The organism is Noviherbaspirillum sp., assembly GCF_035254865.1.
In the GTDB taxonomy this organism is placed as follows: domain Bacteria; phylum Pseudomonadota; class Gammaproteobacteria; order Burkholderiales; family Burkholderiaceae_D; genus Noviherbaspirillum.
Genome location: NZ_DATFAF010000010.1, coordinates 1 through 56,223, shown reverse-complemented (window position 1 = coordinate 56,223; position 56,223 = coordinate 1). Strand labels below are relative to the sequence as shown.

General features: G+C 60.0%; 56 protein-coding genes (1 of these 56 only partly in view). 28 read left to right on the top strand and 28 right to left on the bottom strand.

Going from position 1 to position 56,223, the window contains the following annotated elements; genetic code table 11:
• Together VJ651_RS02865 and VJ651_RS02860 are read left to right on the top strand one after the other, a co-directional pair.
• Positions 1–938: the 3' portion of a hypothetical protein gene (locus VJ651_RS02865; protein ID WP_324105969.1), read on the top strand. 109 nt of this gene lie to the left of the window's left edge; only the last 938 of its 1,047 coding nucleotides appear in the window; its start codon lies off the left edge, out of view; its stop codon occupies positions 936–938.
• Between the two features lie 70 nt (positions 939–1,008).
• Positions 1,009–1,797: a hypothetical protein gene (locus VJ651_RS02860; protein WP_324105968.1), complete on the top strand. Its 789-nt coding sequence runs from the start codon at positions 1,009–1,011 to the stop codon at positions 1,795–1,797.
• 180 nt (positions 1,798–1,977) lie between these two features.
• On the opposite strand, the gene VJ651_RS02855 is transcribed toward VJ651_RS02860, so the two are convergent.
• Positions 1,978–3,165 carry a glycoside hydrolase family 5 protein gene (locus VJ651_RS02855; RefSeq protein WP_324105967.1) on the bottom strand — a complete coding sequence of 396 codons (1,188 nt, stop codon included), beginning with the start codon at positions 3,163–3,165 and terminating at the stop codon, positions 1,978–1,980.
• Between the two features lie 374 nt (positions 3,166–3,539).
• Here VJ651_RS02855 and VJ651_RS02850 point away from each other — a divergent pair, with 374 nt between their 5' ends.
• The 4 genes from VJ651_RS02850 (at position 3,540) to bfr (ending at position 5,500) form a co-directional block, all read left to right on the top strand.
• The gene (locus tag VJ651_RS02850; RefSeq protein ID WP_324105966.1) at positions 3,540–4,106 is read left to right on the top strand and encodes a DedA family protein; all 567 of its coding nucleotides are present in this window, start codon (positions 3,540–3,542) and stop codon (positions 4,104–4,106) included.
• 248 nt (positions 4,107–4,354) lie between these two features.
• Complete coding sequence (hemP, locus tag VJ651_RS02845; RefSeq protein ID WP_324105965.1) at positions 4,355–4,522, top strand: hemin uptake protein HemP; 168 nt, start codon at positions 4,355–4,357, stop codon at positions 4,520–4,522.
• Positions 4,523–4,574: 52 nt separating this feature from the next.
• Entirely contained in the window at positions 4,575–4,790 is a 216-nt protein-coding gene (locus VJ651_RS02840) for a (2Fe-2S)-binding protein (protein ID WP_324105964.1), read from the top strand.
• 239 nt (positions 4,791–5,029) lie between these two features.
• Positions 5,030–5,500 (top strand): bacterioferritin, encoded by a 471-nt coding sequence (bfr, locus tag VJ651_RS02835; protein WP_324105963.1) that lies wholly within the window; start codon positions 5,030–5,032, stop codon positions 5,498–5,500.
• A 66-nt stretch (positions 5,501–5,566) separates the two neighbouring features.
• Here the strand turns inward: bfr and VJ651_RS02830 are convergent, their stop codons facing one another.
• Complete coding sequence (locus VJ651_RS02830) at positions 5,567–6,175, bottom strand: glutathione S-transferase family protein (RefSeq protein WP_324105962.1); 609 nt, start codon at positions 6,173–6,175, stop codon at positions 5,567–5,569.
• A 208-nt stretch (positions 6,176–6,383) separates the two neighbouring features.
• Between VJ651_RS02830 and purB the strand changes: the two genes are divergently transcribed.
• Complete coding sequence (gene purB, locus VJ651_RS02825) at positions 6,384–7,751, top strand: adenylosuccinate lyase (protein ID WP_324105961.1); 1,368 nt, start codon at positions 6,384–6,386, stop codon at positions 7,749–7,751.
• Between the two features lie 185 nt (positions 7,752–7,936).
• A complete protein-coding gene (locus VJ651_RS02820; RefSeq protein ID WP_324105960.1) occupies positions 7,937–8,389 on the top strand; it encodes a cytochrome c in 453 nt (150 codons plus the stop codon).
• A gap of 64 nt (positions 8,390–8,453) precedes the next feature.
• On the opposite strand, the gene VJ651_RS02815 is transcribed toward VJ651_RS02820, so the two are convergent.
• The 6 genes from VJ651_RS02815 to queA form a co-directional block, all read right to left on the bottom strand.
• Positions 8,454–9,134 (bottom strand): cytochrome b/b6 domain-containing protein, encoded by a 681-nt coding sequence (locus VJ651_RS02815; protein ID WP_324105959.1) that lies wholly within the window; start codon positions 9,132–9,134, stop codon positions 8,454–8,456.
• A 76-nt stretch (positions 9,135–9,210) separates the two neighbouring features.
• Positions 9,211–10,149, bottom strand: a complete 939-nt coding sequence (gene secF, locus VJ651_RS02810; RefSeq protein WP_324105958.1) for a protein translocase subunit SecF — start codon at positions 10,147–10,149, stop codon at positions 9,211–9,213.
• Positions 10,150–10,244: 95 nt separating this feature from the next.
• Positions 10,245–12,107, bottom strand: a complete 1,863-nt coding sequence (gene secD / locus VJ651_RS02805) for a protein translocase subunit SecD (RefSeq protein ID WP_324105957.1) — start codon at positions 12,105–12,107, stop codon at positions 10,245–10,247.
• A 79-nt stretch (positions 12,108–12,186) separates the two neighbouring features.
• Positions 12,187–12,531: a preprotein translocase subunit YajC gene (gene yajC, locus VJ651_RS02800; protein WP_136418856.1), complete on the bottom strand. Its 345-nt coding sequence runs from the start codon at positions 12,529–12,531 to the stop codon at positions 12,187–12,189.
• Between the two features lie 111 nt (positions 12,532–12,642).
• Positions 12,643–13,770, bottom strand: coding sequence for a tRNA guanosine(34) transglycosylase Tgt (tgt, locus tag VJ651_RS02795; protein ID WP_324105956.1), 1,128 nt, complete (start codon positions 13,768–13,770; stop codon positions 12,643–12,645).
• Positions 13,764–14,789 carry a tRNA preQ1(34) S-adenosylmethionine ribosyltransferase-isomerase QueA gene (gene queA / locus VJ651_RS02790; RefSeq protein ID WP_324105955.1) on the bottom strand — a complete coding sequence of 342 codons (1,026 nt, stop codon included), beginning with the start codon at positions 14,787–14,789 and terminating at the stop codon, positions 13,764–13,766. The genes tgt and queA overlap by 7 nt, the downstream gene beginning before the upstream one ends.
• Positions 14,790–14,941: 152 nt before the next feature.
• Here queA and recG point away from each other — a divergent pair, with 152 nt between their 5' ends.
• Entirely contained in the window at positions 14,942–17,023 is a 2,082-nt protein-coding gene (gene recG, locus VJ651_RS02785; protein ID WP_324106005.1) for an ATP-dependent DNA helicase RecG, read from the top strand.
• An 83-nt stretch (positions 17,024–17,106) separates the two neighbouring features.
• A complete protein-coding gene (locus VJ651_RS02780) occupies positions 17,107–18,063 on the top strand; it encodes a hydrogen peroxide-inducible genes activator (RefSeq protein ID WP_324105954.1) in 957 nt (318 codons plus the stop codon).
• A gap of 32 nt (positions 18,064–18,095) precedes the next feature.
• On the opposite strand, the gene ugpB is transcribed toward VJ651_RS02780, so the two are convergent.
• On the bottom strand, positions 18,096–19,406 hold the full coding sequence (gene ugpB / locus VJ651_RS02775; protein WP_324105953.1) for a sn-glycerol-3-phosphate ABC transporter substrate-binding protein UgpB: 1,311 nt from the start codon (positions 19,404–19,406) through the stop codon (positions 18,096–18,098).
• A 199-nt stretch (positions 19,407–19,605) separates the two neighbouring features.
• Here ugpB and ubiA point away from each other — a divergent pair, with 199 nt between their 5' ends.
• The 4 genes from ubiA (at position 19,606) to VJ651_RS02755 (ending at position 21,532) form a co-directional block, all read left to right on the top strand.
• A complete protein-coding gene (gene ubiA / locus VJ651_RS02770) occupies positions 19,606–20,460 on the top strand; it encodes a 4-hydroxybenzoate octaprenyltransferase (RefSeq protein ID WP_324105952.1) in 855 nt (284 codons plus the stop codon).
• 91 nt (positions 20,461–20,551) lie between these two features.
• Complete coding sequence (locus tag VJ651_RS02765) at positions 20,552–20,866, top strand: DUF883 family protein (protein ID WP_292931308.1); 315 nt, start codon at positions 20,552–20,554, stop codon at positions 20,864–20,866.
• A 4-nt stretch (positions 20,867–20,870) separates the two neighbouring features.
• A complete protein-coding gene (locus VJ651_RS02760) occupies positions 20,871–21,236 on the top strand; it encodes a phage holin family protein (protein WP_324105951.1) in 366 nt (121 codons plus the stop codon).
• Positions 21,233–21,532 carry a YqjK family protein gene (locus VJ651_RS02755; RefSeq protein ID WP_324105950.1) on the top strand — a complete coding sequence of 100 codons (300 nt, stop codon included), beginning with the start codon at positions 21,233–21,235 and terminating at the stop codon, positions 21,530–21,532. The genes VJ651_RS02760 and VJ651_RS02755 overlap by 4 nt, the downstream gene beginning before the upstream one ends.
• 168 nt (positions 21,533–21,700) lie before the next feature.
• Here the strand turns inward: VJ651_RS02755 and proC are convergent, their stop codons facing one another.
• Both proC and VJ651_RS02745 read right to left on the bottom strand, forming a co-directional pair.
• Positions 21,701–22,525, bottom strand: a complete 825-nt coding sequence (gene proC, locus VJ651_RS02750; protein WP_324105949.1) for a pyrroline-5-carboxylate reductase — start codon at positions 22,523–22,525, stop codon at positions 21,701–21,703.
• On the bottom strand, positions 22,515–23,219 hold the full coding sequence (locus tag VJ651_RS02745) for a YggS family pyridoxal phosphate-dependent enzyme (RefSeq protein WP_324105948.1): 705 nt from the start codon (positions 23,217–23,219) through the stop codon (positions 22,515–22,517). Before VJ651_RS02745 ends, proC begins: the two co-directional genes overlap by 11 nt.
• Before the next feature lie 79 nt (positions 23,220–23,298).
• On the opposite strand from VJ651_RS02745, the gene VJ651_RS02740 reads away from it, so the two are divergent.
• Genes VJ651_RS02740 through VJ651_RS02730 form a run of 3 tightly spaced genes read left to right on the top strand, consistent with a single transcriptional unit; the run spans position 23,299 to position 26,019 of the window.
• The gene (locus VJ651_RS02740; protein ID WP_136418844.1) at positions 23,299–24,342 is read left to right on the top strand and encodes a type IV pilus twitching motility protein PilT; all 1,044 of its coding nucleotides are present in this window, start codon (positions 23,299–23,301) and stop codon (positions 24,340–24,342) included.
• Between the two features lie 58 nt (positions 24,343–24,400).
• The gene (locus VJ651_RS02735; protein WP_324105947.1) at positions 24,401–25,537 is read left to right on the top strand and encodes a PilT/PilU family type 4a pilus ATPase; all 1,137 of its coding nucleotides are present in this window, start codon (positions 24,401–24,403) and stop codon (positions 25,535–25,537) included.
• Positions 25,534–26,019, top strand: coding sequence for a glutathione peroxidase (locus tag VJ651_RS02730; protein ID WP_324105946.1), 486 nt, complete (start codon positions 25,534–25,536; stop codon positions 26,017–26,019). Before VJ651_RS02735 ends, VJ651_RS02730 begins: the two co-directional genes overlap by 4 nt.
• A 282-nt stretch (positions 26,020–26,301) precedes the next feature.
• On the opposite strand, the gene glcF is transcribed toward VJ651_RS02730, so the two are convergent.
• The 5 genes from glcF to VJ651_RS02705 all read right to left on the bottom strand — a co-directional run bounded on the left by glcF (position 26,302) and on the right by VJ651_RS02705 (position 32,857).
• A complete protein-coding gene (gene glcF / locus VJ651_RS02725; protein WP_324105945.1) occupies positions 26,302–27,534 on the bottom strand; it encodes a glycolate oxidase subunit GlcF in 1,233 nt (410 codons plus the stop codon).
• A gap of 2 nt (positions 27,535–27,536) precedes the next feature.
• Positions 27,537–28,604: a glycolate oxidase subunit GlcE gene (glcE, locus tag VJ651_RS02720; protein ID WP_324105944.1), complete on the bottom strand. Its 1,068-nt coding sequence runs from the start codon at positions 28,602–28,604 to the stop codon at positions 27,537–27,539.
• Between the two features lie 8 nt (positions 28,605–28,612).
• On the bottom strand, positions 28,613–30,100 hold the full coding sequence (locus VJ651_RS02715; RefSeq protein WP_324105943.1) for an FAD-linked oxidase C-terminal domain-containing protein: 1,488 nt from the start codon (positions 30,098–30,100) through the stop codon (positions 28,613–28,615).
• Positions 30,101–30,402: 302 nt separating this feature from the next.
• On the bottom strand, positions 30,403–31,293 hold the full coding sequence (locus tag VJ651_RS02710) for a LysR substrate-binding domain-containing protein (RefSeq protein ID WP_324105942.1): 891 nt from the start codon (positions 31,291–31,293) through the stop codon (positions 30,403–30,405).
• Between the two features lie 154 nt (positions 31,294–31,447).
• Positions 31,448–32,857 (bottom strand): FAD-binding oxidoreductase, encoded by a 1,410-nt coding sequence (locus VJ651_RS02705; protein ID WP_324105941.1) that lies wholly within the window; start codon positions 32,855–32,857, stop codon positions 31,448–31,450.
• A gap of 123 nt (positions 32,858–32,980) precedes the next feature.
• Between VJ651_RS02705 and VJ651_RS02700 the strand changes: the two genes are divergently transcribed.
• Positions 32,981–33,538, top strand: coding sequence for a cob(I)yrinic acid a,c-diamide adenosyltransferase (locus VJ651_RS02700; RefSeq protein WP_324105940.1), 558 nt, complete (start codon positions 32,981–32,983; stop codon positions 33,536–33,538).
• Positions 33,539–33,609: 71 nt separating this feature from the next.
• On the opposite strand, the gene folE2 is transcribed toward VJ651_RS02700, so the two are convergent.
• The 4 genes from folE2 to VJ651_RS02680 are packed head-to-tail and all read right to left on the bottom strand — an operon-like array spanning position 33,610 to position 37,492.
• Positions 33,610–34,416 (bottom strand): GTP cyclohydrolase FolE2, encoded by an 807-nt coding sequence (folE2, locus tag VJ651_RS02695; protein WP_324105939.1) that lies wholly within the window; start codon positions 34,414–34,416, stop codon positions 33,610–33,612.
• 53 nt (positions 34,417–34,469) lie between these two features.
• Positions 34,470–36,335, bottom strand: a complete 1,866-nt coding sequence (gene dxs / locus VJ651_RS02690) for a 1-deoxy-D-xylulose-5-phosphate synthase (protein WP_324105938.1) — start codon at positions 36,333–36,335, stop codon at positions 34,470–34,472.
• A gap of 6 nt (positions 36,336–36,341) precedes the next feature.
• Positions 36,342–37,241 carry a farnesyl diphosphate synthase gene (locus VJ651_RS02685; RefSeq protein WP_324105937.1) on the bottom strand — a complete coding sequence of 300 codons (900 nt, stop codon included), beginning with the start codon at positions 37,239–37,241 and terminating at the stop codon, positions 36,342–36,344.
• Complete coding sequence (locus VJ651_RS02680) at positions 37,238–37,492, bottom strand: exodeoxyribonuclease VII small subunit (RefSeq protein ID WP_136418833.1); 255 nt, start codon at positions 37,490–37,492, stop codon at positions 37,238–37,240. The genes VJ651_RS02685 and VJ651_RS02680 overlap by 4 nt, the downstream gene beginning before the upstream one ends.
• Before the next feature lie 385 nt (positions 37,493–37,877).
• Between VJ651_RS02680 and VJ651_RS02675 the strand changes: the two genes are divergently transcribed.
• The 3 genes from VJ651_RS02675 (at position 37,878) to VJ651_RS02665 (ending at position 40,893) form a co-directional block, all read left to right on the top strand.
• Positions 37,878–38,978: an aromatic ring-hydroxylating dioxygenase subunit alpha gene (locus VJ651_RS02675; protein WP_324105936.1), complete on the top strand. Its 1,101-nt coding sequence runs from the start codon at positions 37,878–37,880 to the stop codon at positions 38,976–38,978.
• A 124-nt stretch (positions 38,979–39,102) separates the two neighbouring features.
• A complete protein-coding gene (locus tag VJ651_RS02670; protein ID WP_324106004.1) occupies positions 39,103–40,032 on the top strand; it encodes a DMT family transporter in 930 nt (309 codons plus the stop codon).
• 6 nt (positions 40,033–40,038) lie between these two features.
• Positions 40,039–40,893: a sulfurtransferase gene (locus tag VJ651_RS02665; protein WP_324105935.1), complete on the top strand. Its 855-nt coding sequence runs from the start codon at positions 40,039–40,041 to the stop codon at positions 40,891–40,893.
• A 2-nt stretch (positions 40,894–40,895) separates the two neighbouring features.
• On the opposite strand, the gene VJ651_RS02660 is transcribed toward VJ651_RS02665, so the two are convergent.
• From VJ651_RS02660 to polA, 3 genes are all read right to left on the bottom strand, one after another.
• A complete protein-coding gene (locus VJ651_RS02660) occupies positions 40,896–41,579 on the bottom strand; it encodes a ZIP family metal transporter (RefSeq protein WP_324106003.1) in 684 nt (227 codons plus the stop codon).
• A 286-nt stretch (positions 41,580–41,865) separates the two neighbouring features.
• Positions 41,866–42,690 carry a metal-dependent hydrolase gene (locus VJ651_RS02655; protein WP_414691293.1) on the bottom strand — a complete coding sequence of 275 codons (825 nt, stop codon included), beginning with the start codon at positions 42,688–42,690 and terminating at the stop codon, positions 41,866–41,868.
• A 78-nt stretch (positions 42,691–42,768) separates the two neighbouring features.
• Positions 42,769–45,522, bottom strand: a complete 2,754-nt coding sequence (gene polA / locus VJ651_RS02650; RefSeq protein ID WP_324105934.1) for a DNA polymerase I — start codon at positions 45,520–45,522, stop codon at positions 42,769–42,771.
• On the opposite strand from polA, the gene VJ651_RS02645 reads away from it, so the two are divergent.
• From VJ651_RS02645 to VJ651_RS02625, 5 genes are all read left to right on the top strand, one after another.
• Positions 45,523–46,260 carry a TIGR00730 family Rossman fold protein gene (locus VJ651_RS02645; RefSeq protein WP_324105933.1) on the top strand — a complete coding sequence of 246 codons (738 nt, stop codon included), beginning with the start codon at positions 45,523–45,525 and terminating at the stop codon, positions 46,258–46,260.
• Between the two features lie 138 nt (positions 46,261–46,398).
• Positions 46,399–46,836, top strand: a complete 438-nt coding sequence (locus VJ651_RS02640; protein WP_324105932.1) for a DUF2782 domain-containing protein — start codon at positions 46,399–46,401, stop codon at positions 46,834–46,836.
• Between the two features lie 37 nt (positions 46,837–46,873).
• Entirely contained in the window at positions 46,874–47,830 is a 957-nt protein-coding gene (locus VJ651_RS02635) for a homoserine kinase (RefSeq protein ID WP_324105931.1), read from the top strand.
• A gap of 2 nt (positions 47,831–47,832) precedes the next feature.
• Complete coding sequence (locus VJ651_RS02630; protein WP_324105930.1) at positions 47,833–48,639, top strand: BPSS1780 family membrane protein; 807 nt, start codon at positions 47,833–47,835, stop codon at positions 48,637–48,639.
• Positions 48,640–48,815: 176 nt separating this feature from the next.
• Positions 48,816–50,039, top strand: coding sequence for an HD-GYP domain-containing protein (locus VJ651_RS02625; protein ID WP_324105929.1), 1,224 nt, complete (start codon positions 48,816–48,818; stop codon positions 50,037–50,039).
• Between the two features lie 32 nt (positions 50,040–50,071).
• Here VJ651_RS02625 and VJ651_RS02620 read toward each other — a convergent pair whose 3' ends face one another.
• The 5 genes from VJ651_RS02620 to VJ651_RS02600 form a co-directional block, all read right to left on the bottom strand.
• Positions 50,072–50,551, bottom strand: a complete 480-nt coding sequence (locus tag VJ651_RS02620) for a hypothetical protein (RefSeq protein ID WP_324105928.1) — start codon at positions 50,549–50,551, stop codon at positions 50,072–50,074.
• Between the two features lie 102 nt (positions 50,552–50,653).
• Positions 50,654–51,118 carry a periplasmic heavy metal sensor gene (locus VJ651_RS02615; RefSeq protein WP_324105927.1) on the bottom strand — a complete coding sequence of 155 codons (465 nt, stop codon included), beginning with the start codon at positions 51,116–51,118 and terminating at the stop codon, positions 50,654–50,656.
• On the bottom strand, positions 51,115–51,555 hold the full coding sequence (locus tag VJ651_RS02610; protein ID WP_324105926.1) for an anti-sigma factor family protein: 441 nt from the start codon (positions 51,553–51,555) through the stop codon (positions 51,115–51,117). Before VJ651_RS02610 ends, VJ651_RS02615 begins: the two co-directional genes overlap by 4 nt.
• The gene (locus tag VJ651_RS02605) at positions 51,552–52,118 is read right to left on the bottom strand and encodes a sigma-70 family RNA polymerase sigma factor (protein WP_324105925.1); all 567 of its coding nucleotides are present in this window, start codon (positions 52,116–52,118) and stop codon (positions 51,552–51,554) included. Before VJ651_RS02605 ends, VJ651_RS02610 begins: the two co-directional genes overlap by 4 nt.
• 102 nt (positions 52,119–52,220) lie before the next feature.
• Complete coding sequence (locus tag VJ651_RS02600) at positions 52,221–54,503, bottom strand: UvrD-helicase domain-containing protein (RefSeq protein WP_324105924.1); 2,283 nt, start codon at positions 54,501–54,503, stop codon at positions 52,221–52,223.
• A 357-nt stretch (positions 54,504–54,860) separates the two neighbouring features.
• On the opposite strand from VJ651_RS02600, the gene dapA reads away from it, so the two are divergent.
• Both dapA and VJ651_RS02590 read left to right on the top strand, forming a co-directional pair.
• On the top strand, positions 54,861–55,730 hold the full coding sequence (dapA, locus tag VJ651_RS02595; RefSeq protein ID WP_324105923.1) for a 4-hydroxy-tetrahydrodipicolinate synthase: 870 nt from the start codon (positions 54,861–54,863) through the stop codon (positions 55,728–55,730).
• Positions 55,731–55,816: 86 nt separating this feature from the next.
• Positions 55,817–56,223, top strand: a 407-nt coding sequence (locus VJ651_RS02590; protein ID WP_324105922.1) for an aminotransferase class V-fold PLP-dependent enzyme, incomplete at its 3' end; no start/stop codon positions are given.

Sequence of the window (56,223 nt, the reverse complement as noted above, 5' to 3'; positions counted from 1 at the left end):
GAACGGGCAGTTCAACACCGGTGACCGGTGTCGCGATCACCTCAGCCAATTCCAAGGATGTGAGCTCGCAGGTTTACTCCGCTTCGCAAGGATTGAATAACCAGGTGACAAGCACCCCGGGGATCGTCACTGCAGTCAGCACCAGCGGCAACGGAAGCGGCTTGCTGGACGCGGCGCTGCAGCAATTGTATCTGGCGCTCGAACATCAGTCCGCCAGCCTGCCCGTCAGCGTCACCGCCACCGATACTGCGAGTTGCAGTGGCGGCGGCAGCGTAACGTTTACCGCAACTGCTGCCAACAGCTCGACGGTCTCCGCTGGAGATCAGGTGACGATCAATACCAGCAATTGCGTGGAAGGCACGGTCAAGATGAACGGCTCGTTGCATATGGTCTTCAACAGCATCACCGGCACGCCCTCCATGACATCGGCGTGGAGCGCCGCATTGGGGCTGACCTTTACCGGCTTTTCGGTCACCGAGAATTTCACCGGTGCTTCGAATACGGCAACGGGTGACCTGGCGCTTACCTACAACCAATCCGGGCTCAATAACGCGAGCTTCTCCGGCAGCGGCAATTCATTGCAGATGCACATCGTGAACGGGGCATCGACCACCGACTACACGCTGACTTCCTATGATTATTCCGGATCGGTTACTCCTGCCAATCTGTACACCTACCGTGCAAACTTCACGGTGAATGGTAACTTCCCACGCCTCGGAAATGCGACTTACGTTGTGCACACCACGACCGACTTCAAGCAGCAGCGCGGCTCGTATCCGTCGCAGGGCGTCATGACCGTGACGGCAGGCGACAATTCCTCGCTCAAGTTCACCGTTGTCAACACAAACACAGTTCAGCTGGGCCTCGACAAGAACAACGATGGTGTCATAGAGGAAACAATTACGACTACGTGGTCGGAATTGGACAGTTTGTCCTGACGCAACTTTCTGGCGAAAAAGGGGGGCCTCGGCGCCCCTTTTTTGTTCCCCGGATGCATACTATGCAGAAATGAAACCTTTCCTGTTCGCCATTTCCTTGGGTGCCGGCTTCCTCGCCTCTGCTTCCGCCTGTGCGGAATGGCAGTATTCCGCGGGAGGCGGATTGCGCTATGTACGCATGACCGAATCGGACAACGGCGGACGGCAACTGGTGCGGGAACACGGCTGGCTTCCCGGTCTCAGCCTGAATGCTACACATCGGCGCGACGCGTGGAGCATTGGCGTTTCCGGTGAAATTTACGGCGCCGACCTGAACTACGATGGGCGTCTTCAAAACGGCGTGTCTTTCTGGACCGATACCGCAACGACGCAAGGCCGCATCGCGACCGAACTGTCCCGAAAATTAACTGAAAATACCTCGGTCCTTGGCGGGCTGGAATATGACGAATGGCACCGCCATGTGCTGGGTCGCGGCACCGTGGCCGGGGTCAACGAACGCTATTCGTCCTGGCGCCTGCGGGCGGGGGTCGCCACGACAGCGATTCGCATGTCTGCCGCCAGCTTCACCTTCAAAGGCATGATGATATTTGCGCGACCCGAGCGGCTGCGTGTGCATTTCGAGAATCAGCTGTATGACGATGCACGCTTTTCCACCAAGCCGGCGATCGGACTGCGCCTGGGGATGACTGCATTTCCGCGCGCATTGCCGAACCTCTCGTTCGGGCTCGACCTCGACTGGATGCGAATCAGGCGCAGCGACGATGGAACGCTGTACAAAGACGGGATCCCGACCGGAACAGTCGCCCAGCCGGAGCATCAGCGCAGTGCGCTCGGCTTTCACGCCGATTACCGTTTCTGACGGTCGCGGACGGCAAGCCGGCATGGCGGCCGTCGCTTGATCGTTCCGACTTCTTCACAGGTGCAAGCACATCGCCGCAGTTCAGCAGCCCCGCGCTTTTTGCATGGGGCGGCGCAACGATCGTGCGGCCGCGCCCGTAGCGAAAACATTCGCTTTGCGATTGCGGACATTGCGGTATCGTTACCCCTTCCAGTACTTTGAATACACGGCAAGAACGTCGGCCTTGACGACATCGGCGCCGGTCGTCGAGTCTTCGACAATCACCGCATATTCGCCAGGGTTCGATGTGTTTTGCCGCCACTGCCATCCGGTGTAGCCGATCCCGGCCGCATTCATCCGGCGCAGCCCCGCCTCCAGGTAAAACTCGTCGAGATCGTCACCGGTTCGCACGCCAAACTGTTGAATGAATACGGGAACATTGCGCGATGCTTTCATTTTCACCAGTGCGGCGAGTCGCGTCTCCAGGTCGGCGATGTTTTCCGCCGGCGTCTTGTTGGTCCGCACGAAGAGATTACCGGTGTATACGACCCGGTTCGCCCATCGAGATGCCGCAATATACGCTTCGTCGCACAGGTTGATGTTGTAGGCGTCGCGCGGCCCAACCAGAAATGGCGTCCGCTTGTCCCCGGCGATGTCTTCGATGGCCGCCATCAGCTCTTGATAAAAAGCGGACACATCGCCGCCATAGGAAGCGTCCCTGCCAGCCAATGGTTCAGGCAGCAGTTCATAGAAGGCGATCTTCGGATAATCCTTGAGAATGCCGGCAAGGTAGATCCACGCTTCCTTGAAGCGCTGGCGCTGCGTCAGATCAGTCCAGAAGTTGCGGCCACCGGGATAGGCGCCGTCTGGATCGCAGTACTGGACCATGGATGCATCCTGAAGGCCGTTCTGGCCGCAGTTGGAGTCAACGACCGGAACGACCCATAACCCGGCATTCAGACACCACTGAATCTCCTGCAGAAACCGGGCCAGATGATCGGGCTTGAAGTGGCCTGGGGCCGCATCGGCCCGACTTTCGACATCCGTAACGCCATATAGTCCCCACCAGCGAATGAGGACGCGAACGACATTGCCTCCCTGGGCGGCGATCGTTGCGGCGTCATCGCTTCGCATCTTGCCCCAGGTGCCTTCATTGATTCCGCGAAGCGTAACCGCCGAGCCATCCGTTCCCAGCATGCTTGCGCCGCTTAGCGTCAGTCTCGCGACTGGCGCCGGTGCGGGCGGCGTGGGATCCGGTGTGGGTGCCGGCACCGGAGTAGGCGTGGAAGTCGGCGACGAGCCATCACCACAGGCGGCTGAGGCGAGAATGCTTAACAGCGAAATGAGAGCGGTTCTGCGCCCGCGCGAGAGGAGTATTTCCTCACTCATGGCAGGTCCGAACTGATGGATGACCGACGAGAAGCATCCACTTTCTCAACTTCGGCATGCCGGTATGCGCCATGGAATTCAAAATCATTATTTGCCACGTCAAGTTTGCCTGCGGTGAAATATGACAGGTCGGCATCTCGACAGCTTGAGCCAAGTCGACCTATGCCGTGTTCGAAAACTGTTTAAACAACATGCAGTTGGAGAATCTGCCAGAACACATGCAAGTGCCGATAAGCGTCGCGTGACTGTAGCCATCGGCATTTTCAGTTGCCCGGCGTCAAGAAAGTCCTTGCAACTTTTATCCAGCTTCAAACTCTATCGCGAAGCCACTTTGGCCCGTCAACGTTTCTGCCAGGATTCCACATATTGAACGCATGGATATTGCTCACCTGATACAAACCTACGGCTACTTTGCCGTGGCCTTGGGAAGCTTCCTGGAAGGGGAAGCGGTTCTGCTCGCCGGCAGTCTTGCTGCTTACCATGGCCATCTTGCCCTCGCCGCAGTCATGGGGATTGCTGCTGTCGCAAGTTTCATGGGCGATCTGCCATATTTCTTTGCGGGGCGTCGCTATGGCGCACGAGCCCTTCGACGCTTTCCTTCGCTCCGGCAGAGGAAGAGGCGGGTGGAAAGTCTGATGCACAAGCATCACATCATGCTGGTACTGTGTCTGCGCTTCCTCTACGGCATGCGCGTTGCCGGCCTGCTGGCCTTGGGAATGAGCAGGATTTCAACCCTGCGCTTCCTGGTCCTGGATCTTTTCAGCGCCGTCCTGTGGTCGGCGAGCATCTGCGCCGCCGGATACGGTGCTGGTGGCTTCTTTCGAAGAATATTCACTGAAGGGGTAGCGCCTGAGCAGCTTGCGCTACCGGTCGCCGTCCTCGCGGGCACAGTTCTTTTCTGGATGGTCTGGCGCCGTGCCGTGGCCGCCTTGGGCGATTAACTAGCCCCACAACCCTCGACCTGTTCAACGGACAGGCTCACCCGAGGCGCAAAATATGACCCGATGCCGGTGATCGCTTGCGACCTAAGCAAGGTTCATGACAATTCGGCGCCCGGACGTCGCTGCGGCAAATACATCTAGTCGCAGGAAAATCCTTGCAATCCCCACTTGAATCGATCATAATCTAAATGCGAATTGTTCTCATTTGCATAAATGATCACATCATGACCGGACTTGCTCAAAAATGTATGCAAGCGTCCCCCGAGGATGCTCCCACCCGATCCGCCACCGGGGAAATCGCGCGCATCAAGAGCGAAGATCTGTTCCGGCAGCAGCGTGAGGTGGAAATCGATCACCAAGGACGGATTTACCGGCTCCGGCTGACGCAATTGAACAAGCTGATCCTGACCGCCTGACACGGCACGGAACAAGCTAATTTTTCAGAATTTCGCCATACAAGGTGCATCAATGATTGTTTGTGTTTGCAACAATGTGTCCGAAAGCAAAATCCGCCAGGCGGTGGATTCAGGAATCAGCACGATGCCGGCACTACGCGCCGAGCTCGGCGTCGGCAACTGCTGCGGCAGATGCCATTCCTGCGCAAAAACCGTGTTGCGCGAATGCCTCGAAGACGGCGTGCGCGAGGCACAGCCCGTGATGTTGCAGACTGCAATCGCAGCCTAGGCACTGGATTCGCAAGGACATTCTCCAGGCCAATGCAAGCCGGTTCACGCTTGCTTCCCTTTTTCCTCGCTATTCATGCCAGCCTGCGGCCAGCCATTACCGCTGATTGACGGAAAAGGAAATGCAATCGGTGTAATGGAAAAAACAACACCGTGCGCTATGATGATTATTCGACCGCAGGCCGATTGATCCGCAGGATCAATCGCTCCGATTAATCACATCCCACCATAGAGGTCTTCATGAAGGGTGATCCCAATGTCATCAGGTTGCTGAATGCACAGCTCACCAACGAGCTCACCGCGATCAACCAGTATTTTCTGCATGCCCGTATGTATAGGCATTGGGGCCTGGAAAAAATCGCGAAGAAGGAATATGAAGAATCAATCGGCGAAATGAAGCATGCGGACAATCTGATCAATCGCATCCTGATGCTGGACAGTCTGCCTAATCTGCAGGCGCTTCACAAACTGATGATCGGTGAAAACACGCCGGAGATGCTGGAGTGCGACCTGAAGCTGGAGACGATGGCGCAACAGACCGTCAAGGATGGCATCGCCGCATGTGAGGCCGCCGGCGACTACGTGTCGCGTGATCTTCTCCAGGATATTCTGGATGATACGGAAGAACATATCGAGTGGCTGGAAACCCAGCGCGAACTGATCGACAAGGTCGGCCTGCCGAATTACCTGCAGTCGCAGATGGGCAACTAGGCAGCATCGCGCATGAAAAAAGGGCAGTCGATCATTCGACTGCCCTTTTCGTTAGCGCCCGCAGATTTATTGCGGAACCGTGTCCTTGAATGACTGACGCTCGCAGAGCTTGTCGAAAAGCTTGGCAAGATTCGCGTGTTCGCTGCGCCAGTCGATTTCCGGAAAGCGAAATGACAGCCAGCCGAGCGCGCAGCCGACTGAAACATCGGCAAGCGTGTAATGATTGCCGCAGCAAAAAGGGGTGTCTTTCAATCCGGCCGACATCGCCTTCAGCCCCGCATGGACTTTTCCCATCTGGCGCTCGATCCAGTCGGCGCTTTGCAGCGTTTCCGGACGCTGTGTGCGCTCCAGCCGCACCAAGATGGCCGCGTCCAGCACGCCGTCGGCGAGGGCTTCCCAGCATTTGACCTCGGCACGCTCGCGGCCGTTGGGAGGAATCAACTTGCCAACCGGCGTCAGCGTGTCGAGATACTCGACGATGACGCGTGAGTCGAACATCGCTCCGCCGTCTTCCATGACCAGGCAAGGCACCTTGCCGAGCGGATTGGACTGCTGAATCGTGGTGTCGGGCGACCAGACATTTTCCAAGACGAGCTCGTAATCGAGCTTCTTTTCCGCCATTACAACGCGGACTTTGCGGACATAAGGACTGGCGAGAGAACCGATGAGTTTCATAGAAGCGTATGTGAGGAATTGCTTGCGATTATAGCATTGAGGAAGCGCGCAACGGCGGCTGGACGCGGCTTTCGGACGGTCGACTGTTGCGTGGATCCGATTTTTTCGGGCCGATCGCAAATGGTAAAATGGCGGATTGCACTGCGTTTGCGCGATGGTTTTGCCGCTTTAACGCGCCTTTTTACTGACTTCTCCGCTTTTCACTATCATGTCGCTCTCCTCTCTTTCCGCCCTATCTCCGTTGGATGGCCGCTACGCCGCCAAGACCGACAAGCTGCGCCCGATCCTGTCCGAAGCCGGCTTCATGCACCATCGCGTGAAGGTGGAAATCGCATGGCTGCAGGCATTGTCCGCTGCCGGATTCGCGGAGATCAAGCCTTTTTCGGCCGCGGCCAGCACGCTGCTGGACAAGCTGGCGAGTGAGTTCAGCGAAACCGATGCCGAACGCATCAAGGCGATCGAAGCGGTCACGAATCACGATGTGAAGGCGGTCGAGTACTGGCTAAAGGAAAAGGTCAAGGATGTGCCGGAGCTGGTCGCCGCATCCGAATTCATCCATTTCGCCTGCACCTCGGAAGACATCAACAATACCTCGCACGGCATGATGCTCAAGGCGGCGCGCAACGATGTGTTGCTGCCGGCCTTGCAGAGCGTGATTGCGAAACTGACCGATATTGCGCACGCCAATGCCGCATTGCCGATGCTGTCGCGCACCCATGGTCAGCCGGCCAGCCCCACCACACTTGGCAAGGAAATCGCCAACGTGGTTGCGCGCTTGAAGCGCGCCGAGCAGCGTATCGCCTCCGTCGAAATCCTTGGCAAGATGAACGGTGCGGTCGGCAATTACAACGCCCACCTGTCAGCCTATCCGGAATTCGACTGGGAATCGTTTTCGAAGAATGTAATCGAGCAGCGTCTCGGCCTCGGCTTCAATCCTTACACGATCCAGATCGAACCGCATGACTACATGGCGGAACTGTTCGATGCTATCGCACGCGCCAACACCATTCTGCTCGACCTGAACCGCGACGTCTGGGGTTACATCTCGCTCGGTTATTTCAAGCAGCGGACCAAGGCGGGCGAGATCGGCTCTTCCACCATGCCACACAAGGTCAATCCGATCGACTTCGAAAATTCCGAAGGCAATCTTGGCCTGGCGAATGCCGTGCTGAAGCATCTCTCGGAAAAACTGCCGGTGTCGCGCTGGCAGCGCGATCTGACCGACTCTACGGTCTTGCGCAACATCGGCGTCGCCTTCGGTTATGCGGTGCTTGCCTACGACAGCTGCCTGCGCGGACTGAACAAACTGGAAGTGAATCCGTCGCGCCTTGCGGAAGATCTCGACGCAACCTGGGAAGTCCTGGCCGAGCCGGTGCAAACCGTGATGCGCCGCTACGGCATCGAGAATCCTTACGAGCAGTTGAAGGAACTGACCCGCGGCAAAGGGATTTCGAAGGAAGCGCTGCGCGAATTCATCAATGGACTGGCGATCCCGCAGCAGGCAAAAGATCATCTGCTCGCCATGACGCCAGCCAACTATATCGGCCACGCCGAAAAATTGGCGCGTCAGATCTGATTCTCTGCAGTGTGGGGCGCCCCTGGCGCCCCACCTCGCCGCTCCTCTCCATTCCTCTAGCAATTCGTATCGGTCGCGCGGGGCCGTGTTGCGCAAGGAAAATGGAAGATTGCTATGATATGAGCCCGTTTTACCAACAAGCAATTTCCCGGGTCGCTCGTATTCATCCAACGATAGGAGATCACATGAAGCCTCTGTTTGCCAGCATCGCATTGACCACTCTGATTGCAGTCCCCTTCTCTGCCCAGGCGCAGTTTGCCAAGCCTGAGGATGCTGTCAAATACCGGCAATCCGCGCTCTCGGTCATGGGGACGCACATGGGGCGCGTTGGCGCGGTGGTCAAGGGCGAGAAAGCATACAACAAGGCGGCGGTCGAATCGGATGTCGCTGTGATCGAAACAATGTCCAAACTGCCATGGAGTGCATTCCCTGCGGGTTCGAATCTGAGCAACTCGAAAGCCAAACCGGAAATCTGGAAAGAACAGGACAAGTTCAAGGCAGCTGCGGAAAAAATGCAGTCCGAAGTGGTTAAATTGTCCGCTGCGGCAAAATCGGGCGACCAGAATGCCATCAAGGCTGCATTTGGCGAAACCGGCAAGGCCTGCAAGAGCTGCCACGACGATTTCCGCAACAAGTAATCCCGACTTCGGATCCGCCCGCGCTTGCAGCCGGGCGGATTCCGCGCATATTCCCGCGGCGAGCTCAGGCAAGCGGCTGCGGCGACAGATTCACCACGTAATACACACCGGCCGCGCAGAGTGCGAGAAGCATCAGCGCCAGCATGCGCATCAGCCAGGAGTCGTTGGCGGCCGGGGCATCAAGGTCCATCATCTGATCGCCGGTAATCATCGGCCGGACCAGATTCTGTTTCTTCCTGAAATAGTAGTAAGCAATCGCCGCGACATGCAGCGCAACCAGCACATACAACAAGGTGGCACTGACCTCCTTGTGAAACCAGGTGATCTGGTCCGACAGATCCTTGCTGATGAATTTGACCAGCGGCCCGTCATTGGCGATATCGTCATTTGAAAACAAGCCGCTGACGGCCTGTGCCAGCAAATTTGCAAGCAAGGCGAATACCGACAGGCTGCCGAGCGGATTGTGTCCGAGGTAGCGCTCTTTCAGCGCTTGCTTGTGGGCGCGCACATAAGCAAGGATCGTCGACGGACTGTAGATAAAGCTGGAAAACCGGGCGTAGCGCGTGCCGGCCAATCCCCACAGGATGCGAAAGGCAATCAAGGCAAGTACCGCGTAACCTGCACGAAAATGCCATTCCATGGCATTGCCGCCGATTTCCTGCGTGACGACCAGGATCACGACCAGCGCCACCAGCGACCAGTGAAAGAGACGAATCGGCAAATCCCATATGCGCACTTTTTTCATGTGTTCTCCTTGTGCATAAAGAGTCTCGTCAAAAAAAAACCGGCTCGCAAGCCGGCTTTGGTACACCACGATGCGGTCAGACCACCGCACCGCCGGTCTCATCCTTTTCCTTCACGGGCTTGATCAAGTCTTCACGCTTGACGCCCAGCCACATCGCGACCGCAGCGGCAACGAAGACCGACGAGTAGATGCCGAACAGAATGCCGATGGTCAGCGCCAATGCGAAGTAATGCAGCGTTGCGCCACCCAGCACCAGCATCGACAGCACCATCAACTGCGTACAGCCGTGGGTGATGATGGTACGCGAGATCGTGCTGGTAATCGCGTTGTCAATCACTTCCATGACGGGCGCCTTGCGCAGCTTGCGGAAGTTTTCACGGATCCGGTCGAAGATAACGACCGATTCGTTCACCGAATAGCCGAGCACGGCCAGCACGCCGGCCAGCACCGACAGCGAAAATTCCCACTGGAAGAAGGCAAAGAAGCCGAGGATGATCACCACGTCATGCAGGTTGGCGATGATAGCCGCGACGGCAAATTTCCATTCGAAGCGCACTGCCAGGTAGATCATCACGCCGATTACCACCATCGCGAGTGCCGACAAGCCGTCGTGCGCGAGTTCTTCGCCGACCTGCGGGCCGACGAACTCGACGCGCTGCAGCTTCACGTCCGCAGCCTGCGCCTTCAGGGCCGAGAAGACTTTTTCGCTCTGTTGTGCCGATGTCGTTCCCTTCTGCACCGGCAGGCGAATCATCACATCCTGGGCTGTGCCGAAATTCTGCACCTGGGTATCGGTGTAGCCGAGCGCTTCGACTGTCTTGCGAATGCCCTCGATGTTGGCTGGTTTCGCATACGTCACTTCCATCACCGTGCCGCCGGTGAATTCGATGGAAAGATGCAGGCCCTTGTGCCAGAGGAAAAACACGGCGGCGACGAACGTGAGTGCGGAAACCACGTTGAACACCAGCGCATGGCGCATGAAGGGAATGTCTTTTTTGATGCGGAAAAATTCCATGTCACATCCTGTTATTCAGTGTTGCTTTCATCCACCTTGATGGATATTTGCAGTCGGTTTCGCACGTCCTCCACCCAGCGGGCGGAGAACACGCCTTATGCGTTTCCCGGCTTCCAGATCTGACCGATGGAGACGGAAGCGAGTTTCTTCTTGCGGCCATACCAGAGATTGACCACGCCGCGCGACACGAATACCGCGGAGAAGATCGAGGTCAAAATGCCGAGGCAGTGCACCACCGCGAATCCGCGAATCGGGCCGGAACCGAAGATCAGGAGCGCCAGGCCGACGATCAGCGTCGTGACGTTGGAGTCGAGAATCGTCGCCCACGCCCGTTCGAAGCCAGCCGCAATGGCCGCCTGCGGCGTATTGCCGGAACGCAGTTCTTCGCGAATGCGCTCATTGATCAGCACGTTGGCGTCGATCGCCATACCCAGAGCCAGCGCGATAGCGGCGATACCCGGCAGGGTCAACGTCGCCTGCAGCAACGAGAGCAGCGCGATCAGCAGCAGAACGTTGACCGCCAGCGCCAGCACGCTGAAGAAGCCGAACAGCATGTAGTACAGCATCATGAATGCGGAAATCGCGACGAAGCCGTACAGCGTCGAGTTGAAGCCTTTCTTGATGTTCTCGGCGCCGAGTGCCGGGCCGATCGTGCGTTCCTCGACGATTTCCATCGGCGCCGCCAGGGAGCCGGCGCGCAAGAGCAGTGCCAGGTCATTCGATGCTTCGGCGGAACCCATGCCGGTGATCTGGAAACGCGCCCCCAGTTCGTCGCGGATGGTGGCGACCGTCAGTACCTCGCCCTTGCCCTTTTCGAACAGCACGATCGCCATCAGCTTGCCGATCTTGTCGCGCGTGGCTTCGCGCATCTTGCGCCCGCCGTCGCCATTGAGGTCGATGCCGACTGCCGGCTGCTGGTTCTGGTCGAAACTGGCGGTTGCGTTCGCGATGTAGTCGCCGGTGATGATCGGATCCTTGTAGAGGACGACGGGAGCGCCGCGGCCTACCTTGAACAGCTCGGATCCGAACGGAATGGTTGCGGTTTCCTCGGTCCCGCGGAGTACGGATTCGTCGACCATGCGCACTTCCAGTGTCGCCGTGCGGCCGATGATGTCTTTTGCGCGCGAAACGTCCTGCACGCCGGGCAATTGCACGACGATCCGGTCGGCGCCCTGGCGCTGGATCAAGGGCTCGGCCACGCCAAGTTCGTTCACACGCTTGGACAGGGTGCTGATGTTCTGCTGCACCGCGTTCTCCACCGTGGTCCTCAATGCCTCGGGCTTCATGTTTGCAATGAGCTTCGGACCGGCGCTGTCGTCCGCATCGGTCAGGATCAGTTCACTCAGCTGCGAAGCCAGCACTTCCTTTCCCTTGGCGCGGGTTTCCGCGTCATGGAACTTGATTTCGATCGCGTCGCCATTACGGTTGATGCCGGCGTGGCGGACATTCTTGTCGCGCAACATGCTGCGCATGCTGGCCTGCAGGCCTTGCAGTCGCTTGTTCAACACTGCCCTGGTGTCGACTTGCATCAGGAAGTGCACGCCGCCGCGCAGGTCCAGGCCGAGCGACATCGGCAGTGCGTGCATGCTCTGCAGCCAGCCCGGCGTGTTTGACAACAGATTGAATGCGACACTGTAAGTCGGATCGTTGGAATCGGTATTCAGTGCTCTTTCCAGCAAAGCCTTGGCCTTGAACTGGGTATCGGTGTCATTGAAGCGCACGCGCACCGAGCCATGCGTGCCGGTAACGTCGTACAACACATTTTCCGGCTTGATTCCGCCTTCCTGAAGCAGCTGCTCCACCTTGCCCATCATGCTGCTGTCGACCTTGACGGTGGCTTTGGCGCTGCTGACCTGCACGGCAGGCGATTCGCCAAAGAAGTTCGGCGTCGTGTACAGGGCCCCGAAGATCAGGGCGATGACGATGACGATGTATTTCCAGATGGGGTAGCGATTCATAGGGATTTCAGCATTGAATGTCGGGCTTGAGAAGCATTGTCAGGGATGCCCGGTCTCGCGCATCCCGCAATTATCCCGATTACAGCGACTTGATCGTGCCTTTTGGCAATAAAGTGGTGACAGCTGCCTTCTGGGTGACAACTTCGGTGCCGTCGGCGATTTCGACCGTCACATAGGCGTCGGTCACCTTGGTTACCCGGCCGAGAATGCCGCCCGCGGTAACGATTTCATCACCTTTGGCCAGGGCTTCCATCATGGCCTTTTGTTCCTTCTGGCGCTTCATTTGCGGGCGAATCATCAGGAAGTACAGCACCACGAACATCAGGATGATCGGCAGGAAGCTCATCAGGCTGCCTTCAGTGCCGCCGGCCACGGTTTGTGCGAATGCGTTGGAAATGAACACGTTATTGCTCCAAGTTGTCATGAGGATTAACCCGGCATTTTAGCATTCGCCGCCCGGTTTCCCTGCAATGTTGAAAAACCCTTCCAATCGGGACAATTCAGAGGGCAGACATGGGTCACGGACGACAACGACCTATACGCCCCGCGCCCTGTCCGCATGGAACTGCACGACGAAGGTCTGGAAGCGGTCGGCATCGATCGCCGCCCGCATTTCGCGCATCAGTTGCAGATAGTAATGCAGGTTGTGAATGGTATTCAGTCGCGCGCCGAGAATTTCGCCGGCGCGATGCAAATGGTGCAGGTAAGCACGGGAAAAGTTGCGGCAGGCATAACATTCGCAGGTTTCGTCGAGTGGTTGCTCGTCCTCCTTGTAGCGCGAATTCTTGATCTTGATGTCGCCGAAACGCGTGAACAGCCAGCCATTGCGGGCGTTGCGGGTAGGCATGACGCAGTCGAACATGTCGACACCGTTCGCCACGCCGGCAACCAGGTCTTCAGGCGTGCCAACCCCCATCAGGTAGTGCGGCCTGTCTTCCGGCAGGCGCGGGCCGATGTGCTGCAGCACCCGCATCATCTCTTCCTTCGGCTCACCGACCGACAGGCCGCCGATGGCATAGCCTTCAAAGCCGACCTCCCGCAAGCCGGCGAGCGACTCGTCGCGCAGGTTTTCGAACATGCCGCCCTGCACGATGCCGAACAGGGCATTCGGGTTTTCGCCCTTGTCGAATTCATCGCGCGAGCGCTTCGCCCAGCGCAGCGACATGCGCATCGATTTTGCCGCTTCCTGCTCGGAGGCCGGATTGCCGTCGATCTCGTAGGGCGTGCACTCGTCGAACTGCATCACGATGTCGGAATTGAGTACGCGCTGGATCTGCATGGAGATCTCGGGCGAGAGGAACAGCTTGTCGCCGTTGATCGGCGAGGCGAACTTGACGCCCTCTTCCGTGATCTTGCGCATCGCGCCCAGCGAAAAGACCTGAAAACCGCCGGAATCGGTCAGGATCGGTTTAGTCCAACCCATGAAGCGATGCAGTCCGTCGAACTTGCCGACAACGTCGAGGCCGGGACGCAGCCACAGGTGAAACGTGTTGCCGAGGATGATCTGCGCATCGATCTCGTGCAACTCGACGGGCGACATGGCCTTCACCGAACCATAGGTGCCCACCGGCATAAAGGTCGGCGTTTCCACCACGCCGTGGTTGAGCGTCAGGCGGCCGCGGCGCGCCTTGCCGTCGGTCTTGATGAGTTTGAAATTTAGCATGTGGGGTTCTTCGTTAACAGCATGGCGTCACCGTAACTGAAAAAACGGTAACGCTGTTCGATCGCGTGCGCATAGGCGGCACGGATGCGCTGGTAGCCGGTAAAGGCCGATACCAGCATCAACAGGGTCGATTTCGGCAAATGGAAGTTGGTGATCATGCGGTCGACCGTCTTGAACGCATAGCCGGGCGTGATGAACAAATTGGTATCCGCGCTGCCGGCTTGCAGCGCTCCCGACTGGGATGCCGACTCGAGCGCACGCATGCTGGTTGTGCCGACTGCGACGATATCGCGCCCCGCAGACTTTGCTGCGTGCACCGCATCCACCGTCTCTTGCGGCATGGTGTACCACTCGCTGTGCATCTTGTGCTCGGCCAGGTTCTCGGTGCGCACTGGCTGGAAGGTGCCGGCGCCGACATGCAGCGTCACGTAGGCGAATCGCACGCCCTTGTCGCGCAGCTTGTCGAGCAGCGGCTGGTCGAAATGCAAACCGGCCGTGGGCGCAGCGACCGCGCCCGGCTCTTTTGCGTAGACGGTCTGATAGCGCGTTTCGTCGAATTCGTCGGCTGCATGCTCGATGTACGGCGGCAGCGGCAGCCGGCCGTGCGCTTCGATCAGATCGAACACATCCGAAGGAAACGTGAGCGTGAAAAACTCGCCAGCGCGTTCGCCAACCAGCACGTCGAAGGCGTCGGCCAGCCGCATCCTGCTGCCCGGATGCGGCGACTTGGAGGCACGCACCTGGGCATGCACGGTGCGGTGGTCGAGGACACGTTCGATCAGCACTTCGACCTTGCCGCCGGTTTCCTTCGCACCGAAGAAACGTGCCTTCAGCACGCGCGTGTTGTTGAAGACCAGCAGATCGCCCGGCGCGAACAAGTCGACAATGTCCGCAAAGGCACGATCGACCAGCGTGTCACCGTCGACGTGCAGCAGCCGGGATGCGCTGCGCTGCGGCAGCGGCACTTGCGCAATCAGTTCCTGCGGCAAGTGAAAATCAAAATCGGAAAGAGAATACATGCGTCAGAATGGCGTCGAGGCGGAATGTTGTAATACCCTTTCGGGAAGGCGTCCGCACTTAGCAGAATTGCCATACAATGACTGACGCTTCCGCCGGCCTCGGCCGGATCAAACCCGCTATTTTACGCCCTGCCGCACGATTTACATTGGATATGCCCGCCGCAAAGCGAAAGCCCGCAGCCCCCGCCAAACGAAAGACCAGCACCAGCGAGAGCAAGCTCGCGAAACTCGGCCTGCGCTCGGACATGGATCTGGTGCTGCACCTGCCCCTGCGTTACGAGGATGAGACGAAAATCGTGCCCATCCGCGAGGCAGGCTTCATGGCCGGAAACGCAGCGCAGGTCGAAGGCGTGGTGGCCGAATGCGACATCCAGTACCGGCCGCGACGGCAGCTCGTCGTGACTATCACCGACGACTCGGGCCCTCTGGTAATGCGCTTCCTGAATTTTTACGGCAGCCAGGTGAAGCAACTGGCTGCCGGCACGCGGGTGCGGGCGCGCGGCGAAGTGCGGCACGGCTTCTTCGGCGCGGAAATGGTCCACCCGGTCTATAAAGTGGTGCAGGAGGGCGATCCCTTGCCCAATGCGCTCACGCCTGTGTACCCGGCCGGTGAAGGCCTGTCGCAGGCCTTCCTGCGCAAGGCAATCGCCAATGCGCTTTCGCGCGTTGACTGGCGCGACACGCTGGCCCCCGCGCTGCTGGCCTCGCTCAAGCTGCAGCCCTTCGAGCCCTCGGTGAAACTGCTGCACAATCCGCCGCCGGACGTGGATGAAAACGCATTGATGGAGCATACGCATCCGGCCTGGATCCGGATGAAGTTCGACGAGCTGCTGGCGCAGCAGCTGTCGCTCAAGCGGGCGCAGGCGGCACGCCGCGCCAAGGGCGCCGCGGCCTTGCCGGTGATCGGCGACCTGTCGACGAAATTCCTCGCCAATCTGCCATTCCAGCTGACTGGCGCGCAACAACGCGTACTGGACGAGATTCGCGCCGACTTGCGCGAATCCTTCCCGATGCAGCGGCTGCTGCAGGGCGACGTCGGCAGCGGCAAGACCGTGGTCGCCGCGCTGGCGGCGGCGCAAGCCATCGATAGCGGCTTTCAGGCGGCACTGATGGCGCCGACCGAAATCCTCGCGGAGCAACACTTTCGCAAGATTGCGATGTGGATGGAGCCACTCGGTGTGAAGGTCGCGTGGCTGACCGGCAGCCTGAAGAAAAAAGAAAAGGAAGCGTCCCAGGCGCTGATTGAATCGGGCGACGCGAAGCTCGTGATCGGCACACACGCGCTGATCCAGGAGGGCGTGGAGTTCGCGCGACTCGGCCTCGTGATCGTCGACGAACAACATCGTTTCGGTGTCGGACAGCGCCTGGCTTTGCGCAACAAGGGGCTGGACGCCGGGGACGCGGCGCACACCGTGCCGCATCAGTTGATGATGTCCGCCACGCCGATTCCCCGCACCCTGGCGATGACCTATTACGCCGATCTGGAAGTGTCGGTGATTGATGAATTGCCGCCGGGACGCACGCCGATTGTCACGCGCATCGTCGACCAGAACCGGCGCGACGAGGTGATCGAGCGCGTGCATGTCGCTGCGCTCGAAGGCCGGCAGGTGTACTGGGTCTGTCCACTGATCGAGGAATCGGAAGCACTGCAACTGCAGACCGCGACCGATACGCACGCGATGCTCGCGCAAGCATTGCCGGAATTGCAGGTCGGACTGGTGCACGGCCGCATGAAACCGGCCGAGAAGCAGATCATGATGGATGCCTTTACGCGCGGCGACATTCATGTACTGGTCGCGACCACCGTCATCGAGGTCGGGGTCGATGTGCCGAACGCCTCGCTGATGGTGATCGAACACGCGGAACGCTTCGGCCTGTCGCAGTTGCATCAGTTGCGCGGGCGGGTCGGCCGCGGGTCGGCCGCGAGCGTGTGCTTACTGCTCTATCAGAGCCCGCTCGGTCCGACCGCGAAACAGCGGCTGATGACGATGCGGGAAACCACCGATGGCTTCGAGATCGCGCGCCGCGATCTCGAAATTCGCGGTCCGGGAGAATTCCTGGGAGCGCGACAGTCGGGCCAGGCGATGCTGCGTTTTGCCGATTTGCAAACGGACCAGTGGCTGGTGGAAAAAGCGCGCAATATTGCTCAAATGTTATTGCATGACGATCCGGCAACGGTCGAGGCGCATCTGGCGCGCTGGCTGGGCGGACGCGAAGAATTCCTGAAAGTCTGATTTCAATCCGTGCGCCCCGGTGCATAGTCTTATACTATGGCAGTTGCTGCCAATTCATTCACTGGTACCGAGGCAAAACAAACATGACTCTTACCGAATTGAAATACATCGTCGCCGTCGCGCGCGAGAAGCATTTCGGCCATGCTGCGGAGGCTTGCTTCGTCGCGCAGCCGACCTTGTCGGTTGCGATCAAAAAACTGGAAGATGAACTTGGCGTGGTGATTTTTGAACGCGGCGGAATGGAAATCTCGATGACGCCGCTCGGTGCGCAGATTGTCGCGCAGGCAGAACGGGTGCTGGAGCAAACCGCCGCCATCAAGGAAATCGCCAAACAGAACAAGGATCCGCTGGCGGGCCCCTTGCGCCTCGGCGTGATTTATACGATCGCGCCCTACCTGCTGCCGCCGCTGGTGAAAACCATGATCGAGCAGGTGCCGCAAATGCCGCTGGTGCTGCAGGAAAACTTCACGGTACGGCTCATCGAATCCTTGCGCCAGGGCGAACTGGACGCGGCGATCATGGCCCTGCCGTTCTCGGATCAGGGTTTGATGGTGCAAGCCCTGTACGACGAACCGTTTGTCGTTGCCCTGCCCAAACACCATGCATGGGCAAAGCGCGAATCGATCGCCGCGGAAGAACTGAAATCCGAGACCATGCTGTTGCTTGGCAATGGGCACTGCTTCCGCGACCAGGTGCTGGAGGTGTGTCCGGAGATGTCGCGCTTCTCCACGACTGGCGACGGCATCGCGCGCACCTTCGAAGGTTCATCGCTGGAAACCATCCGCCATATGGTCGCCTCGGGCATCGGCATCACGGTCCTGCCGAAGGCATCGGTGCCGGACATGCAGACCAAGGACGGCATGCTGCGCTACATTCCTTTTTCGCCGCCCGATCCGTCGCGCCGCGTCGTGATTGCCTGGCGCAAGAGTTTTACCCGCAAGGCGGCGATTGATGCGATACGCCAGGCTGTATTGTCCTGCGACTTGCATGGCGTGACCATGCTGCATGACGCGGAGACCGCCGAGGCCATGGAAGCCTGACCCAGACAACGAGGCAGCCTGCAACAGGCGACCTATTTTTTTCCCTTCTCGAACTGCACCAGCAACTCGTTGCCGCGCTTGACCGCCGTGTCGAGTGCGTCCTTTGCGGTCTTCTTGCCGCTCCATGCCAGTTCCAGCTCTTCATCGATGATGGCGCGAATCCGCACGAAATTGCCTAGACGGATGCCGCGCGATTTCGGCGTCGGCGTGACGAGCATTTGGCGAACTGCCACTTCCTGGCCGGGCGAATTTTCATAGAAGCCCGATTTCTTCGTGAGCTCGTAGGCAGCCGTGGTCAGCGGCAGATAGCCGGTTTCCTGGTGCCACTTCGCCTGGATTTCCGGCCTGGACAGGAACTTGAAGAACCTGGCGACAGCTTTGTATTCGACGGTTTTCTTGCCGCTCATGACCCACAGCGAGGTGCCGCCGACGATCGTGTTTTGCGGCGCGCCATGCACTCTGGCGTAATACGGCAGCGCCGCGACGCCGAATCGGAATTTGGAATTCTTGCGGATGTTGGCATAGGCCGCGCTGGAGGAAGTGAGCATTGCGCACTCGCCGGAATAGAACATGGCTTCCGCTTCATTCCTGGGGCCGGCGTAGGTGAAGTAGCCCTGGCGCGCCCAGTTTGCCAGGGTGTCGATATGTTTCACATGCAGAGGACTGTTGAATTTGAGGCGGGAACGATTGCCCGCGAACCCATTGTTCCCGGAGGCGAACTCCACATTGTGCCAGGCCGAGAAATTCTCCAGATGCACCCACGATTGCCAGCCGCTGGTGTAGGCGCATTCCTCGCCGCTGACTTTCAGCTTGGCCGCAGCCGACAGCACCGCCGGCCAGGTGACGGGCGCCTTGTCCGGGTCGAGTCCCGCTTTTGCGAACATGTCCTTGTTGTAATAGAACACGGCGGTCGAACTGTTGAACGGGAAGGACAGCATCGCCCCTTGCGGCGACATGTAGTAACTGGCAAGCGCGGGCACATAGATCGCGGGATTGAATTTTTCGCCGGCGATCTGCATCACCCTCGACACCGGAACGATGGCGCCTTTCGAATGCAGCATGGCGGCGGTGCCGACTTCCGGCACCTGAAGAATGTTGGGCGCTTTTCCCGCGCGATAGCCGGCAATGGCGGCCGTCATCGCTTCGTCGTAGCTCCCCTTGAAGACCGGCGTGATTTTATAGGCATGCTGACTCTTGTTGAATTTGTCGGCGAGTCCCGCCGCCCGGTCGCCGAGCGCGCCGGTCATGGAATGCCACCAGACGATTTCGGTCTTGGCGCAGGCAGATGCGGCCATCAGGGCGCACAGCGATCCCGCGGCCAGCGACTTGATATGACGGCGCATCTTTTCTCCTGCCCTTTTTATGGACGCACGAAGGTGATATGACAGTTGCATAACGATAAACGAAACCATGCTCGCGACGCTTATAATTCGGTGTCAACGCGATTTCAGCGCAGCAATTTGAAACGCAGGAGCGAAGTTTAGCCCTTTCACAAGATTCTTTGTTGTCATTCCCTCTTTTCGTTTTCATTCATTCCACGACATGAACCGCCTTGCCCTGTATGCCCGCCTCGTCCGGCTCGACAAGCCGATCGGCATCCTGCTCCTGCTATGGCCGACGCTGGCCGCCCTGTGGTTCGCCTCGCAAGGCAAACCGGACTGGAAGCTGGTGCTGATTTTCACGCTGGGGACGGTGCTGATGCGTTCGGCGGGTTGCGCGATCAACGACTTTGCCGACCGCGATTTCGACAAGCACGTGAAGCGCACGGCGGAACGCCCGCTGACCAGCGGCAGGATCGCGCCGTGGGAAGCTGTCATGGTCGCTGCAGTGCTCGCGCTGGTTTCCTTTGCGTTGATCCTGCCGCTCAATACGCTCACCAAGGAGTTGTCGGTGGCCGCCGTGCTGATTGCGGCAAGCTATCCATATTTCAAGCGCTTCTTCGCGATTCCGCAGGCCTATCTCGGCATCGCGTTCGGCTTCGGCATTCCGATGGCCTTCGCCGCCGTCCTGAATACGGTACCGCCGGCGGCGTGGCTGCTGCTTGCCGCCAACATCTTCTGGGCCATCGCATACGATACCGAATACGCAATGGTGGATCGCGACGACGACCTGAAGATCGGCATCAAGACCTCTGCCATCACCTTCGGCCGCTTCGACGTGATGGCCGTCATGCTGTGCTATGCGATCACCTTTGCGATCATCCTGCTGGTCGGTTGGCAATATGGACTGCGCGCCTGGTTCACGGGCGGAATGCTTGTTGCCGCCGCCTGCGCGCTGTATCACTACACGCTGATCCGCACACGGGACCGCATGGGTTGCTTCGCGGCGTTTCGTCACAACAACTGGCTCGGCGCTGCCTTCTTTGCCGGAATCGCAGTCGATTACGCGATGCGCTAATTCCAGCCGACAGTGTTTGACACCGCGCAAAATCGCCGCCCTCCTGTTACTTACACTGCAAGAAGCGCATCTCAATCACAGGAGGCATGGCATGGAATCTAACGGACGCAGTATGGTGCGGGATCGTTTGCTCGACGATCTGAGGCTGGTGATCAAGGACGCGGAAGACCTGCTCAGGAACACCAGTCAGCAAGTCGACGACGGGTATCGCATGGCACGCGCCCGCTTCGAATCCACCTTGACCAGCGCCAAAAGCGGTTTGTCCTCACTGGAAGAAAGCATCAGCGCCAGCGCGCGTGACGCCATCGATACCACCGATCAATACGTACAATCCCACCCCTGGCAATCGGTCGGCGTCGGCGCCCTCGCCGGGCTGGTGATCGGCCTCTGGCTCGGACGTCGCTGACAGCATGGTGATTGCAGAATCGGTAGCGCGACTGGCGGCCACGCTGCTTGCGGTTGTCCAGACGCGCGTGGAACTGGCGGCAACGGAAGTCGAGGAAGAATCACTGCGCTATTTTTCCTACCTGCTGATGTCGCTCGCGGCCATGTTTTGCCTCGGCATCGCCGTGGTGCTCGCCGTCTTTCTGGTCGTGATCCTGTACTGGGAGACGCATCGCATCGGCATCTTGCTGACGCTCATCGCATTGTTCGGGCTTGCCGGCGCGATGATCGGATTGCGCGTGCAGCGGCAGTTCCGGGTGAAGCCGAAACTGCTGGGACACACGATGACCGAGTTGTCGCGCGATACGAAAGCGCTGCAGCCGCCGCTATGAGAACACGCGCCGAAATGCTGGCAGCGCGGCGGCAGCGCCTGATCGCCGAATGCATCCTGCAGCGCGCCGATCTGGCGCTGCAAATCGAACCGCTGACCCATAACCTGAACTCGGTCGAGGTCGGCTTGCGGATTGTCGATCGTGTTCGGCAACATCCCGGATGGATTGCCGCTGCGGCAGTGGGCCTGATCGCTATCCGGCCACGCCGCCTGTCATCTGTCCTGCGGCTGGGATCCGCCGGCTTGCGCACATGGCGAATGCTCCGGCCGAGCCTGCAATTGCTGCTGCCGGGTTAAGAAAAGGTCAGGCGCCGCGCAAGAATAACTTGTGCAATTTGGCGGTCGTAGCGGGATGCGATGCAAGGCGGGAGAAGGAGCCATAGCGGGACTATGGCGACGCCGAGCAACGCCGCAGCGCGCCCGATACGGCTAGCAAAATTGTGCAAGTTATTCTTGCGCGGTGCCTTAGTCCTGTCCGAATTCTTCGCCCAGCTCCTTGCCGCGCGCGGCAGCGGCTTTCAGCGCCTTGACGATCGCGCCCTTGACGTCGCTTGCATCCAAGCTGGTCAGGGCGGCGTAAGTAGTGCCGCCTTTGGATGTCACCCGCTCGCGCAATGTCGACACCGGCTCGGTGGATTGCGCCGCCAGCTGCGATGCGCCGACGAAGGTAGCGATCGCAAGCTGGGTGCCCTGCTCGGCAGTCAGTCCCATTTCCTGCGCTGCCTGCTGCATCGCTTCAATGAAGTAGAAAACATAGGCAGGGCCACTTCCGGAGACGGCCGTCACGGGGTCGATCAATTCTTCGTCATCCAGCCAGACCGTCGCGCCAACCGCACGCATGATCGCGTCGGCCGCATTGCGCTGCGCAGTCGACACGCCGGATAAAGCCACCATGCCGGTGATGCCCTTGCCGATCAAGGCCGGCGTGTTGGGCATGGTACGCACGATCGCGCTGTGACCGTTCAGCCAGCGCGACAAGTCGAGCGCGCGAATGCCGGCCGCGATCGACAGCACCAGTTGCGACCGGATGTGCGCTTTCAACTGCGCGATCACATCCTTCATCTGTTGCGGCTTGACTGCCAGCACGACAACGTCGGTGTCGGTCAGCGCGCTGTCGATCTGGTGAGACGTGCTCACGCCGAACTGCTGCTGCAATTTGCGCAAGGCGTCCGCATTGACATCGACGACGTGAATGTTTTCTCCCGCGGTCAGCTTGCCGGCAAGGCCGCCGATGAGTGCGGTCGCCATGTTGCCGCCGCCGATGAATGCGATTTTCAGATTATTTTGCATAATGTCGTTGTCCAAAGATTGCCGTTCCAATTCTGACGATGGTTGCGCCTTCCTCGACCGCGGCGACGAGGTCGGCCGACATGCCCATCGATAAGGTATCCATGTCGAGCCCGTGCGCACGCAATTCGTCCAGCAGCATGCGCACCTGCCGGAACGGGACGCGTTGCCTGTCGATGTCGCCCTCGGGTTCCGGGATCGCCATCAATCCGCGCAGCTTCAGCCGCGGCAGATTCGCCACCCGTTTTGCCAGTTCCAGTACTTCGCCGGGCGCGACGCCGCTCTTGCTGGCCTCTCCGCTGATGTTGACCTGCAGGCAGATGTTCAAGGGCGGCAGATGCGCAGGCCGCTGTTCGGATAGGCGCTGCGCGATCCTTTCGCGCTCGACCGAGTGCACCCAATCGAAATGCTCCGCGATCGGCCGCGTCTTGTTGCTCTGAATGGGGCCGATGAAGTGCCATTCCAGCAACAAGTCCGGCCGCGCGGCATGCACCGCGCTCATCTTGTCGAGCGCTTCCTGCAAGTAGTTTTCGCCGAAGGCGCGCTGGCCTGCCTGTGCCGCGGCGATGACCGCATCCGCGCCGAAGGTCTTCGACACCGCCAGCAGGCGAACCGCGCGCGGGTCGCGTCCGGCCTCTCGCGCGGCTGTGGTAATACGTTCCTCTACGGCTTGCAAGTTGTCGGAGATTGAGGACATAATCAGTTAGCTTAGGGCAACACCTTGCCGGTATTGCATCAATATTGTCACTACGGCTTACGCCAGCCTGGGATTATAAATGGACATTTCTGAACTTCTCGCCTTTGCCGTCAAGAATGGCGCATCCGACCTGCACCTGTCCGCCGGCTTGCCGCCGATGATACGCGTGCATGGCGACGTGCGTCGCATCAACCTGCCGCCGCTGGAGCACCGCGATGTGCACGGCATGATCTATGACATCATGAACGATGGCCAGCGCAAGGCGTATGAAGAAGTGCTCGAATGCGACTTTTCGTTTGCCATTCCAGGCCTGGCGCGCTTCCGCGTGAACGCATTCAACCAGGACCGCGGCGCGGCAGCCGTGCTGCGTACCATTCCGTCGAAAGTGCTGACGCTGGAACAACTGAACGCGCCGAAGATCTTCACCGAACTGGCCCTGAAGCCGCGCGGCCTGGTGCTGGTGACCGGCCCGACCGGTTCCGGCAAATCGACCACGCTGGCCGCGATGATCAATCATCTGAACGAAACCGAATATGGCCACATACTGACGGTGGAAGATCCGATCGAATTCGTGCACGAATCGAAGAAATGCCTGATCAACCAGCGCGAAGTCGGCCCGCACACCATGTCCTTCCAGAACGCGCTGCGCTCCGCCTTGCGTGAAGACCCGGACGCAATCCTGGTCGGCGAATTGCGGGACCTGGAAACCATTCGCCTTGCGATGACGGCGGCCGAAACCGGCCACCTTGTGTTCGGTACGCTGCACACTTCGTCGGCGGCAAAGACCATCGACCGTATCGTCGACGTGTTCCCGGCGGAAGAAAAGGAGATGATTCGCGCGATGCTGTCGGAATCGCTGCAAGCGGTGATCTCGCAGACGCTGCTGAAAACCAAGGACGGCAGCGGCCGCGTCGCCGCGCACGAGATCATGCTGGGCACGCCCGCAATCCGCAACCTGATCCGCGAAGCGAAAGTGGCGCAGATGTATTCCACGATTCAGACCGGCAGCAACATCGGCATGCAGACGCTGGACCAGAACCTGACCGACCTGGTAAGACGCAACGTGATTTCGCCGGCCGCCGCACGCGCCGCCGCCAAGATCCCGGAAAACTTCCCGGGCTGAAACCAATCAAGATCAACACCAAGGCGGGCAATAAGCTCGCAAGGACGAAGGAAGAACCATGGAACGGGACCAGGCCACCAAATTCATGCACGACCTGCTGCGGCTGATGCTCAGCAAGAACGGCTCCGACCTTTTCATCACTGCCGATTTCCCGCCGGCATTCAAGATCGACGGCAAGATGACGCCGGTCTCGAACCAGCCGCTGACGCCCACGCATACCGTCGAACTCGCGCGCGCCATCATGAACGACAAGCAGGCGGCGGAATTCGAAGCGAGCAAGGAGTGCAATTTCGCGATCAGCCCCGGCGGTCTCGGACGTTTCCGCGTGTCGGCATTCGTGCAGCAGGGCCGTGTCGGCATGGTGCTGCGGACCATCACCACCACGATTCCGAAACTGGAAGACTTGGGGGTGCCGGAAGTGCTGAAAGAAGTGGCGATGACCAAGCGCGGCCTGGTGATCATGGTGGGCGCGACCGGCTCGGGCAAATCCACCACGCTGGCCGGCATGGTCGGTTATCGCAATGAAAACAGTTACGGTCACATCATCACGATTGAAGACCCGGTGGAATACGTGCATCCGCACAAGAACTGCATCGTCACGCAGCGCGAAGTCGGGGTCGATACCGCCGACTGGTTCACCGCGCTGAAGAACACGCTGCGCCAGGCGCCCGACGTGATCCTGATCGGCGAGATCCGCGATCGCGAGACCATGGATTACGCGATCGCATTTGCCGAAACCGGCCACCTCTGTCTTGCCACGCTGCACGCTAACAGCGCGAACCAGGCGCTGGACCGGATCATCAACTTCTTCCCGGAAGAACGCCGCCAGCAACTCCTGATGGATTTGTCGCTCAACCTGAAGGGTTTGATTTCACAACGTCTCGTTCCCTTGAAAGATATCAAGGGGCGCTGCGCCGCAGTCGAGATAATGTTGAACTCGCCGCTGATTTCCGACCTGATCTTCAAGGGCGAGGTGCACGAAATCAAGGAAATCATGAAGAAGTCGCGCGAGCTCGGCATGCAGACTTTCGACCAGGCGCTGTTCGACCTCTACGAGGCCGGCAAGATTTCCTACGAAGACGCGCTGCGCAATGCCGACTCGGTCAATGACCTGCGCCTGACCATCAAGCTGCAGAGCAAGGACGCGAAGGGCCGCGACCTGAGCAAGGGAACCGAACATCTGGGAATCGTGTGACGACTGTTTACGACTTCAACGCAACCAGCCTCGACGGCAAGCCGGTCGATCTGAAAAAGTATCGCGGCAAGGTCCTGCTGATCGTCAATACGGCGAGCAATTGCGGCTTCACACCACAATACAAGGGACTGGAAGCCGTCTACGAGCAGTTCAAGGACAAGGGCGTCGAAGTGCTGGGCTTTCCCTGCAACCAGTTCGGCGCACAGGAACCCGGCACAGCGGATGAAATCGGCGCGTTCTGCGAAAAGAATTATGGCGTCAGCTTTTCGCTCTTCGACAAGATCGATGTGAACGGCGTCAATGCACATCCGCTCTTCAAGCACTTGAAGAGCGAAGCGCGCGGCCTCATGGGCTCGGAAGCGATCAAATGGAATTTCACTAAGTTCCTGGTGAGGAAGGATGGCACGGTGTACAAGCGTTACGCACCGCAGACCGAGCCGAAGGAATTGATGCGGGATATCGAGAAACTGCTCGCCGAATAAATCCAATAAAAATACAAATGGGCGCAGTGCGCCCATTGATCCATTCCCTTTGTTGGCAGCGCATTTTCAGTTGCGCATATGCTCGTTCGGATTCTTCCCTTTCACGAAACCGAATGCAAACGCTTCAACGACAACCAACACAACCAAGGATCCGATAACAACGACTGGTACGATACTCATGATGCTTCCTTTCAACGATCAACCTGCTTGATCACAGTATAGGGAGGCACCAGTCATCAATCCAATCACGATTCATCATGGCAATTATTCGCAGCCGGAATATCAGCGAGCCGCGAGCAATGCCTTGTCGATCAATTCAATCCAATGCTTGACCGGTGTTTCGGTGCCTGATTGCAGGTGCGTGAGGCAGCCGATATTGGCGGACACGATCATCTCCGGCCTGGTCGCTTCCAGGTTCGCAATCTTGTTGTCGCGCAGCTTGTAAGCCAGCTCCGGCTGGGTGACCGAATAAGTGCCTGCGGAGCCGCAGCAAAGGTGGCTGTCCTTGCACAGGCTGACATCGACACCCACCGCGCGCAATACTCCTTCCACCTTGCCGCGAATCTGCTGGCCGTGTTGCAGACTGCAAGGCGGATGATAGGCAACACGCTGTTTGATCTTTCCGTCCAGCTTCTGCTGCAATGCCTGCTCGAAGGGCGGCAGAATTTCGCTCAGGTCTTTCGTCAATTCCGAAATGCGTTTCGCCTTCGCCGCGTACTTCTCGTCATGCGCGAGCAGATGGCCGTATTCCTTGACCGTCACGCCGCAACCCGAGGCCGTCATCACGATCGCTTCGACACCGGCTTCCACGTAGGGCCACCATGCGTCGATATTGTTGCGCATGTCGTTGAGGCCGCCATCCTGATCATTCATGTGAAAACGGATCGCGCCGCAGCAGCCTTCCTTCGGCGCCACGATCAATTGCACGCCGAGCGCGTCCAGCACGCGTGCGGTGGCGGCATTGATATTGGGTGCCATCGCAGGCAGCACGCAGCCGTCGAGCAGCAGCATCTTGCGCGCGTGTTGCGTCTTCGGCCAGGTGCCGGCGCTCTGCCGCGCGGGGACCTTGTTGCGCAGGGACTTGGGCAGCAAGGGCCGCATCAGCTGCCCGGTCTTCATCGCCGGCGTGAACAACCATTTGCGCGGCAAGGCTTCCTTCAACACTGCGCGCACGATGCGTTGCGACATGGGGCGCTTCACCTGTTCTTCGACGATCTTGCGGCCGATGTCGACCAGGCGGCCGTATTGCACGCCCGAGGGACAGGTCGATTCGCAATTGCGGCAGGTCAGGCAACGGTCCAGGTGCGACAGCGTCTTCGCGGTGGCCGGCTTGCCTTCGAGAACCTGCTTGATCAGGTAGATGCGGCCGCGCGGACCATCGAGCTCATCGCCGAGCAACTGATACGTTGGGCAAGTAGCAGTGCAAAATCCGCAGTGCACGCATTTGCGAAGGATGGCGTCGGCTTCATCGCCGGCGCGCGTGTTCCTGATGAAATCAGCGAGATTGGTTTGCATGGTCAAAACTCTTTGTACATCCGTTCCGGATTGAATATGCCGGACGGATCGAATGCATTCTTCAGATTGCGATGGACCCTGGCGAGCGGCGGTACCAGCGGATGAAAGACGCCGACGCTCTTATCGCCGCCGCGGAACAGTGTCGCGTGACCGCCGACTTGCGTGACCACTGAGCGAATCGTGTCGGCATCCATCTCCGTCCTCAGCCAGCGTTGCGCGCCGCCCCACTCGATCAGATGCTCGCCTTCCAATGCCAGCGGCGGAATGGCCGACGGCACCGACAGGCGCCACAAGGCCGTCGGGCCATTGGTCGCGCTGAAATACTGGTTGCTGTGGTCGCGCAGTTCATTCCAGAACACGTCCGCCTGCGCTTCCTCTTCGCCGCCCATCTTTTGCATGGCGGCCTTGACCGCTGACTCGGCACCGGACAAGCGCACGATGAGCACGCCGCCATGCCAGGCACTGGCGGAAATCGGCAGCGGCTGGCCGCCCCATTTGTTGAGCTGCTCGATGGATTCGGTCTTGCGCATTTCGAAGCGCAGCGTGGTTTCGTGGAAGGGCTTGGGCAGCACCTTCAAGGACACTTCCAGGATCAGGCCGAGCATGCCGAGCGAACCGACCAGCATGCGCGACACGTCATAACCGGCGACGTTCTTCATCACCTGGCCGCCGAAGCGCAGCATCTCGCCATTGCCATCCATGAGCACCGCGCCAAGCACAAAGTCGCGCACCGCGCCAACCGCCTGACGACGCGGGCCCGACAGGCCGGCCGCGATCACGCCGCCGATGGTGGAGTCGGGGCTGAAGCGCGGCGGCTCGAAGGCGAGCATCTGATTGCGCTCGGCGAGCGCGGCCTCGATCTCGGCCAAGGGCGTGCCGCAGCGCGCCGTGATCACCAGTTCGGTCGGCTCGTAGGCGACGATGCCCGAATACGCACGCGTGTCGAGGAGTTCGCCTTGCAAGTTCTGGCCGTACCAGTCCTTGCTGCCGCCGCCGCGAATGCGCAGCGGAGTCTTGCTGACCGATGCCGAGGCGATCCGGTCGCGGAATTGTTGCAATGCCTGATCCATAAGATTCTCTAAAAACGCGGAAGATGCGCAAACTTCATTTGTCCGCCGCTCACGCGCATCTTGCCGAACTCGGCGCAACGGTTCAGCGTCGGGATCGCCTTGTCGGGATTCAACAGGAATGCGGCGTCGAAGGCGCGCTTGACTGCGACGAATGCCTCCAGTTCCTTCGGCGAGAACTGCACGCACATCGAATTGATCTTCTCGATGCCCACGCCGTGTTCGCCGGTAATGGTGCCGCCGACCTTGACGCACAGTTCGAGGATGTCGGCGCCGAATGCCTCGGCGCGCTCGAACTCGCCCGGCTTGTTGGCATCGAACAGGATCAGTGGATGCAGGTTGCCGTCGCCGGCATGGAAGACGTTGGCGCAGCGCAGGCCGTACTTGCCTTCCATCTCGGTAATCGCGATCAGGACTTCGGCCAGGCGCTTGCGCGGAATCGTGCCGTCCATGCAGTAGTAGTCCGGCGAAATGCGTCCGGCGGCGGGGAAGGCATTCTTGCGGCCGGACCAGAACTTCAGGCGCTCGGCCTCGTTCTGCGACACCGCAATGGCGGTCGCGCCGGAGGACTTCAACACCTCGCTCATGCGGGCGATTTCCTCTTCCACCTCCTCCGGCATGCCATCGGATTCGCACAGCAGGATCGCTGCCGCTTCGGTGTCATAGCCGGCCTTCACGAAAGGCTCGACCATGCGCGAGGACGTCTTGTCCATCATCTCCAGCCCGGCGGGGATGATGCCTGCCGCAATCACTTCGGCAACCGCGTCGCCGCCCTTCACCACGTCGTCGAAGGACGCCATGATCACGCGTGCCGATTGCGGCTTTGGCACCAGCTTGACGGTCACCTCGGTGACCACGCCGAGCATGCCTTCCGAACCGATGAATACCGCCAGCAGATCGAGTCCGGCCGCGTCCAATGCCTCGCTGCCGAGTTCGACCACTTCGCCCTCGATGGTGACCATGCGCACACGCAATACGTTGTGGACCGTCAAGCCGTATTTCAAGCAGTGCACGCCACCGGAGTTTTCCGCGACGTTGCCACCGATCGTGCAGGCGATCTGCGACGAGGGATCGGGCGCGTAGTACAAGTCGTGCGCCGCAGCCGCATCGGAAATCGCGAGGTTGCGAACGCCCGGCTGCACCACCGCGGTACGGGAATACGGGTCGAGCTTGACGATCTTGTTGAACCTTGCGGTCGAGAGCACCACGCCATCGGCAATCGGCATCGCGCCGCCCGAGAGGCCGGTGCCCGCGCCGCGCGGCACGATCGGCACCTTGAGTTCGCGGCAGGTGTTGAGGATGGCAATCACCTGTGCCTCGGTCTGGGGCAGGACCACCACCATCGGCAACTGGCGATACGCTGCAAGGCCGTCGCATTCATAGGGCCGGGTGTCTTCTTCATTGAACAACACGCACGCTTCGGGCAGAAGCGCGCGCAAGGCGCTGACGACTTCGCGCTGTCGTTCGACAGTGAATTGAATCTGGGAGGGGGCGTTCATGTCCTGTTCCTGACTGGTTCGGCTCGCAAGAGTGTAGCGAAATCCCTTGCCGACGGGTGCTTATTGCATCGCTAATGCGCCTGAAAAGCTTTGCCCCGTGCGGTGAATATTTTTCAGGCGGGTCGCCGTGCTCGAAGCGACGGCTTGCCATTTCTGCATGACCAGGAGTCGGTCAGCATGATTATGCGCGGAATGATGCAAACCTGCACCGTGCCGTCGCCGCCCTTGCCCGCAATTGTTGAAACGACATCTGGCCCTGCGCGCACAGGGCGGCCAAGCCGCCGGCGAAGCGCGCCACGGACTCACGCCGTGCGAAATGTCTCCAGCAGCCAGTCGACGAACGCGCCGACCTCGGGCCGATCGCGCACATGCTGCTCGTACACCACGTAATAGGCATGCGGCGGTGTTTTCAGGACGATATTCGGGAACACTTGCACCACCTCGCCACTGGCGATCTGATTCTGTGCGAAGTGTTGTCGGGTCAGCCCGACACCAAGGCCGTGCCGCACCGCTTCCAGCAGCAAGCCAAGGTCGTCGAAGCGCAGGCCGACCGAGGGCTCCGGCCAATCCAGGCCCGCCACCTCAAACCAGGGTTGCCAGGGTTCAAGCGCCGAGCGCAGCAGCGTTGCCTTCTGAAGATCGGCCGGCACCTTCAGGCCGCCGATTTTCTCCAGGTACTTGGGATTGGCGACCGTGAAGGTCGGTTCCTCGAACAGTTTTTCGGTCACGATATCCGGATACTTGCCGGCGCCGAAACGCACCTCGACGTCACTCTCCGACAGGCTCAAGTCGTACAGCGGCACCTGCAGGAAAAGCTCGATCACGATTTCCGGGTACAAGTTGGAAAATTCTTCCAGGCGCGGCACCAGCAGGCATCGCGCAAACGTCGGCGGCACCGTCACCTTGATGCGCGGTTGCGCAGGCGCGGTCCGGTGCGGCAAGGGGAAATCGGTCAGCGTGCGCAGCGCCGCCCTCACCACATCCAGATAGCGCCGCCCGAACTCGGACAGACTGACCGCCCGGCCATCGCGCAGGAACAAGCGCTCGCCGACAAAGTCCTCCAGCAAGCGTATGCGGTGCGACAAGGCCGAGGGCGTGATGCACAACTCTTCGGCAGCGACAGCGAAGGAACCGTGGCGGGCTGCCGCTTCGAAGGCGGACAGCGCATGAACCGGGGGAAGGCGAATGGCCATAATGAAAACTCGAAGTAAGATGAGCGGCCACCGATTCGGTCTGAAAACCGTAGCGAGCGACACAAGGTCGCATCGAGAAGCGCAGTCGTACTGCGGTACGACGAGCATCGCAGATGTGAGATTGCGTCGCGCAGTAGGTTTGCAGACCGAATCGCTACCAGTGGATGATTTTACCGGGGTTCAACATGTTTTTGGGATCAAATGCATGCTTGAGCGCCCGCATTGTCTCAATTGCCGCCGGCCCATGCTCCTGCACCAGAAAGTCCATCTTGTGCAGCCCCACGCCATGCTCCCCGGTGCAGGTCCCGTCCATCGAAATTGCCCGCGCCACCATGCGTGCGTTGATGCCTTCGGCCTTGGCCACGTCGTCCGCGTCATGCGGATCGACCATCATCAGCACGTGGAAATTGCCGTCGCCGACATGGCCCACGATGGCATAAATCATGTCATTCTTTTCACAATCGGCCTGGGTATCGAGTATGCACTCGGCCAGGCGCGAGATCGGCACGCAGCAATCGGTGGTGATCGCGCGCCCGCCCGGTCGCATCTGCAGCATGGCGAAATAGGCGTTGTGGCGCGCCGCCCAGAGACGTGAACGCTCTTCCGGACGTGTTGCCCATTCGAAGCCGCTGGCATTGTGTTCCGCGGCAATTTCCTGCACGGTTTGCGCGTTTTCCTTGACGCCGTTTTCGCTGCCATGGAATTCGAACAGCAGCAGCGGTTTTTCGGGCAGGCTCATCTTGTCGTAGGCGTTGATGGAACGCACCGCGCTCTCGTCGATGAATTCGACGCGCGCAATGGGCACGCCCATCTGGATGGTCTGGATGACGGTGTTGACCGCGTCCGCCGTGCTCGGGAACGAGCACACGGCTGCCGACACCGCTTCCGGCTGCGGATACAGTCGCACGGTGACTTCGGTGATGATGCCGAGCGTGCCTTCGCTGCCGACAAAAATGCGCGTGAGATCGTAACCGGCCGACGACTTTCTGGCGCGGGTGCCGGTCTTGATGATGCGGCCGTCCGCGGTGACCACGGTCAAGGCAAGCGTGTTTTCCCGCATGGTGCCGTAACGGACGGCGTTGGTGCCGGATGCGCGCGTTGCCGCCATGCCGCCGAGCGATGCATCGGCGCCCGGGTCGATCGGGAAAAACAGGCCGGTATCCTTGATCTCCTGATTCAATTGCTTGCGCGTAACGCCGGCCTGCACCGTCGCGGTCTGGTCCTCGGCATGTACCGCCAAAACCTGATTCATCTGCGAAAGGTCGATGGTCACACCGCCGCGCAGGGCCAGCACGTGGCCCTCCAGCGAAGTGCCGGTGCCGTAGGGAATGATCGGCACATCATAGTTGCTGCACAGCTTCACCACCTCCGCCACTTCCTCGGTCGTCTGTGCGAATACCACCGCATCGGGCAACATCGGGTCATAGGAAGACTCGTCGCGCCCATGATGTGCGCGCATGGCTTCCGAGACGGAAAAGCGGTCCTCGAACAAGGTGCCGAGCGCAAGCGCAAGCTCTTCGGGAAAAGGCCTTTTCGATACCGTCGGCTGGCTGAAGTGATTCATGGTCGTCTCCGTTTTTTCCGATTCTACCGCGCGAGGATAATCCCCGTACATTGACATGGAGATGACACCACCCCTCGCGATTTTGGCTTATCCTCTGGTCTTTACCTTTACGCTTCGACGAACATGGGCAATCGACTTTCCAAAATCGCCACACGCACCGGCGACAACGGCACCACGGGACTCGGCGACGGCAGCCGAGTGAGCAAGGACAGCCTGCGCATTCACGCAATGGGCGAGGTGGACGAACTGAATTCCCACATCGGTCTGCTGATGTGCGAGGAATTGCCGCCGGAACTGCGCGAAGAACTGGTCACCATCCAGCACGACCTGTTCGACCTGGGCGGCGAATTGTGCATTCCGGGTTACACCCTGATCACCGAAGCGCAAGTCGCGCGCCTCGACATGCTGCTGGAAAAATACAATGCCGATCTGCCGCGGCTGAAGGAATTCATTCTGCCGGCAGGCTCGCGCGGCGCGGCCCTCGCCCATGTGTGCCGCACGGTGTGCCGACGCGCCGAACGCGCGATCGTCACTCTGGGCAATACCGAAACGATCAATGACAACCTGCGGCATTACATGAACCGCCTGTCGGACCTGTTGTTCGTGCTGTCGCGCGTGTTGAACCGGTTTGCCGGCGGCAGCGATGTGCTGTGGGAGAAGGACCGCAAGCGGGACGTGTGACCGGCCGCAACGCAGTCATAAAAAAAGCGACGCCAATGCGTCGCTTTTTTCTTGCCGATCAAACGAAGCGCTTATTTCACTCGCTTGTCGTTCTCGATCAAGGCATAGGCAGAATGGTTGTGAATCGATTCGAAATTCTCCGCTTCCAGCGTGTAGGCCACGATCCGCTGGTCGGCATTCAGCATTCCCGCCACGTCCCGCACCAGGTCCTCGACGAACTTCGGATTGTCGTAAGCACGCTCGGTCACATACTTCTCGTCGGGGCGTTTCAGCAGGCCATACAGCTCGCAGGAAGCCTGCTCTTCAATCCTTGCGATCAACTCATCCACCGCCAGATCGCCGTCCAGCAGCGCGGTGACCGTGATATGCGAACGCTGGTTGTGCGCGCCATAGTCGGAGATCTTCTTCGAGCAGGGGCAGAGGCTGGTGACCGGCACCAGCACCTTCAGTGAAATTTCCGTCACACCGTTCCTGATCTCGCCGGTGAAACCGACTTCATAATCCATCAGACTCTCGACACCGGACACCGGCGCGATCTTGTTGATGAAATACGGGAAGGACACTTCGATGCGGCCGGAATCCGCTTCCAGCAGCCCGACCATTTGCCGCAGCAGTCCGCCGAATTTCGCGACATCGAGCGGCGCACGGTTGTCCTCAAGCAGGCCGATGAAGCGCGACATATGCGTGCCTTTCTGCTCTTGCGGCAGATGGACAGTCATGTTCCATGTGCCCACCGAGGGCTGCACGCCATTGACGGTCTTGATCGTGATCGGATAACGCACGCCTTTTACGCCGACGCGCTGGATCGACAAGCGCCGCGTGTCGACCGTGCTTTGCACATCGGGGATGGCGTGGAGATTGAGATCGCGGGTATTCATTGCGTTGCTTTCAATTGCGGCGGCCGGAGCATGGTCCGGCCGCGATGGAGATGTCAGTTGTTGACGACGAGACGCGGCTCGCCCTTGTCGAAGCGCTTCCTGATGGCGGCGGCGATGCCCTTGGCATCCAGTCCGCACATTGCCAGCAGTTGCGCCTGGTCGCCATGATCGATAAATCTGTCCGGCAGCCCCAAATGCAAGACCTGTTTGACAATACCCGCTGCAGCCAGGGCTTCCGCCACCGCCGAACCGGCGCCACCCATGATCGCGCCTTCTTCGACCGTCACCAGCGCGTCGTGCGTCTGCGCCAGCTGCTTGACCAGCTCGACGTCGAGCGGCTTGACGAAGCGCATGTTGGCGACAGTGGCATTCAGTTCCTCGCCAGCTTTCAGGCTCGGCGCCACCATGGTGCCGAATGCGAGAATCGCAACGTCCTTGCCTTCGCGGCGAATCTCGCCTTTGCCCAGGGGGATGGTGCGCAATTCTTTGTCGATCGCGGCGCCGATGCCGGCGCCGCGCGGATAGCGCACCGAGGCCGGCCCGTGATAATGGAACGCGGTGGACAGCATCTGACGGCATTCGTTCTCGTCGGACGCGGCCATGACGACCATGTTCGGAATGCAGCGCAGGTAAGCGATGTCGTAGTTGCCGGCATGCGTCGCACCGTCGGCGCCGACCAGGCCGGAGCGGTCGAGTGCAAAGGTGACATCCAGGTTTTGCAGCGCAACGTCATGGATCAATTGATCGTAGCCGCGCTGCAGGAAGGTGGAGTAAATGGCGACGACCGGTTTCAGTCCTTCGCAGGCAAGGCCGGCGGCAAAGGTGACGGCGTGCTGTTCGGCGATGCCGACGTCGTAGTAGCGGCCGGGGAAGCGCCGTTCGAATTCCACCAGGCCGGAGCCTTCGCGCATGGCCGGCGTAATACCGATCAGGCGCGTGTCGTGTTCCGCCATGTCGCACAGCCAGTCGCCGAACACTTGCGTGTACGTCATCTTGCTGGTCGCTGCGGGCTTGATGCCTTCCGCCGGATTGAACTTGCCGGGGCCGTGATACAGCACCGGATCGGCCTCGGCCAGCTTGTAACCCTGTCCCTTCTTCGTCACCACGTGCAGGAATTGCGGACCGCGCAGATTCTTCAGGTTCTGCAGTGTCGGGATCAGCGATTCGAGGTCGTGGCCGTCGATCGGGCCGATATAGTTGAAACCGAATTCCTCGAACATGGTGGCAGGCACCACCATGCCTTTCGCATGCTCTTCCAGGCGCTTCGCGAGCTCCAGCATCGGGCCGGGCAGCACCGATTTGCCGACGTTTTTCGCTGCTGCATAGAACTTGCCCGACATCAGGCGTGCGAGGTAGCGATTAAGCGCACCGACCGGCGGCGAAATCGACATGTCGTTGTCGTTCAGGATCACCAGCAGGTTGATGTCATTGTAGACGCCGGCATTGTTCAATGCCTCGAATGCCATGCCGGCGGTCATCGCGCCATCGCCGATCACCGCGATCGAATGACGGCTTTCGCCCTTGGTCTTGGCAGCCAGTGCCATGCCGAGTGCGGCCGAAATCGAGGTCGATGAGTGCGCGGTGCCGAAGGTGTCGTACTCGCTCTCGTCGCGGCGCGGGAAGCCGGAAATGCCGTTCAACTGGCGCAGCGTGTGCATCTGGTCGCGACGGCCGGTCAGGATCTTGTGCGGGTAGGTTTGATGGCCGACGTCCCACACGATCCGGTCTTCCGGCGTGTTGAATACATAGTGCAGCGCAATGGTCAGCTCGACAGTGCCGAGGTTGGACGACAAGTGGCCGCCGGTCTTCGAAACGGAATCGAGCAGGAAGGCGCGCAGTTCGTCCGCCAATGGCTTCAATTGCGTGCGAGGGAGCTTGCGCAAGTCCGCCGGCGCGTCGATCTTCTTCAACAGGTTCATATTGGTCTAGGCTTTCCGTTGCACGATCAGGTCCGCTATGTCGCGCAAGCGCCGTGCATTCTCTCCGAACGGCATGAGCGCCTTGTGCGCATCAGTCCGCAGTTGTTCCGCCAGGGCCCTGGATTGCTCCAGCCCGAGAATCGATACATAAGTCGGCTTGTGATCCGCCGCGTCCTTGCCGGCGGTCTTGCCGAGCGTTGCCGAGTCGGCCGTCGCGTCGAGGACGTCGTCGATCACTTGAAATGCCAGTCCGATCGCGCTCGAATACGCATCGAGCGCCGCGACTTCCTCGTCCCTCAACGACTTGCCTGCCATGGCCCCCAGCAGAACGGAAGCACGCAGCAAGGCGCCGGTTTTCAGGCGATGCATCTGCTCCAGTTCGCCCAGCGACAGATTCAGGCCGACGCTCGCGAGATCGATTGCCTGCCCGCCGCACATGCCCACCGAGCCGGACGCCTGCGCCAGCAGGCGCATCATCGCCACGGCGCGCGCTGCATCCTCGATGTGTCCGCCTTCGGACAGCACCAGGAAGGCCTGCGTCTGCAGTGCATCGCCGACCAGCAAGGCAGTCGCTTCATCGTATTTCACATGCACCGTGGCCTTGCCGCGCCGCAGTTCATCGTCATCCATGCAGGGCATGTCGTCATGCACCAGCGAATAGGCATGAATCATTTCCACCGCAGCCGCCGCGCGGGCCAGCAGGTCAGTGCCGGCGCCGAACAGGTCGCCTGCGGCAAACACCAGCAGGGGACGCACGCGCTTGCCGCCATCGAGCACCGCATAACGCATCGCTTCATGCAGGCGGGTGGGCGTCTGCGCCGCGGACGGCAAAAAAGAGGCTAACGCATCCTCCATCGTCGACTGGACGCCCTTCATCCAGTCGCCGAATACTTGAAATTCCGTCATTCTTCCGCCTCAGGTTCGGCACCGGCGGAGAACGGCTTGAGCATGTCGCCTTCGAGGACCTTGACCTGATTGTCTACCTTCTCGAGTTGCGCCGCGCAAAACTTGACCAGCTCCGAACCGCGCTTGTAGGCAGCCACCGAAGCTTCGAGGGGCAATTCGCCCGCTTCCATCGTGGCGACGAGCTGTTCCAGCTCCGCCATGGCGTCTTCGAAGGAAGCCGGTTCCCCTGCGGGCGTTGATTTCTTTGACATAGTGGACAAAAGTGAAGTGTAGTCCGATATTTTAGAACAAACCACCTCATGCAGTTGAGATCCAGCAAGCCGGAAAGCCATGCGCCGGCCGGCCAACGCGCCCGGCCATTGCGAAAAATCAAGGCAAGTTAAAAATAAGGCAACACCATGAAGAGCGGAATTTGCACAGTCGAGGCGCGCGTGCACACCTCATTTTTCGAGGCCGCACTGCATGAAGCTGCACTGGATCGCTTATTGCTTGGCCTTCTCGGACCTGAGAATCGCGTACTGCGGTCTCAGGTATAATTGCCAGTTCTGTCCAAAATTTCCGTTTCATCTTTTTTGAATACTGGTTTTTGCGGATTCTTTCTCTCTTAGGTTGGTGCAAATTAATTTGGGGGTGGGGATGTCCGATTTGGCTCATGTCGCCAAGCTCGCGCGATCCAACGCGCAACTTCCGGTCAACGTCTATTTCGACGACGCGCTGTTGCAGCAGGAAATCCAGCAACTTTTTCATCAGGGTCCACGTTACGTCGGCCATGAACTCATGGTGCCGAATTCCGGCGACTATGCCACGCTGGCATGGGAAAACGAGGGCCGCATGCTGGTGCGCGGCCCGCAAGGCATCGAGCTGCTGTCCAATGTCTGCCGCCATCGACAGGCCAAGATGTTCGACGGGCGCGGCAATGCCAACACCATCGTCTGCCCGCTGCATCGCTGGACTTACGATCTCAAGGGTGAACTGATCGGCGCGCCGCATTTCAAGCACACGCCGTGCATGAATCTGTCCAAGACGCCGCTGCAGAACTGGAACGGTTTGCTGTTCGAGCAGAACGGCGTCAACGTCGCGCAAATGATGTCCAGTCTCGGCGTAACGAAGGATCTCGATTTCAGCGGATACATGCTGGACCATGTTGAAGTGCACGACTGTGACTACAACTGGAAGACCTTCATCGAAGTCTATCTGGAAGACTATCACGTCGAACCCTTTCATCCGGGCCTCGGCAGCTTCGTCACGTGTTCCGACCTGCGCTGGGAGTTCGGCGAGAACTACAGCGTGCAGACCGTCGGCGTCAATCATGCACTCTCGCGCTTCGGCACGCCGAAGTATCGCAAGTGGCAGGAGCAGGTGCTGCAATTTCGCAACGGAGAGCTGCCGCCGCATGGCGCGATCTGGCTGACGATCTATCCGAACATCATGGTCGAGTGGTATCCGCATGTACTGGCAGTGTCAACCGTATGGCCGAACGGAACGCAGAAGACCCGGAATGTGGTCGAGTTCTACTATCCGGAAGAAATCGTGCTGTTCGAACGCGATTTCGTCGAAGCCGAGCGCGACGCCTACATGGAAACCTGCATCGAGGACGACGAGATCGGCCTGCGCATGGATGCCGGCCGCAAGATCCTGCTGGAGCGCGGAGAGAACGAAGTCGGGCCGTACCAGTCGCCGATGGAAGACGGCATGCAGCATTTCCATGAGTGGTACCGCAAGCGCATCGCTGTCTGAATAAAGGCGGGCAATGCCCGCCTGCCTTCCGCCGACCTTGCGTGCCGGCCCTGCCCGCAATGCCGAATCCGCGTATCATCTTGGACTTCCGCCCTGCCGCCACACCACTTTCAGCCTGACTCCCATGCAATCGCTCTGGATGCTTTTCGCAAGTTTCGCTTTTTCCATCATGGGCGTGTGCGTCAAGCTGGCATCAAGCACCTACTCGGTCGCCGAAATCGTGACTTACCGCGGGATCGTCGGCGTCATCTTCATGGCCGGGCTGACGCTGGTCCGGGGCGGCAGCTTGCGCACCTCCCTGCCAGGGGCACACCTGTCGCGCGGTCTGGTCGGCGTCACCGCCCTCTCGATGTGGTTCTATTCGATCGGCAAGCTTCCGATCGCCACCGGCATGACCCTCAACTACATGGCGCCGATCTGGATCGCCGCCATCCTGTTTACCGTCGGCTGGTGGCACAGGCAGAACAGGTTCGAATGGGGCTTGGCCAGCGCGATCGCGTTCAGCTTCGTCGGCGTCACACTGCTGCTGCGCCCCGCGTTCCATGCGGACCAATGGTTTGCCGGACTGGTCGGACTCGCGTCAGGCGTACTCTCCGCGCTCGCCTACCTGCAGGTGAAAAAGCTGGGGCAGATGGGCGAACCGGAATACCGCGTGGTGTTCTATTTTTCGCTGACCGGCCTGGTGGCGGGTCTGGCCGGGACCCTGGCCGGCAACGGCTCCCTGACCGGCCTGCATGAACACAGCGCCAGGGGCTTCATCCTGCTGCTATCGATCGGCGTGACCGCAACGCTTGCGCAAGTCGCCATGACCCGCGCCTACCATCTCGGCAAGACACTGGTGACCGCCAACCTGCAATACAGCGGCATTGTTTTCTCCAGCATCTGGGGTATCCTGATCTGGGGCGATGTACTGAGTTGGCTCGGCTGGCTCGGCATCGCGATCATTCTCGCGAGCGGAATCGCCGCGACCTATTACAATACGCACAACGCTGGCGTCGGAACGAAAAACCCTTCCATCGCCGAGGTCAATGATCCGATAGCAACCGAGGTATAGAGTCGTATGCAATACACCACGCTGATTTCCGCCGCCGATCTCGCGCGGCACATCAAGGATGCGAGCTGGGTCGTGCTCGATTGCCGCCATGACCTCGCCAACCCGGATGCCGGTCGCGCTGCCTATGCGGCCGGTCATATCCCGTACGCGCAATTCGCGGACGTCGAGAGCGAGCTGTCGGACAAGAGCCCGGGCCCCGACGGAGAGTTTCGCGGACGCCATCCTCTTCCCGAGCGTAATGCCTTCGTTGAAACGCTGCGCCGCTGGGGCGTCAATCACGGATCGCAAGTGGTGGCCTACGACGCGCATGGCGGCATGTTTGCCGCACGCTTGTGGTGGATGCTGCGCTGGGTAGGGCATGATGCGGTGGCCGTGCTGGATGGCGGACTGCCGGCCTGGCAGGCGCTCGGCCTGGCCTTGTCGACGGAAACCGTGATCCGGCCGCGCGGCAATGTGGAGCCGCATCCGTCGCGCATGACGACTGTCAGCGCCGATGACATCATGGCCAATCTGTCGAACCCGGCGCGCATCATCGTCGACGCCCGTGCACCCGATCGTTTTCGCGGCGAGAATGAAACGCTGGATCCGGTCGGCGGACATATTCCCGGCGCGAAGAACCGCTTCTTCAAGGACAACCTGCAAGGCGACGGACAATTCAAGCCGGCCAGCCAGTTGCACGACGAATTCAATGCCCTGTTCAGCGCCCCGGAATCGGTCATCATGCAATGCGGCTCGGGCGTAACGGCCTGCCACAATCTGCTCGCCGCCGAGGTCGCCGGACTGTCCGGTGCAGCCCTGTATCCGGGTTCCTGGAGCGAGTGGTGCTCCAATCCGTCACGGCCGGTAGCAACCGGCTCTTGACATCAGTGCTGGTGCGACTGCCCCGTCACGAACACCACCAGCGCCACGCCGACGGCAATCAGGATGATTTGCGGAATCGTTTCGCGCAGCGTTGAGCGTCGCTGCATTTGCGGCATCAGGTCGCTGACAGCAATGTAGATGAAACCGGACGACGCAAACACCAGCACGTAGGGAATCCAGTCCGACACCTGCCCGAGGGTGAAATACCCGAGTACGCCGCCGATGATCGCCATCACGCTGGACAACAGGTTGTAGACATAGGCCCGGGTGCGCGTGAATCCGGCATTGAGCAGCACGATGAAATCGCCGATCTCTTGCGGGATTTCATGCGCAATGATGGCCAGGCCGGTGATCAGCCCGAGATGCGGATCGGCGAGGAACGCGGCGGCGATCAGGATGCCGTCGGTGAAATTGTGCAGGCCATCCCCGACCAGGATCATCCAGCCCGACTTGCCTGCCTCATGCACATCGTGCCCGTGCTCGTGCCCGTGGCCATCGCCTTCGTAATGATGCGAATGGCGCAGGATCGCGAATTTCTCCAGCAGGAAGAATCCCAGCAAGCCGCCCAGCAGCATGGCGAACAGCAGATGGCTGTCGGCCTTGGATTCGAACGCTTCCGGCAGCGCGTGCAACAACGAGGTCGACAGCAGGATGCCGACCGACAGGCTGACCATGCGGTCCACCATTTTCGATAGCAGGGAAAACGAAAATACCGCCGCAGCGGTAATGCTGATGACGCCGGAAATGGTGGTCGCTAGCAGGATGGATAACAGCGTGGAGTTGATTTTGAGCCCCGACGAATATGCAACAAAGTTGCAAATTAAAGCACAGACTGGCTGTTTCGGCAAACGGCTGCCTAGTTATGGAAGGGGTTATGGCTGTCCGCGGAAATCACGGAAAGCACGGAAATCAAAAAACTTTCCGTGCTTTCCGTGTTTTCCGTGGACATGAGATTCTCGACTGTGGATGCAGCTAAAACTCCTGTTTCTCACCAGGATTGATTGCCAGAACCTTGGTAGGCGCGGCGCCGAGCTCCTTCGTCAATTCCGCCGGTGTTCCCTTCAGCAGCGGGAAGGTGCCGTAGTGAATCGGAATCGCGTACTTCGGCTTGAGCATGTCCCGGATGGCGACAGCGGCTTCCTTCGGCCCCATCGTGAAATGCCCGCCGATCGGAATCATCACCAGGTCCGGCTTGTAGTACTGGCCGATGAACGCGAGGTCGCCGAACAGACCGGTGTCGCCCATGTGATAGATTTTGAAGCCGTTTTCCAGCTCGATGATGTAGCCCACCGGCTCGCCACCAACATGAATCTCGTCCTTCGAGCTTGCCGGGTTGTGCCATGTCAGTTCCGAACTGTGCTCGGCATGCACTGCTGTGATCTTGATGTTGGTGCCGGAGGGAACGACGGTGCCGCTCTTGTTGAAGCCTTGCGTCAGCTCGCGCGGCAGAATGCCAAGCGCCGCCGCCGACTGCAACAGGCCTGCGGGTCCATAGACCGGCACCTTGTTCGCCTTGGCCAGCGCGGGCGCGTCGCTGAAATGGTCCATGTGTCCGTGCGTCACCAGGATCAAATCGACCTTGCCGAGCGCTTCCAGTTTCTTGTATTGCTCCGGCGTTTTCGGATTGCCGGTCAGCCACGGGTCGACCACGATGACCTTGCCTTCCGGCGTCGTGATTTTGGTCGTCGCCTGACCCAGCCACTGCACTTCCGTCTTTCCCTGCGCCATCGATGCCGGCAAGACAGCCGCCAGCATCAGCCCCATCACTGCGGAAATCGCTTGCTTCAAGTTGAGCATCGTTCTCTCCTTTTCGGTCATCGGAATCGCCCGACCGGAAAATGATAACGATAAATCAACTTGCGCGTAGCGGCCGGATCAATGCGCCTGATCCCAGTTCTTGCCGATACCGACTTCCGCAGTCAAGGGAACCCTGAGCTGGCCGACGCTGCTCATCAACTCGGGCAAGGTTTGCTGCACGCGCGCCAACTCGGCTTCCGGCACTTCGAGCACCAGTTCGTCGTGCACCTGCATCACCATCTTCGACGCCATGCGCTCCGCTTCCAGCCAGCCCTGCACGGCGATCATCGACAGCTTGATCAGATCGGCTGCCGTACCCTGCATCGGCGCGTTGATTGCGGCGCGCTCGGCAGCCTGGCGACGCGGGCCATTGGGGGAATTGATTTCCGCCAGCCACAGGCGGCGGCCGAAGACCGTTTCGACATAACCGCGCGCCTTGGCCTGGGCACGCGTGTCCGCCATGTATTGCGCGACGGCCGGATAGCGCTGGAAGTATTTGTCGATATACATCTGCGCGGCGGAACGCTCGATGCCGAGATTGCTCGCCAGTCCGAATGCGCTCATGCCGTAGATCAGGCCGAAGTTGATCACCTTGGCGTAACGGCGCTGCTCGCTGGTGACATCCGCCGGTGCCGCGCCAAAAATCTCGGCCGCGGTGGCGCGATGGATGTCCTCGCCTTCCGCAAAGGCGCGCAGCAGATTCTCGTCGCCCGAGATGTGCGCCATGATGCGCAACTCGATCTGCGAATAGTCGGCCGAGACGATCACGCTCCCCGGCGGCGCGACGAAGGCTTCGCGGATGCGCCGGCCCTCGGCGGTACGCACCGGAATGTTCTGCAGGTTGGGATCGTTCGACGCCAGCCTCCCGGTCACCGCGACGGCCTGCGCGTAATTCGTATGCACCCGGCCGGTATTCGGATTCACCATCTTCGGCAGCTTGTCGGTGTAGGTGGACTTCAGCTTGGACAGGCCGCGATAGTCGAGCAGGATCTTCGGCAAGGGGTAGTTCTCGGCAAGCTTCTGCAGCACCTCTTCATCGGTCGACGGCGTGCCGGACGGCGTCTTTTTCACCACCGGCAATTGCAGCTTGTCGAAGAAGATTTCACCGATCTGTTTGGGCGAGTTGAGGTTGAACGGCTGTCCGGCCAGTTCATACGCCTGCCTTTCCATTTCCAGCATGCGCGTGCCGAGTTCGTGCGACTGCGTGGCGAGCAATTGCGCATCGATCAGCACGCCGTTGCGCTCGATCTTCTGCAGCACGACCGAGGTCGGCAGCTCGATCTTTTCATAAATGAATTTCAGGCCCGCATTGTCGGCGACATGCGGCCACATCGCCTGATGCAGCTGCATGGTGACGTCCGCATCCTCCGCCGCATAATCGGTTGCGCGTTCGAGCGGAACCTCGTCGAAGCAGATTTGCGAGGCGCCCTTGCCGCACACTTCCTCGAAGGTGATGGTCTTGCGATTGAGATGCCGCAGCGCCAGGCTGTCCATGTCGTGGCTCTTGTGCGACTCGAACACGTAGGATTCGAGCAGCGTGTCGTGCACGATGCCGTGCAACGCGACGCCATGATTGGCGAAGATGTGGCTGTCGTATTTCAGATGCTGCCCGAGCTTGGGCTTGCTGGCGTCTTCCAGCCACGGCTTCAGCTTCTCCAGCACGAAGTCGCGGGAAAGCTGCTCCGGCGCTCCCTGATAGCGGTGCGCGACCGGGATGTAGGCGGCCACACCGGGCTTGCAGCACAGCGAAATACCGACCAGCTGCGCGCGCATGGGATCGAGCGAGGTGGTTTCGGTATCGACCGAAGTCAGCTCGGCGGCATTGATCGTTTCCAGCCAGCGGTCGAGCTGTGCTTCCGTCAGCACGGTTTCGTACTCGGTCGTCACCGACCCGGAGTCGAACAGGTTTGCCTGCGGCTCCGCACTTTCTGCGCTGCGCACTTGCGTCGCAGGACGGACACCGGTGGTCGATTCACCGGTCAGCTCGCGCAGCCAGGTCTTGAAGCCGTAGCGCCGGAAGAAGTCGATCAAGGCATCGTTGTCGGCCGGCCTGGCCACCAGCGATTCCGGGATCGACACCATGTGTGCGGCCAGGTCGCAATCGGTCTTGACGGTCAGCAGATGGCGCGCCTGCGGCAGCCAGTCCAGCGCGCGGCGCAGGTTCTCGCCGACCGCGCCGCCGACGCTCGCCGCCTGCGCGATGATGGCGTCCAGCGAACCGTACTGCGTCAGCCACTTGACCGCGGTCTTCGGGCCGACCTTGTCGACGCCCGGCACATTGTCGACCGCATCGCCGATCAGCGTCAGGTAGTCGACGATGCGCTCCGGCGGCACGCCGAACTTGGCAATCACACCTTCCCGGTCGAGCTTTTCGTTGCTCATCGTGTTGATCAGCGTGACATGATCGTTCACCAGCTGCGCCAGGTCCTTGTCGCCGGTCGAGATCACCGTCGGCATGCCGTGCTCGACCGCTTTCACCGCCAGCGTGCCGATCACGTCGTCGGCCTCGATCCCCTCGACCATCAGAATCGGCCAGCCGAGCGCGCGCACGGCTTCATGGATGGGCTCGATCTGCTTGACAAGGTCTTCCGGCATCGACGGACGATGCGCTTTGTATTCGGGATACAGGTCGTCACGGAAGGTTTTACCTTTTGCGTCGAACACACAGGCAATGTATGCTGCCGAGTAATCATTGCGTAACTTGCGCAGCATGTTGATCATGCCGTAGATGGCGCCGGTCGGCGCGCCTTCGGCATTACGCAAATCCGGCATCGCGTGGAATGCGCGATAGAGATAACTGGAACCGTCAACGAGCAAAAGGGTTTTATTCATATGGTGTCAAAAGGGAAAAACGTGCCGCGCCTCAGGCAAATCACGGATGTCAATCGGGCCACTGCAAAAAAAGCGCGGGAATCATGGCATATCCTGACGATTATGGCAGAGTTTATCGAGTCGACTGAGCGTCTCGCGGAGCTGCGCCCGGCGGTGTCCATCTTCGGTTCGGCGCGCATCAAGCCGACCGACCCCTTTTACGACAAATGCGTGGACATCGCGCGCCGCCTGTCCGACGCCGGACTGGCGGTCATCTCCGGCGGCGGGCCCGGCATCATGGAAGCGGCCAACAAGGGCGCGTATGAAGGTGCGTCGTCCTCGGTCGGCCTGAATATTGAATTGCCGCACGAGCAGTCCAGCAACCGGTGGCAGGATATTTCGATCAGCTTTCGCCACTTCTTCGCGCGCAAGGTTGCTTTCGTCAAGTATGCGGACGCCTATGTGGTGATGCCGGGCGGCTTCGGCACGCTGGACGAAATGACGGAAGTATTGACCCTGATCCAGACCGGCAAGTCGCGCCGCATTCCGGTGATCCTGGTCGGCACGCAGTTCTGGGGCGGTCTGATCGAGTGGTTCCGCACGCGCCTGGTGGCCGACGGCATGATCGATGCGAAGGACCTGGACCTGGTGCAGCTCATCGACGAGCCCGCCAATGTGGTGGAAGCGATTTTCGCCTTCTACGAGGCCAGCCACGAGCTGCTCACCTCGGACAGCAAGGAAGCGGGCGCCTACCTCTAACATTGTTCTACCTCAACAGCCGTGCACAAGGGCAGCCGGGGATTTCCTGTCCTTGCAGGTGCCGTTTGCTAAAATGTTTCATAGAGGCTCGATTGCAATTCAGCCATACCGCGTTCCAATAACAGTCCAAGAATCATCATGCGCACACTCAGGGTTTGGCCACTCGTCGCAGCGTCTATTGCTGCCTTGACAATTCCGCTGTCGGCCATCGCCCAGCAAACCTCGGGCAAAGCCCCTCCGCCTCCCCGGCTGGAAAAACTGGAAGAAGGCGAACCGCCCGCAGTCACGATCCGCCAGCCCGACCGGCGCAGCAAGATCAGCGAAAAGCGTGCGCGCGGCGGCAAGGTCACCGAGGTCAAGGTCAGCACCGGCGGCAGCAATTACGTTGTAAAAGCGAACGATCAGGCCGGCAGCGCGCTCCCAGGAGACGCGCAAAGCAGTACAATGCGCCCGGCGCAGTGGGAAGTGCTGGAATTCGATCTTGGCCGTTCGAAGGAAGCCAAGGAAGCGGAAGAAGCACAGGCGGCCGCGGTACCGGCCCCGCCTCAGGCATCAGCACCTGCGCCGAAAAAATAGCCCATTCATTTATTCGACATTTTTTTCCGATTCGCTCATGGCAGTTTTCACCCCGGTCAGCCTGGATGACCTTACCCAATGGCTCGCGCAGTTCAACCTCGGCAAGCCTCTCGCCATCAAGGGCATTTCGTCCGGCATCGAAAACAGCAACTTTTTCGTCACCACCGAAGCGGGCGAGTTCGTCCTGACGATTTTCGAGAAGCTGAACTTCGAGCAATTGCCGTTCTATCTGGAACTGATGCGCCACCTGGCCGACCACGGCGTGCTGGTCCCGGCGCCGATCTCCAACAAGCACGGCGACATCCTGCACACGCTGCATGGCAAGCCGGCCTGCCTGGTGACCAAGCTGGACGGCACATCGCAAATGAATCCCAAGCCGGCGCATTGCGCGGCGGTCGGCGCGATGCTGGCGAAGATGCATCTGGCAGGCCAGAATTTTCCGATGCAGCAGCCGAACCTGCGCGGTCTCGCCTGGTGGCAGGCGACCACACCGGTGGTGCTGCCGTATCTGCCGGAAGACAGCCAGCATCTGCTGCGCGCGGAAATCCATACGCAGGAAGCATTTGCCGCCTCCGCTACCTATCACCAGTTGCCGCGCGGACCGATTCATGCCGATCTGTTCCGCAACAATGTGATGTTTGTCGGCGAACGCCTGACCGGATTCTTCGATTTTTATTTCGCCGGCTGCGATACCTGGATCTTTGACGTCGCCGTGACGGTCAACGACTGGTGTATCGACGTCCAGAGCGGCGCGCTCGACGAGCAACGCGTGCGTGCCTTGCTCGACGCCTATCATTCGGTACGGCCCTTTGTCGAGCCGGAAAAGATTGCCTGGCGCCCGATGCTGCAGGCCGGCGCGCTGCGCTTCTGGCTCTCGCGCCTGTATGACTTCTATCTGCCGCGCGAGGCGGAAATGCTGACCCCGCACGACCCGACCCACTTCGAACGCATCCTGCGCCAGCGCATCAACAATCCGGTCCCTGCCTTGTTCTGACAATGGGAAAGCTGCCTGCAAATACCGGCTGGGTCTGGGTCAAGGAAGGATTCGCGCTGTTTCGCAAGCAGCCGGTGGAAATGTCGACGCTGTTCCTGGCATACATGTTCCTGATGCTGGCCGTCGGCGTCCTGCCCCTGCTCGGCCAGATCCTGCCCCTGATACTGGTACCGGCCCTGTCCATGGCGTTCATGGAGGCATGCCGGAATATCGAGCAAGGCAAAAAGGTTTATCCGAGTTTACTGGTGACGGCGTTTCGCACGCCGGCCTTGAAAAAACTGCTGGTGCTGGGCGCGTTCTATCTGCTCGCGGCAATCCTCGCTTTGGCTGCTTCCGCGCTGATTGACGGCGGGGTGACGTGGCAGGTGATGAGCGGCAGCAAGGAACTGAATGCCGAGACGATCCACAACTCCAATATGTCGCTGGCGATGATGTTTTCCGCCGCGGTCTACGTGCCGGCGGCAATGGCATTCTGGTATGCCGCGCCGCTGATCGCGTGGGAAGGCATGGGCGTCGGCAAGGCGGTTTTCTACAGCTTCTTCGCGGTGCAGCGCGCCGGCAGAGCCTTTCTGGTCTATGGTCTGGCCTGGATGGGGATAGGCGTATTGTTTCCCGCCATCGTCAGCAGCTTCGTCGCCCTCGTTCTCGCCAAGAGCGTCGCCGTGCTGATCGCGCTGCCCTTGTCCCTGGTACTGACGATCGTCATGTACTGCTCTTTCTATCCCACCTACACCTGGGTATTCGGCCGGCCGCAAGTCGCGCCGGAAAAACAGTTGCCGCCGCCCGACGTGCGCAGCGACCAGGACTGACCGGCGGCAGCCCTGCCGCCATCCTGCTTCGCCACCAAAGATGCTCCAGGGCATCAAAACTGGCTATACTGGAACCGCATTTCCCGTTCCGGAGCCTGTATGAAAGCTGTCACGCGGCAGACTTCCAGACAGGCATCCAGCAGCACCCGTTCCGCATGCAGCGCCAAGGACGCCCCATGATCAAGAAAATTGATGTGCGCCAGATCAAGGTCGGGATGTTCATCCATGACTTCAGCTGCCATTGGATGGACCACCCTTTCCTGCGCAATCAATTGCTGGTTTCCTCGGACGAGGAAATCGCGAAGATCAAGGCCGCCGGCATTCACGAAGTCTATATCGACACCGACAAAGGCCTCGATGCCAAGGATGCGCCGACGGCACAGGAAGCATCGAGCGCGCTGGAACAGGAAATCCTCGATCTCGTCCAGCGCCAGCCGGCCTCGGCACTGCGCGTATCGCTGGCGGAAGAACTGACGCGCGCCAACAAGATCAAGGATCAGGCGCATCAACTGGTGCGCACCGTCATGCACGACGCGCGCCTCGGCAAAGCCATCGAACTCGATCAGGTCGAACCGGTGGTGCAAGACATCACCGAATCGATCCTGCGCAACCCCGGCGCACTGATCGGACTGCTGCGCATCAAGAACAAGGACGACTACACTTTCCTGCATTCGGTGAGCGTCTGCACCCTGCTGGTGGCCTTCTGCCGGTCGGCGGGCATGGATCCCGCACTGACGCGTCAGGCCGGATTGGGCGGATTGCTGCACGACACCGGCAAGGCGCTGGTGCCGGACGAGGTGCTGAACAAGCCGGGGCGTCTGACGGAAGAAGAATTCGAGCTCATCAAGAAGCATCCGAAAGACGGCTACGACATCCTGGTGAAGTCGCCGGGCGTGGGCGACATACCGCTCGATATCACGCTGCACCATCACGAGCGGATGGATGGAAGCGGCTACCCGGACAAGCTGCCGGCCGGGCAGATCAGCACACTCGCGCAGATGGCGGCCATCGTCGATGTGTACGATGCCATCACTGCCGACCGCTGCTATCACAAAGGCATGTCTGCCGCCGAAGCGCTGCGCAAGATCTACGAATGGAGCAAGTTCCACTTCAACCCGCTGCAGGTGCAGAGCTTCATGCGCTGCGTCGGCATCTATCCGGTCGGCACCCTGGTCCTGCTCGAATCGGGACGCCTGGGCGTGGTCATCGAGCCGCATGAGACCAACCTGCTGGCGCCGAAGGTCCGGATTTTCTTCAGCACCAAATCCAACACTTATATCAAGCCGCAGGACGTGGACTTGTCGACGCCGCTCGGACTGGGCGGCGGCGACAAGATTCTCAGCCATGAAGCGCCGGAGAAATGGCGCGTGGATCCGATGAAGTTTTTCAGCCTGGCTTAGCGAAAATTCTCCGCACCAGGCACTTCAGACGATCAGTGCGGCAGTTTCACCGGCTTCCAGCCCGCATGGTCGAAGTATTTGCCGTAAGTGTTCACGGCCTCCGCCACCTGCACCACGCCCAGCGCCCGCTCCTTGTTCGGCTGCTTGCCTTCGAGCGTGTCGATGCCTTGCGCCAGATCGCCGATGATCACATGCAGTTGTGCATCCGCCTTCGGATCGAGCTTGCAGTTCTGGACGATGTAGGCGACCTGGTCGTTGAGATCCTTGCCCAGTTTCGCGTACTGTTCCGGTGTGAGCTTGCCCTCGTGAGCCGCCGGCAGCGCAACGCTCACCTGCTCCTTGATCGCGCTCATGCCCTTGCGCAACGAAGCGTCGGATTGCCATTTCTTGCCCGCATTGAGTTCGATCTTGTGCGGCGCTGCGCCCTGATGGTCATGCCCCGACTCGGCGGCCAGTGTCGTCAATGGAAAGGCCAGCGAAATGGCGGCCAGCAAAAGTGGTATCGATTTCATCTTGTACTCCGTATCAGTTGAGATTTCGGTCGGCGATGTGTTCGACCTTGCCTGATTAAACGAAGTCCGCGCGAAATTGTTCCATCTATTTGCACAGCCGGTTCAATGGCGGTGCAACATTTCTTCTTCCGTCGCTTCCTGCGTATACCGGCTCAGCAGGAGCTTCATCAGCTTGTCGCGCTGTGACTGGTCAAGCAACTCGCGCTCGGCCAGCAGCTGCGTGATGACACGACGCTGCTGACTGTCCTGCAGCGCGGCGATCTTCGACTGCTCGGCATCGATCACGCTGCGGTCGGGTGTGCCGGAGAAGATCTGGCGCACCAGGTCTTCGCGGTGCGCGCGTATCTCGCGCCAGTTGCTCGCGATGTCCTTGAGAAAAACTTCTTCGATTTCCGACCAGCGCCGACGCTGGTCGGCCGAGAGTTGCAGATAATCCGGCAGGCTCAGCTGCTCGCCCTGCATGCTTGCCTGCGGATCGCCCAGTCGATTGACGGCCACGGCGACGATCATGCCGGCATTGAGCGAGAGCGAGATGGCGAGAAGCCACTTCAACGCGGTGCGATTCATCTCAGTCCTTTCGGTGTTCTGCAGAGCTCCGCCGCGGCACACAGGCCGCCCGGCGGCACGGGATCAAAAACGCGCACCATGGTCGCGGGCGGCGCAAGTGCGACGCCGCCGCCGATCAGCATGCCGCCGATCCACGCGCCGGCAGCGAGCGATACGGCGGCCGCCAGTCCGGGCGCGCCCCAGTCGATCCAGAATGCCCGCGCAGGCCGCGAACGCGCCTTGCCCCGATTCAATTGCGGACCGAGGCGCGCCGCCAGATCGAAGCCCAAGGTCGGCGATGGCAATTCGCGCATTGCCTGACGCAGCGCGAGCAGATCATCCATGCGTGCGCGGCAGAGCGGGCAAGCCTGGGCATGCGCGGCGAATTGCTGTCGTTCGGCGGGCTCCAGCATATCGTCGATATAGGCAGAAACGTCCTCATGCTGCGGGCAGTTCATCGCGATACCTCCGGTTGATGTTTGAGCTTGTCGAGCAAGGCGGAACGCGCCCGCGCCAAACGGGATTTGACGGTGCCGACATTCAGGTTCAGGACAGCGGCGATCTCGTCGTAGGCCATCTCCTCGATTTCGCGCAGCAGCAGGATCTCTCGATGCTCGGCCGGCAGGCGCTCGAGCGCGGCTTCCAGCAAGCGGTAGCGTTGCGCGGTTTCGAAAATGGCTTCCGGCCCGGCCGTCGTGTCCGGCAAGTCCATGTCCTGCTCCAGTTCGACGAATTCGACAAGCTTGTCGCGCCGCAAACGGTCGAAGGCGATGTTGCGCGCGATGCGAAACAGCCAGGTCTTGAACAAGGCATCGGGCCGCCAGCGTTCCAGCCCCTGATAGGCGCGCAGGAAGGTGTCCTGCGTCAGTTCCAGCGCGTCATCAGGGGAGCGCGTCAGGCGCAGCAGAAAGCGGTAGATGCGGTCCTGATAGCGCGCGACCAGTTCGGAAAATGCCTTGCCATCGCCGCGCTTGGCGAGCGTTACACAGGCGATATCGTCAAGGTGGGCAAGGTTTCGCATTATCGATACCTGCACTAACGAACGGGTGCAGAAAAAGTTCCATCCGCGATCAAGGGACGCCGATGCGGCTATCGGATCGTCCCTGCTTCGGCCACCGATGGGTTAGCTGAGCCGCTGCGCCACTTTTTCCAGTTTTGCAATGTTCAGGTCAAGCAACTTCATGCCGTGTCGCCCGAAATTGATGTGGGCGCGCGTATTGGTACCGCTGCCTTCGATATCGACGATCACGCCCTCGCCGAATTTCTGGTGCGCGACGGTTTCGCCGACGCGCCAGCCGAGGTCCCGGCGGGCAAAATTTTGCGCGATCGCGTTGGCGCCATTCTCGGGCGCGTCGACCCATGCCGCCTTCCGGTGCGGCGACCACACCGGCTGGACCTTGGGCGACAACCATTTCAGCGCTTCTTCCGGCAGCTCGTCGAAAAAGCGCGATTTCATGTTGTAGCGCGTCTGGCCGTGCAGCATGCGGGTTTGCGAAAAGCTCATGTACAGGCGTTTCTTGGCGCGCGTGATGGCCACATACATCAGGCGGCGTTCTTCCTCCAGTCCACCCTCTTCCTGCGCGCTGTTCTCGTGCGGGAACAAGCCCTCTTCCAGGCCGGTGATGAAGACCGCATCGAACTCCAGGCCCTTGGCCGAATGCACGGTCATCAACTGCAAGGCATCCTGCCCTGCCTGCGCCTGATTGTCGCCCGCTTCCAGCGATGCATGCGACAGGAAAGCCGACAGGGGCGACATCACGGTCGGCAGGGGCGCGTCCGCATCGAGTATCTCGTCGCCGTTGGGCAGTGGCGTTCCGACAACCGCCTGCGTCTTCGGCCCGAGCAGCGCCGGGGCATCGATGCCGAAACCTTCTTCCGACACGAAGAGCATGGCCGCGCTGACCAGCTGCTCCAGGTTTTCGATGCGGTCCGCGCCTTCCTTTTCGCTCTGGTAGTGCGTGATGAGCCCGCACATGTCGAGCATCACTTTCACCATTTCCTGCAGCGGCAGGTTCTGCGTCTCGAAGCGCATGCCCTCGATCAGCTTCACGAAGGCGCCGAGCGACGTGCCGGCCTTGCCGGTCACGTAGGGCACCGCCGCATACAGCGAAATGCCGTACTGCCGCGCCGCATCCTGCAATTGCTCCAGCGAACGCGCACCGATGCCGCGCGTCGGGAAGTTCACCACGCGCAGGAAGGCGGAATCGTTGTGCGGGTTATCCATCAACTGCAGATAGGCGATCGCATGCTTGATCTCGGCGCGCTCGAAGTAACGCTGGCCGCCATACACGCGATAGGGAATGCCGGCGGTGAACAGCGCATGCTCGATCACACGCGACTGCGCATTGGAACGGTACAGGATCGCGATCTCGCTGCGCAGCGCACCGTCATTGATCAGGCTCTTGGCTTCCTCGATGATCCATTGCGCTTCCTGGATGTCGCTGCTGGCCTCGAAGATGCGCACCGGCTCGCCGTGGCCGGCGTCGGTGCGCAGGTTCTTGCCGAGACGCTTGCTGTTGTTCGCGATCAGTATGTTGGCGGCATCGAGAATGTGGCCATGCGAGCGATAGTTCTGCTCCAGCTTGATCAGGTTCTCGACGTGAAACTCGCGCTCGAAGGCGATCATGTTGCCCACGTTCGCGCCGCGGAATGCGTAAATGCTCTGGTCGTCGTCGCCGACAGCGAAGATCGCGTTGTGCTGACCGGCCATCAGCTTGAGCCAGTTGTACTGCAGGTTGTTGGTATCCTGGAACTCGTCGATCAGGATGTGCTTGAAGCGCGACTGATAATGCTCGCGCAGCGGCTGATTGCGCGACAGCAGTTCATACGAGCGCAGCAGCAGTTCCGCGAAGTCCACCACACCTTCGCGCTGGCATTGCTGGTCGTAGGCGTCGTACAGTTCCACGAAGCGGCGGTTGTAATCATCGTTTGCAATCACATCCTTCGCGCGCAGCCCTTGCTCCTTCGAACCATTGATGAAATACATCAGATTGCGCGCCGGATATTTTTCATCGTCGACATTCAGCGTCTTCAGCAAACGCTTGATTGCCGACAACTGATCCTGCGAGTCGAGAATCTGAAAGGTCTGCGGCAAGCCCGCGTCGCGATAGTGCGCGCGCAGCAGACGATTGCACAGCCCATGGAAAGTGCCGATCCACATGCCGCGCGTATTGATCGGCAACATGGCCGACAGGCGCGACATCATCTCCTTGGCTGCCTTGTTCGTGAAGGTCACCGCCAGTACGCCGGAGGGCGACACTTGTCCGGTCTGGATCAGCCATGCAATGCGCGTGGTCAGTACGCGGGTTTTGCCTGAGCCGGCGCCGGCCAGAATCAGTGCGGGTTGCGCGGGCAGAGTGACGGCGGCGAGTTGCTCGGGATTGAGATTGTGGAGGAGGTTTTGCATTCCCTGATTATAACGGCGCGAGCATTGCGCCTGCGGCTAAATCTCGCCCGGCGGCATTGCTTGACGCACAAGATTGCCCGCACCATAATCGAAGCACCTCCGCACTTCATGCAAAAAATGCATCCCTGTTCCATCGACCATCTCTGCGCGCCGGGCTTGAACGCCCAGGCAGCGTCACGCGTCGCCGGTGCAGTGAAATCGAAAAAACAGTCGCTCATCTGACCGGGGCGCACTGTCCCGTCAGGTGGGCTGACAGGACAGTAAGCGCAAAGGTCGGTAACACTCCCCCTCTGTCAAACGCGTTCTTGCAGATACTCCCGACGGCGACCTGTCGGTCTGACAATGGGAGTATTTGCGATGACAAGCTTTACAGGTATCTGGGTGCCTCTGGTCACCCCGTTTCACGGCAATGCGGTCGATTATGCCGCGCTGCAGGCGCTTGCCAGTCGCCTTGTGCATGCCGGCGTTTCCGGCCTGGTGGTATGCGGTTCGACCGGAGAAGCAGCCGCGCTCGGCGAAGGCGAACAGCTCGAGGCCCTGGACGCGGTCTTGGAAGCCGTGCCGCAATGTCCGGTCGTGATGGGTCTGGCGGGCAACAACATGGTGCATGTCCTTGCCCGCGTGCAGCAGATTCAGCGCCGGCCAATCGCGGGGCTGCTGGTGCCGCCGCCCTACTACATCCGGCCGTCGCAAGCCGGACTCGTCGATTATTTCCGGGCGCTGGCCGACGCATCGTCGGCGCCCGTCATCCTTTACAACATTCCTTACCGCACCGGCGTTGCGATCGAACCGAGCACTTTCAGGACAATCGCTCAGCATGAGCGCATCGTCGCCGTGAAGGACTGCGGCGGCGACCAATCCTTGACCATGCGCCTGATCGGAGACAGGCAATTGCAGGTGCTCGCCGGCGAAGACCACCTGCTCCTTTCCACGCTCTGCCTTGGCGGCAGCGGCGCGATAACAGCATCCGCCCATATTCGCCCGGACCTGTTTGTGCGGATCGCGCAACTCGTTCGCAATGGCGCCTTGAGCGAGGCGAGGGAAATTTTCTATCGACTGCTCCCATTGATCCGCCTGCTGTTCAGGGAACCGAATCCGGGTCCGCTCAAGGCGGCGCTTTCCATGATGGGCGACATGCAGGATGCGTTGCGCGCACCCATGCAAAGCGCGTCCGCCGAGACGAAAAAGCAACTGGCGCACGAACTGCGGCGCCTCGAATGCCTGTAAGCGAATCGGAAGGGCATAACCGCCCTTCCACCCGATGCACGCAGGACGATTACAATGGCTTTTCAACCATGATCCGAGAGGCTCCATTGGCACAGCAAGTTCCTGCGCATATCGATCCGGCCGACGAAGCATACTGGTCGGGCATCCGCGACCAGTATGTCCTGAACGACGAGGTGATCAACCTCGAAAACGGTTTTTTCGGCGTTCCGTCGAGGCCGGTCCAGCAAGCGCTTGAAGAATACAACCGCCTGGTCAACCGGGAAGGAAGCTTCTTCATGCGCACCCGGTATCCGCAACGGCTGGCCGCTGTCGTGAAGACGCTTGCCGATTTCACCGGCGCATCGGAGGAAGAGCTGCTCATCGTGCGCAACCCGACCGAGGGCATGAACATCCTGATTCAGGGCTATCCCTTCCGCCCGGATGATGAAGTCGTGATCGGCAATCAGGATTACGACAGCGTGGACGAGACGCTGCAGATGATGCAGCAACGCGG

Bases quoted from the DNA above. Each gene is read 5' to 3' on its own strand.
- VJ651_RS02840 (WP_324105964.1), top strand. From the start codon at position 4,575: ATGATTGTTTGTGTTTGCAACAATGTGTCCGAAAGCAAAATCCGCCAG.
- VJ651_RS02820 (WP_324105960.1), top strand. From the start codon at position 7,937: ATGAAGCCTCTGTTTGCCAGCATCGCATTGACCACTCTGATTGCAGTC.
- VJ651_RS02710 (WP_324105942.1), bottom strand. From the start codon at position 31,293: ATGGCCATTCGCCTTCCCCCGGTTCATGCGCTGTCCGCCTTCGAAGCG.
- VJ651_RS02655 (WP_414691293.1), bottom strand. From the start codon at position 42,690: ATGCTCAACTTGAAGCAAGCGATTTCCGCAGTGATGGGGCTGATGCTG.
- VJ651_RS02860 (WP_324105968.1), top strand. From the start codon at position 1,009: ATGAAACCTTTCCTGTTCGCCATTTCCTTGGGTGCCGGCTTCCTCGCC.
- VJ651_RS02705 (WP_324105941.1), bottom strand. From the start codon at position 32,857: ATGAATCACTTCAGCCAGCCGACGGTATCGAAAAGGCCTTTTCCCGAA.
- VJ651_RS02760 (WP_324105951.1), top strand. From the start codon at position 20,871: ATGGTGATTGCAGAATCGGTAGCGCGACTGGCGGCCACGCTGCTTGCG.
- VJ651_RS02645 (WP_324105933.1), top strand. From the start codon at position 45,523: ATGGTGTCAAAAGGGAAAAACGTGCCGCGCCTCAGGCAAATCACGGAT.
- VJ651_RS02780 (WP_324105954.1), top strand. From the start codon at position 17,107: ATGACTCTTACCGAATTGAAATACATCGTCGCCGTCGCGCGCGAGAAG.
- VJ651_RS02630 (WP_324105930.1), top strand. From the start codon at position 47,833: ATGGGAAAGCTGCCTGCAAATACCGGCTGGGTCTGGGTCAAGGAAGGA.
- VJ651_RS02850 (WP_324105966.1), top strand. From the start codon at position 3,540: ATGGATATTGCTCACCTGATACAAACCTACGGCTACTTTGCCGTGGCC.
- VJ651_RS02855 (WP_324105967.1), bottom strand. From the start codon at position 3,165: ATGAGTGAGGAAATACTCCTCTCGCGCGGGCGCAGAACCGCTCTCATT.
- bfr (WP_324105963.1), top strand. From the start codon at position 5,030: ATGAAGGGTGATCCCAATGTCATCAGGTTGCTGAATGCACAGCTCACC.
- VJ651_RS02615 (WP_324105927.1), bottom strand. From the start codon at position 51,118: ATGAATCGCACCGCGTTGAAGTGGCTTCTCGCCATCTCGCTCTCGCTC.
- purB (WP_324105961.1), top strand. From the start codon at position 6,384: ATGTCGCTCTCCTCTCTTTCCGCCCTATCTCCGTTGGATGGCCGCTAC.
- hemP (WP_324105965.1), top strand. From the start codon at position 4,355: ATGCAAGCGTCCCCCGAGGATGCTCCCACCCGATCCGCCACCGGGGAA.
- VJ651_RS02675 (WP_324105936.1), top strand. From the start codon at position 37,878: ATGTCCGATTTGGCTCATGTCGCCAAGCTCGCGCGATCCAACGCGCAA.
- glcE (WP_324105944.1), bottom strand. From the start codon at position 28,604: ATGGATCAGGCATTGCAACAATTCCGCGACCGGATCGCCTCGGCATCG.
- proC (WP_324105949.1), bottom strand. From the start codon at position 22,525: ATGCAAAATAATCTGAAAATCGCATTCATCGGCGGCGGCAACATGGCG.
- VJ651_RS02600 (WP_324105924.1), bottom strand. From the start codon at position 54,503: ATGCAAAACCTCCTCCACAATCTCAATCCCGAGCAACTCGCCGCCGTC.
- VJ651_RS02610 (WP_324105926.1), bottom strand. From the start codon at position 51,555: ATGAACTGCCCGCAGCATGAGGACGTTTCTGCCTATATCGACGATATG.
- VJ651_RS02670 (WP_324106004.1), top strand. From the start codon at position 39,103: ATGCAATCGCTCTGGATGCTTTTCGCAAGTTTCGCTTTTTCCATCATG.
- VJ651_RS02665 (WP_324105935.1), top strand. From the start codon at position 40,039: ATGCAATACACCACGCTGATTTCCGCCGCCGATCTCGCGCGGCACATC.
- VJ651_RS02700 (WP_324105940.1), top strand. From the start codon at position 32,981: ATGGGCAATCGACTTTCCAAAATCGCCACACGCACCGGCGACAACGGC.
- VJ651_RS02745 (WP_324105948.1), bottom strand. From the start codon at position 23,219: ATGTCCTCAATCTCCGACAACTTGCAAGCCGTAGAGGAACGTATTACC.
- VJ651_RS02685 (WP_324105937.1), bottom strand. From the start codon at position 37,241: ATGACGGAATTTCAAGTATTCGGCGACTGGATGAAGGGCGTCCAGTCG.
- secF (WP_324105958.1), bottom strand. From the start codon at position 10,149: ATGGAATTTTTCCGCATCAAAAAAGACATTCCCTTCATGCGCCATGCG.
- yajC (WP_136418856.1), bottom strand. From the start codon at position 12,531: ATGACAACTTGGAGCAATAACGTGTTCATTTCCAACGCATTCGCACAA.
- VJ651_RS02640 (WP_324105932.1), top strand. From the start codon at position 46,399: ATGCGCACACTCAGGGTTTGGCCACTCGTCGCAGCGTCTATTGCTGCC.
- ubiA (WP_324105952.1), top strand. From the start codon at position 19,606: ATGAACCGCCTTGCCCTGTATGCCCGCCTCGTCCGGCTCGACAAGCCG.
- VJ651_RS02830 (WP_324105962.1), bottom strand. From the start codon at position 6,175: ATGAAACTCATCGGTTCTCTCGCCAGTCCTTATGTCCGCAAAGTCCGC.
- ugpB (WP_324105953.1), bottom strand. From the start codon at position 19,406: ATGCGCCGTCATATCAAGTCGCTGGCCGCGGGATCGCTGTGCGCCCTG.
- VJ651_RS02735 (WP_324105947.1), top strand. From the start codon at position 24,401: ATGGAACGGGACCAGGCCACCAAATTCATGCACGACCTGCTGCGGCTG.
- VJ651_RS02660 (WP_324106003.1), bottom strand. From the start codon at position 41,579: ATGGTGGACCGCATGGTCAGCCTGTCGGTCGGCATCCTGCTGTCGACC.
- secD (WP_324105957.1), bottom strand. From the start codon at position 12,107: ATGAATCGCTACCCCATCTGGAAATACATCGTCATCGTCATCGCCCTG.
- VJ651_RS02680 (WP_136418833.1), bottom strand. From the start codon at position 37,492: ATGTCAAAGAAATCAACGCCCGCAGGGGAACCGGCTTCCTTCGAAGAC.
- dxs (WP_324105938.1), bottom strand. From the start codon at position 36,335: ATGAACCTGTTGAAGAAGATCGACGCGCCGGCGGACTTGCGCAAGCTC.
- recG (WP_324106005.1), top strand. From the start codon at position 14,942: ATGCCCGCCGCAAAGCGAAAGCCCGCAGCCCCCGCCAAACGAAAGACC.
- VJ651_RS02715 (WP_324105943.1), bottom strand. From the start codon at position 30,100: ATGAACGCCCCCTCCCAGATTCAATTCACTGTCGAACGACAGCGCGAA.
- VJ651_RS02620 (WP_324105928.1), bottom strand. From the start codon at position 50,551: ATGAAATCGATACCACTTTTGCTGGCCGCCATTTCGCTGGCCTTTCCA.
- polA (WP_324105934.1), bottom strand. From the start codon at position 45,522: ATGAATAAAACCCTTTTGCTCGTTGACGGTTCCAGTTATCTCTATCGC.
- VJ651_RS02755 (WP_324105950.1), top strand. From the start codon at position 21,233: ATGAGAACACGCGCCGAAATGCTGGCAGCGCGGCGGCAGCGCCTGATC.
- VJ651_RS02740 (WP_136418844.1), top strand. From the start codon at position 23,299: ATGGACATTTCTGAACTTCTCGCCTTTGCCGTCAAGAATGGCGCATCC.
- VJ651_RS02765 (WP_292931308.1), top strand. From the start codon at position 20,552: ATGGAATCTAACGGACGCAGTATGGTGCGGGATCGTTTGCTCGACGAT.
- dapA (WP_324105923.1), top strand. From the start codon at position 54,861: ATGACAAGCTTTACAGGTATCTGGGTGCCTCTGGTCACCCCGTTTCAC.
- VJ651_RS02635 (WP_324105931.1), top strand. From the start codon at position 46,874: ATGGCAGTTTTCACCCCGGTCAGCCTGGATGACCTTACCCAATGGCTC.
- tgt (WP_324105956.1), bottom strand. From the start codon at position 13,770: ATGCTAAATTTCAAACTCATCAAGACCGACGGCAAGGCGCGCCGCGGC.
- VJ651_RS02625 (WP_324105929.1), top strand. From the start codon at position 48,816: ATGATCAAGAAAATTGATGTGCGCCAGATCAAGGTCGGGATGTTCATC.
- queA (WP_324105955.1), bottom strand. From the start codon at position 14,789: ATGTATTCTCTTTCCGATTTTGATTTTCACTTGCCGCAGGAACTGATT.
- VJ651_RS02605 (WP_324105925.1), bottom strand. From the start codon at position 52,118: ATGCGAAACCTTGCCCACCTTGACGATATCGCCTGTGTAACGCTCGCC.
- VJ651_RS02815 (WP_324105959.1), bottom strand. From the start codon at position 9,134: ATGAAAAAAGTGCGCATATGGGATTTGCCGATTCGTCTCTTTCACTGG.
- glcF (WP_324105945.1), bottom strand. From the start codon at position 27,534: ATGCAAACCAATCTCGCTGATTTCATCAGGAACACGCGCGCCGGCGAT.
- folE2 (WP_324105939.1), bottom strand. From the start codon at position 34,416: ATGAATACCCGCGATCTCAATCTCCACGCCATCCCCGATGTGCAAAGC.